The organism is Enterobacter sp. DN (genome assembly GCF_046054285.1).
Classification (GTDB): Bacteria; Pseudomonadota; Gammaproteobacteria; order Enterobacterales; family Enterobacteriaceae; genus Enterobacter; species Enterobacter hormaechei_C.
The window spans coordinates 1-57,671 of record NZ_JBJJTG010000012.1; the positions used below are offsets into that span (position 1 = coordinate 1).

Here is a 57,671-nt window from a genome sequence, read left to right on the forward strand (position 1 = left end):
CTCAGAAGTGAAACGCCGTAGCGCCGATGGTAGTGTGGGGTCTCCCCATGTGAGAGTAGGGAACTGCCAGGCATCAAACAAGTGAAGAGGCCATCCGGAAGGATGGCCTTTTTGCGTTTGTACGTCGAAAAACGGCAGGCCGGGCAAGGCGAAGCCGCCACCCGGCAGATCTCAGACTGCACACCACGCCAAAATAAACGCTGCAATCCCCTCCACATTATTCAAATCCAGAACCGGTACTTCCAGCGACAATGCAACGTCACTGGCCACGGCAATCACATGCTCATCCAGCATTAGTTCGCTAACATCATGCCCGGCGCCGTTTCTGAACAGCAAGATCTTAGGCACGGCCTCATGCTTAAATCCCTCAACCAGCACCAGATCCAGCGTGGAGTGATCCATCCGGCTGACAAGATAAGCGAGATCCAGCGGTGCTTCATCCGGTGTTTCTGTCATTAACGCCCAGCGCTGGTTACTCGCCACCATCGTTTGTGCAGCGCCAGCCTTACGCAGCTCGTAGCTATCTTTCCCCGGCTTATCGACATCCATGTTATGGTGCGTATGCTTAATCAATCCGGGACGAATGCCTTTGGCGCAAAGTGCAGGTATTAGTTTTTTTAGCAGCGTAGTCTTCCCGGTGCCACTCCAGGCAGAGATCGCTAATACGGGTATCATTTCTTCTCCTGCATTATCTGCAAATCTTCCGTCGTGTTTACATTCACAAACGCCGATTTCATGTCGCTGAAATCAACGGAATGCCCTCCGGACTGACGCATAAATACCATAACGCGTCGCTCTCCTGCGGCCAGGTAATCTTCCAGCGCGGATATTAACGAGCGATTAATCAATGCGATCGTTGGATGGTCGCGTTCACCGTCGTGTACCCAGACGACGGGAGCACCACCGCGCCGCTGCACCAGACGTTCAACCAGGCAGGACGGGATGAAGGGCGTATCACATGAACAAAAGAGAAACCACTCTCCATGCGACTGCTGCATAACGGAAAGCATTCCCGCCAGCGGACCGGGGTAGTCCACCAGGTTATCCTGATAAACCGGATACCCGCTGCGCTGATAAATATCAACATGTCGGTTAGCGCTGATCGCTATCGACGACACCTGATCTGCAAGCGTATCAGCAACATGCTGCCATAATGGTGCGTTGTTCAGGAGCTGAAGCCCCTTATCCTTTCCGCCCATTCGCGTTGCTCTGCCCCCGGCCAGAACAACCCCGATGATTTCCTGGCATTGATTCACGAATATCGCCTCTTTTATTGTGGGATTGACCCTGCTAACGTGTCTTTCTAAATGAAAGGAGCACTACCATGAAATGTAAACGTCTTAATGAAGTCATTGAGCTTCTCCAGCCGGCCTGGCAAAAAGAGCCAGAGCTGAATCTGATGCAATTTTTACAGAAACTGGCGAAAGAGTCAGGTTTTGATGGTGAACTGGCAGACCTTTCTGACGACATCCTGATCTACCACCTGAAAATGCGTGACTCGGCTAAAGATGCTGTTATTCCTGGCATTCAGAAAGATTATGAAGAGGATTTTAAAACCGCATTACTGCGTGCCCGAGGCGTAATTAAAGAGTAAAAGCTTGTAAGCGGAGCCACCGAAATCGCCACAAGATGATATCCTGAATCATTCGTATAATTTCCGGATGATCGGATGAACGACCAGGCTTTTACTTTCCAGACACTACACCCGGATACCATTATGGATGCGCTGTTCGAACAGGGTATTCGGGTGGATTCCGGGTTAACCCCTTTAAACAGCTACGAAAACCGTGTCTACCAATTTCAGGACGAAGAGCGCCAGCGCTTTGTCGTAAAGTTTTACCGTCCACAGCGCTGGTCCGCAGAACAAATTCAGGAAGAGCATCAGTTTGCCCACGATCTGCTGGATGACGATGTTCCCGTTGCGGCACCCATTAAATTCAATAACCAAACGCTGCTGACCCATCAGGGCTTTTACTACGCGATATTTCCGAGCCTGGGCGGAAGACAGTTTGAGGCGGATAATATTGATCAGATGGAATGGGTTGCCCGCTATCTGGGGCGCATTCATCAGACGGGACGTAAAAAACCGTTTGTTGCCCGTCCGACGATTGGTGTTCAGGAATATCTTATTGAGCCGCGACAGGTATTCGAAACATCGGCGCTGATCCCGAATGCGCTAAAGGATAATTTCCTCACGGCGACCGATAAGCTTATTGATGCTGTAAAAGCCTGCTGGCGGGATGATATTACTACTCTGCGCCTGCACGGTGACTGCCACGCCGGGAATATTCTCTGGCGCGATGGCCCACTATTTGTCGATCTTGATGACGCACGTATGGGACCCGCGGTGCAGGATCTGTGGATGCTGCTCAACGGTGATAAAGCCGAGCAGCGCATGCAGCTTGAGACCATAATTGAAGCTTATGAAGAATTTAGCCCCTTTAATTCAGACGAAATTGCCTTGATAGAACCTTTACGTGCGATGCGATTTGTTTATTATCTCGCGTGGTTAATCAGGCGTTGGGAAGACCCGGCTTTTCCCCGAAATTTCCCCTGGCTTACCGGGGAGGATTACTGGCGCAACCAGATATCCACATTTACCGCGCAGGTTAAGGTTCTACAGGAACCCCCTTTGCAATTAACGCCGATGTATTAATTGGACACACCCAGGAGAGAGTTGATCATGAAAAAAATTTGGCTGGCGCTGGCTGGTATGATTCTGGCATTTAGCGCAACTGCTGCGCAGTTTACCGACGGCAAGCAGTACATTACGCTGGACAAGCCTGTTGCTGGCGAGCCTCAGGTGTTGGAGTTCTTCTCCTTCTACTGCCCGCACTGCTACGAGTTTGAGCAGGTACTTCATGTTTCTGACAACGTGAAGAAAAAGCTGCCGGAAGGCACCAAAATGACGAAATACCACGTTGAGTTCCTTGGCCCACTGGGTAAAGATCTGACTCAGGCATGGGCGGTCGCGATTGCGCTGGGTGTGGAAGATAAGATCACCGCGCCTCTGTTTGAAGCCGTACAGAAAACCCAGACAGTACAAACTACGGCAGATATCCGTAAAGTGTTCGTGGATGCCGGTGTTAAAGGTGAAGACTACGACGCTGCCTGGAACAGTTTCGTGGTGAAATCTCTCGTGGCACAGCAGGAAAAAGCTGCCGCTGACTTCCAGTTGCAGGGCGTGCCGGCGATGTATGTTAACGGCAAATACCAGGTGAATATGCGTGGTATGGACACGACCAGCATGGATATCTTCGTACAACAGTACGCTGATACCGTGAAATACCTGGTTGAGAAAAAATAACAAACATAAAGAAAAACGCCGGTCACTGGCCGGCGTTTTTGTATGAAGATTTAATCTTAGCTATCTGCTCGTCTTTCTCTTTCCAGAGTGTATTAAGCCAAAGCTGGAAACGACGTTTGAAGTTTTTATCGTTGACATAATCCCCGTGCAGTTCAGTGCTGACGGGCATCAGATCAACGCGGACAACGATACGCGTCAGCCTGCCGCTGAGCATATCGTAGAACGGTGTCCTGTCATTTTCCGGATAGCAGAGCGTTACGTTCAACAATTTATCGAACTGCTCACCCAGCACGTTGAGCGCCATTGCGATGCCCGCAGCCTTTGGCGGCAACAGGTTTTGATAAGGAGAGCGAGTCTGCTGGCGCTTCTCTTCGGTAAAGCGTGATCCTTCGACGAAGTTAACAATGGTGGTGGGATGCGCGCGAAACTTCTCGCAAGAACGGCGCGTGGTTTCCACGTCCTTACCGCGGCGTTCCGGATGACGAATCAAATAGCTGCGTGAATAGCGTTTCATAAACGGCATATCCAGCGCCCAGCAGGCCAGACCAATGAAAGGCACCCAGGCCAACTGCTGTTTCAGAAAGTATTTGTTCATCGGAATGTGTTTGCGAAACAGTACGCACAATACAACGATGTCGGCCCAGCTGTGGTGATTGCAGATCAGCAGATACCAGTTCTTTTTGTTCAGCTTCTCCAGCCCCTGAACATCCCACTTCAGCCAGGGGTTCAGATGCAGCAGGATCGCCAGCCCTTCACACCAGCAGTACATCATAAAATTACAAAAAGCAGACACCGCGCGCCATACCGGAGGGACAGGCAGCAGGAGCTTAATTATTCCGGCAACGATGATTGGCACAGAACAGGCGATGGTAACCAGAATAGTTAAAATGACGCTTAACCATAATGTTATCGCTGCGAGTATTCTCGACATAATGAATTTATTCAGATAGTTAGCTGTAATTGAGCAGCCGGCTATCCGGTGCTGGGCGCCGATCTTATCAGAAATTCGCTCAGACCAGGGCGGTTTCACACCAGGAGGCTGCGGCTTTTCCTGCCAGGCAGCGAATTTTTGCATATAGACAGAGTGCTTAAGTCTTATATCCACATAGACTAAATAAACATCAGTGAAGCGCGATCTTAAGTGATCTTATAGCAATGCTTTGATTTTATTATATAAATAAGTTTTCAGTATCACTTTTATAAAGCTGTTATTCACCTGTATTAAAAATATGCACAAACTTATCCACAGTTTTGTTTTGCGAGCGATCTTCCCGATCGCAAAATCTTTTTCTGTATAAAGCGCTAAAACCTGATGTTTTCATCCTTCTGTGGCATCCTTTACCCATAAATTCATAAAAGGCACGGACATTATGGTTCAGATCCCAGAAAACCCACTTATACTCGTCGATGGCTCTTCTTACCTGTATCGGGCGTATCATGCGTTTCCTCCTCTGACCAACAGCGCAGGGGAACCTACCGGCGCAATGTACGGCGTGCTGAATATGCTTCGCAGCCTGATTCTGCAATACCACCCAACCCATGCGGCCGTGGTGTTTGATGCGAAGGGTAAAACCTTCCGCGATGAATTATTTGAGCATTACAAATCTCACCGTCCCCCTATGCCTGACGATCTGCGTGCGCAAATTGAACCGTTGCACGCTATGGTGAAAGCGATGGGGCTGCCACTGCTGGCGGTGTCAGGCGTTGAAGCTGATGACGTAATTGGTACCCTGGCGCGCGAAGCGGAAAAAGCAGGCCGCCCGGTTCTGATCAGTACCGGTGATAAAGACATGGCGCAGCTGGTAACGCCCGGGATCACGCTGATCAACACCATGACAAACACCATTCTTGGCCCGGAAGAAGTGGTCGCCAAATATGGCGTGCCGCCAGAGCTCATTATTGATTTCCTCGCCCTGATGGGCGATTCCTCGGATAACATTCCTGGCGTACCGGGCGTAGGCGAAAAAACAGCTCAGGCGCTGCTGCAAGGGCTGGGCGGGCTGGATACGCTGTATGCAGAACCCGACAAAATTGCCGGTCTTACCTTCCGTGGCGCAAAAACCATGGCCGGAAAGCTCGCCGATAACAAAGAGGTGGCTTATCTCTCCTATCAGTTGGCCACCATCAAAACTGACGTAGAGCTGGAGCTTACCTGCGAGCAGCTGGAAGTGCAGGAACCCGCCGCCGACGAACTGCTTGGCCTGTTCAGAAAATACGAATTTAAACGCTGGACCGCGGATGTTGAAGCCGGGAAATGGCTTCAGGCGAAAGGGGCTAAACCTGCGGCGAAGCCGAAAGAGACCATCGTTGTCAATGCCGAAGAGCAGGCAGAAGAAGAGGCGGTAGCGCTCTCCTTCGACAACTATGAAACCATCCTTGAAGAGTCACGGCTCATCGCCTGGATTGAAAAGCTGAAAAAAGCGCCAGTATTTGCTTTCGATACCGAAACGGACAGCCTCGATAACATTACGGCCAATATGGTGGGGCTGTCATTCGCAACGGAGCCGGGTATTGCAGCCTATGTTCCGGTGGCTCACGACTATCTGGATGCGCCGGAGCAAATCTCCCGCGAGCGCGCCTTAGAACTGCTGAAGCCGATTCTGGAAGACGAGAAAGCGCTGAAGGTCGGGCAAAACCTGAAGTACGACCGCGGTATTCTGCAAAACTACGGCATTGAGCTGCGTGGTATCGCTTTTGACACCATGCTGGAATCTTACATTCTGGACAGCGTGGCGGGCCGCCATGATATGGATTCCTTATCCGATCGTTGGCTGAAACACAAAACCATCACCTTTGAAGAAATTGCCGGTAAGGGCAAAAATCAGCTGACCTTTAACCAGATCGCGCTGGAAGAAGCAGGCCGCTACGCCGCGGAAGACGCTGACGTCACGCTACAGCTGCATCTCAAAATGTGGCCGAAATTGCAGAAGCACGAAGGGCCGCTGAATGTGTTCCAGAACATTGAGATGCCGCTGGTGCCTGTGCTGTCCCGCATTGAGCGCAATGGCGTTAAAATCGACCCAACGGTGCTGCATAACCACTCTGGAGAGCTGGCGCAGCGCCTGACCGAGCTTGAACAGAAGGCGCATGAGCTTGCTGGCGAGGCATTTAACCTGTCGTCACCGAAACAGCTGCAAACCATCCTGTTTGAAAAACAGGGTATCAAGCCGCTAAAGAAAACCCCGGGCGGCGCCCCTTCAACCTCTGAAGAGGTGCTGGAAGAGCTGGCGCTGGACTATCCGCTGCCAAAAGTTATTCTGCAATACCGTGGTCTGGCTAAGCTGAAATCGACCTATACCGACAAACTGCCGTTGATGATCAACCCGAAAACGGGCCGCGTGCACACCTCCTATCACCAGGCTGTGGCGGCGACCGGGCGACTTTCGTCAACCGATCCTAACCTTCAGAACATTCCGGTGCGTAATGAAGAGGGCCGCCGTATTCGCCAGGCTTTCATTGCGCCAGAGGATTATCTGATTGTCTCCGCGGACTACTCGCAAATCGAACTGCGTATTATGGCGCACCTGTCACGCGACAAAGGCCTGCTGACGGCCTTTGCCGAAGGGAAGGACATCCACCGGGCAACCGCTGCCGAAGTGTTTGGGCTGCCGCTGGAGAGCGTGACAAACGAGCAGCGTCGTAGTGCAAAAGCGATCAACTTCGGTCTGATTTACGGCATGAGTGCCTTTGGTCTTTCACGCCAGCTCAATATCCCGCGTAAAGAGTCGCAGAAGTATATGGATCTCTACTTCGAGCGGTATCCGGGCGTGCTGGAATATATGGAACGTACCCGCGCACAGGCGAAAGAGAAAGGCTACGTTGAAACGCTGGATGGCCGTCGTCTCTACCTTCCGGACATCAAATCCAGCAACGCCGCGCGCCGGGCTGGTGCTGAACGTGCTGCGATCAACGCCCCTATGCAGGGCACTGCGGCGGACATCATTAAACGCGCAATGATTGCCGTCGATGCCTGGCTCGAAAAAGAGAAACCGCGCGTGAAAATGATCATGCAGGTACACGATGAACTGGTCTTTGAAGTTCATAAAGACGATCTGGAGACGGTCTCTCAGAAGATCCATGAACTGATGGAAAACAGCATGAAGCTGGACGTTCCGTTGCTGGTGGAAGTGGGTAGCGGCGAAAACTGGGATCAGGCTCACTAAGGGTTATCGGAATAACGCGCGTTTTATGTAAGTAAGCAACATAAGTACGCGCGTTTTGTGACGATCATTAGAATTCCCTATGTAAAGAATGAAAAAAAACTACAAAAAGTGCTTTGTCCAGCGATAAAAAAAGAGTAGAGTTAACGACGTAGGGTACAGAGGTAAGATGTTCTATCTTTCAGACCTTTTACTTCACGTAATCGGATTTGGCTGAATATTTTAGCCGCCCCAGTCAGTAATGACTGGGGCGTTTTTTATTGCGGCAAAGAAAGTTTCAGGCGAAAAAAAGCGCGGTCATCGCCGCGCCTGTTGTTACTCTGCTTCCGCTTCAGTCGCCGGTTCCAGATCGTTAAACCAGCTGTCGAGCTTCTGTCGCAGTTTATCCACGCCCTGCTTTTTCAGCGAGGAGAACGGTTCAACCTGTACATCGCCGTTGAATGCCAGCACCGCTTCACGAACCTTGTTCACCTGCGCCTTGCGCGCGCCGCTCGCCAGCTTATCTGCTTTTGTCAGCAGCACCAGCACCGCAATATCGCTTGCCACCGCCCAGTCAATCATCTGCTGGTCGAGATCTTTTAGCGGATGACGAATATCCATCAGCACCACCAGACCTTTCAGACACATGCGTTTTTCCAGGTATTCACCCAGCGCACGCTGCCATTTGATCTTCATCTCTTCCGGTACCTGCGCGTAACCGTAGCCCGGTAAATCGACCAGGCGTTTGCCTTCAGCCACTTCAAACAGGTTAATCAGCTGAGTACGGCCAGGTGTTTTTGAGGTACGCGCCAGGTTTTTCTGATTGGTGAGCGTATTCAGGGCACTGGATTTTCCCGCATTGGAGCGGCCAGCAAATGCCACTTCAATCCCTGTGTCTGAGGGCAGGTGGCGAATATCGGGCGCACTGGTGACAAAATGCGTCTGTTGGTAGTTCCAGGTAGTCACGTGGTCGTCTCCAAAAATCGTAATCTGCGGGGATTATACCTGAATGCGGGCAAAAGGCTTTTCCCTTCGTCATTGACATGTAAGTGAAAGCCCTACGGAATGTAAGAGATCTGCCCTTAAGCGTATGAGAAATTTAAGAGAAATCGCAGGCGCTAAAAAACTCAAAATATTAAAATTCAAAGAGTTATTAATGAGTAATTATCTGAAAATCCGGTTTTGTACCTTTTCATAGCTTGTTAGTTTAAGGGAACAAGGTAAAGTGTGTGCCAGGGCGAGGATGCCAACAGGATAACGACTTAAGGATAAGGGTCAGGAGCGCCAGGAGGCGAAGACTCAGGATTGTCAGGATGACCGGCGCCTGGAGGCGTTTTTAACAGGAAACGGAACCGTATCACGGACGGTAGTAGCCAAGGGATAAACAGGGTTTGTTGCAGGCAAACAGGGAATGTCTGACCCGTTAAGGGTTGTGAGTCAGGAAAAAAGGCGACAGATTGCTCTGTCGCCTTTTTTCTTTGCTTGCTTTCTGCTAGATTTCGCCGCAATTCTATACTGAAGAAAACGACTTAAAGATAAAACATCATGAAAAAACCGACCTCCGCTGCGGGCGTGAAACGCCCTGCAAAAGCACGCCGCAAAACGCGCGAAGAACTGAATCAGGAAGCGCGCGATCGCAAACGCGATAAAAAACATCGTGGCCATGCTGCGGGTAGCCGTGCTAACGGTGGCGGTGCCGCAGGCGCTTCTGCAAAAGGCAAACAGCAGAAAGATCCTCGTATCGGCAGTAAAACTCCCATTCCACTGGGCGTGACAGACACGCCGGTCACTAAGCAGCACAAACCAAAGAGCGAGAAACCTATGCTTTCACCGCAGGCTGAGCTGGATATGCTGGAGAACGATGAGCGCCTGGATGCGCTGCTGGAACGTCTTGAAGAGGGTGAAACCCTGACCGCTGAAGAGCAGTCCTGGGTGGACGCCAAACTGGACCGCATTGATGAACTGATGCAGAAGCTGGGTCTGTCCTACGATGATGAAGAAGACGAAGAGGAAGACGAAAAGCAGGAAGATATGATGCGTCTGCTGAAAGGTGGAAACTAACATTTGCACCCGGCAGGTACACTCGTCCTGCTTATAACCCTTCCGGTTATATGTTATCTGGTGTGGTTATTCGTTAAACTACGGCGGTTGTCGCGGCGACAGAAGTGGCTGCGCACCCGAATGATGTCCCGCAACGGGACCAGAACGGGCCGCCGTATACGAACGCGACACCAACGGAAGGAGTGAGCATGTCTGTACCATCTATCGACTGGGATTTGGCCCTGATCCAGAAATATAACTATTCCGGGCCGCGTTATACCTCATACCCCACCGCGCTGGAGTTTTCTGACGCTTTCGGCGAGGCGGATTTTCAGCAAGCTGTGGCGCGCTATCCCGAGCGCCCGCTGTCGCTCTACGTCCATATTCCGTTCTGCCATAAGCTCTGCTACTTCTGCGGCTGCAATAAAATCGTTACCCGCCAGCAGCACAAAGCCGATCAATACCTCGATGCGCTCGAACAGGAAATTCTGCACCGCGCACCGCTGTTTAAAGGGCGTCACGTCAGCCAGCTTCACTGGGGCGGTGGTACGCCAACTTATCTGAATAAAGCGCAGATCAGCCGCCTGATGGCGCTGCTGCGCGGCAATTTTAGTTTTAACGACGACGCCGAAATTTCGATCGAGGTCGATCCGCGTGAAATCGAGCTGGATGTGCTGGATCATTTACGCGCCGAAGGTTTCAACCGCCTGAGTATGGGCGTACAGGACTTCAACAAAGAAGTACAGCGCCTGGTAAACCGCGAGCAGGACGAAGCGTTTATCTTTGCCTTACTCAACCATGCGCGTGAAATCGGCTTTACCTCAACGAATATAGACCTGATTTACGGCCTGCCGAAGCAGACGCCGGAGAGCTTCGCCTACACGCTTAAACGCGTGGCTGAGCTTAACCCGGACCGTCTGAGCGTCTTTAACTATGCGCACCTGCCGACGCTGTTCGCCGCTCAGCGCAAAATCAAAGATGCGGATCTGCCTTCCGCCCAGCAGAAGCTGGACATTTTGCAGGAGACCATCGCCTCGCTGACCGAAACCGGCTATCAGTTTATCGGAATGGATCACTTTGCCCGCCCTGACGATGAACTGGCGATTGCCCAGCGCGAAGGTGTTCTCCACCGTAACTTCCAGGGCTACACCACCCAGGGCGATACCGATCTGCTCGGAATGGGCGTCTCCGCCATCAGCATGATTGGCGACTGCTACGCCCAGAACCAGAAAGAGCTGAAGCTGTACTATCAGCAGATAGACGAAACCGGCAACGCGCTGTGGCGCGGCATCGCGCTAACCCGCGACGACTGCATCCGTCGTGATGTGATTAAGGCGCTTATCTGCAACTTCCGTCTCGAATTTCGCGAGGTGGAGTCGCAATGGGATCTGCAATTCAGCGATTACTTTGCCGAAGACCTGAAGCTTCTGGCGCCGCTGGCGAAAGACGGGCTGGTGGATGTGTCGGAGAGTGCGGTTGTCGTCACGCCGAAAGGACGTCTGTTGATTCGTAATATCTGCATGTGCTTCGATGCCTATCTGCGTCAGAAGGCGCGTTTACAGCAGTTCTCGCGGGTGATTTGAGCTGTAATGCCGGGTGGCGGCTTTGCCTTACCCGGCCTACTTAAGTGCGAGATGTAGGCCGGGTAAGCGAAGCGCCACCCGGCTTTTCATCGACAGCTCGTTAGCTAAACAGCCCAACCAGTGCCGCACACAATACCGCCGCAACGGCAGTTTGTGGCGTGTGGCTTTCTGCTGCTCCGCTCGAAAGCAAAGTCACTAATGATTCCAGCATGATGCTCCCCCCTGTTTCCGGGCACGATCATACAAAACTCATCGGAACAGTAAAGCGCAAAATAACGGCACTTTGCGCTCAATTAGTAACCTTTACACAGCGGGGTAAGATCACTCCATTCCCAGCTCTTTCAGCTTGCGCGTCAGGGTGTTTCGACCCCATCCCAACAGGCGAGCCGCTTCCTGTTTGTGGCCCTGGGTATGACGAAGCGCGGTAGTCAACAGCGTGCGCTCCATCTCAGGCTGCGCTTCGGAGAGCAGATTTTGATGACCGGAACGCAGCGCGCGATCTGCCCACTGCGCCAGCAGCGTCGCCCAGCTGTCCGGCAGCGCATGTCCGGCGGTGCTTTCGGGCACGGTGGCTTCAAACAGCTCGGCGGGGAGATCCTGAATCAACACTTCCTGTCCGGCGGCCATCACGGTCAGCCAGCGACAGGTGTTTTCCAGCTGACGCACGTTGCCCGGCCACGCCAGACGGGTGAGGGCGGCATCCGTTTCCGGATGAAGCTGCTTGGCTTCCACGCCCAGCTCGCGGGCCGCCACTTGCAGGAAATGGCGCGCCAGACGCGGGATATCTTCCCGACGCTCGCGCAGCGGCGGGAGGTGGACGCGGATCACGTTCAGACGATGGAATAAATCTTCACGGAATTTCCCCTCCTGCACGCGCAGCTCCAGGTTCTGGTGCGTCGCGGCAATAATACGCACGTCCACCTTCACCGGCGCATACCCGCCCACGCGGTAAAACTGACCATCTGCCAGCACGCGCAGCAGTCGGGTCTGCACATCCAGCGGCATATCGCCGATTTCATCCAGGAATAGCGTTCCGCCGTCAGCCTGTTCAAAGCGTCCCTGACGAATGGTATTTGCCCCGGTAAACGCCCCTTTTTCGTGGCCGAACAGCTCAGATTCAATCAAATCCTTGGGGATCGCCGCCATGTTCAGGGCGATAAAGGGGGCTTTCGCCCGCGGGCTGTGGCGATGCAGGGCGTGCGCAACCAGCTCTTTACCGGTCCCTGATTCACCGTTAATCAAGACGCTGATAGACGAGCGCGACAGACGCCCGATGATGCGAAACACGTCCTGCATGGCCGGCGCTTCACCGATGATGTCCGTCGTAGGCCCAAAATCCGGCGCGTGACGGGGCTGCTGTTGCTCCTGATAGTGGCTGATGGCGCGTTCGACCAGGGCAACGGCTTCGTCGATATCAAACGGTTTTGGCAGGTAATCAAACGCCCCCTGCTGGTAGGCGCTAACGGCGGCATCCAGGTCGGAGTGGGCGGTCATTATGATGACCGGAAGCATGGGGTGGCGCTGTTTGATCTGCTTTAAGAGCGCCAGTCCGTCCATGCCCGGCATGCGAATATCCGAGAGCAGAACGTCCGGCGTTTTGGTGGTGAGTGCGTCGAGCACTTCGCTGCCGCTCTCAAACGTCGTGCAGCTTAATCCCGCTCCTGTGAGCGCGCGTTCAAGCACCCAACGGATGGAGCTATCGTCATCGACTACCCAGACTATCCCTCGTTGCATAAACGTCACCTTTATTTTTTAATCGGCAGGAAAACCGAAAACTCGGTATGTCCCGGCCAACTGGTAAATTCAATTTTGCCGGAGTGTTGGTCAATCAAATTACGGGCTATGGATAACCCCAGCCCGGTGCCGCCTTCGCGACCGCTGACCATCGGGTAGAACAGGGTGTCCTGGAGATGCGGCGGGATCCCCGGCCCGTTATCTTCCACATCAATACGTGCCGCCAGACGATAACGCACGCCGTGCAGCGTCAGCTGGAACGCGGTGCGGGTACGCAGAATAATTTCGCCACCCTCCGGGCCCAGCGCCTGCAACGCGTTACGCACAATGTTCAACAGCACCTGTTCAATCTGGTCCGGATCGTGCGCCAGCTCCGGCAGGCTTGGGTCGTAATCACGCACCAGCGTGGCGTTATCCGGCAGCTCCATAGAGACGAGTTTCACCACCCGCTCCGCGACCTTGTGAATGCTTTCTGAAACATGCATCCCCGGCTGCTGCGGCCCGAGCAGGCGATCGACCAGATTACGCAGACGGTCCGCCTGCTCGATAATGACGTTGGTATACTCCGCCAGGGCAGGGTCAGGCAGCGCTTTGGTCAAAAGCTGTGCCGCACCGCGTAAGCCGCCCAGCGGGTTTTTAATTTCATGAGCCAGCCCGCGTACCAGGTCGCGCGCCGCAATCTGCTGAGCATGCTGTAGCTGCTCCTGGCTGAGACGACGCTGGTTATCCATCGGCGCCATTTCCAGCAGAATCATGCCATCTGGCAGGCGCTGTGCGGTGAGGGACAAAATATGCGAGCGTCCGTCAATCACCAGCGTCACTTCGTTATCGGTGAAGCCCTGACCCGCCTGCAAACTCTCCTGCATCAGGCCAATATTCAGCGAGAAATAGCTCAGCAGTTCCGGCAGCGGCGTGCCAAACAGTTTACGGGCGCTTTGAGCGAGCAGCTGCTGCGCCGCCGGGTTGGCGTAATGCACCGCCAGCTCGTCGTCGACCAGCAAAATACTGTTAATCAAAGAATTGAGGATCTGCCCAGCATCGGGCAGCGTGCCAGTTGCCATTCAGCAGTCTCCTGGAGTCGTTGCACTATTTTAGTGCAGTATAGCGTTTTAGAGGTAAAAAGCGCGTGAGATCAGGTTGTTGGTGGAGAAAAAAGCCCATCCGAAGATGGGCTAAAGTTTCCACGGCAACTACTCCCGACGCGTATGCGCCGGGTAAAACAAATCAATTAAACGCTGTAGTACAGTTCGAACTCAACCGGGTGCGGCGTCATGCGAACGCGGTCGTTTTCTTCGGTACGCAGCGCGATGTAAGCGTCGATTGCTTCATCGGTGAACACGCCGCCAGCGGTCAGGAACTCACGGTCTGCGTCCAGCGCTTGCAGGGCTTCTTCCAGCGAGCCGGCAACCTGTGGGATCTCTTTCGCTTCTTCTGGCGGCAGGTCGTACAGGTTTTTGTCCATGGCTTCGCCCGGGTGGATCTTGTTCTTGATACCGTCCAGACCGGCCATCAGCAGTGCTGCGAAGCACAGGTATGGGTTAGCCGCCGGGTCCGGGAAGCGCACTTCGATACGACGCGCTTTCGGAGACGCCACCACCGGGATACGGATAGAAGCAGAACGGTTACGGGCAGAGTACGCCAGCATCACCGGTGCTTCGTAGCCTGGGACCAGACGCTTGTAGGAGTTGGTGGTCGGGTTCGCCAGGGCGTTGATCGCTTTAGCGTGTTTGATAACACCGCCGATGTAGTGCAGCGCCTGCTCAGACAGACCCGCGTATTTGTCGCCAGAGAACAGGTTGGTGCCGTTCTTGGACAGGGACATGTGGCAGTGCATACCGGAACCGTTGTCGCCGAACATGGGTTTTGGCATGAAGGTCGCGGTTTTACCGAAACGGTGCGCAACGTTGTGCACAACGTATTTGTAGATCTGAATCTCATCCGCTTTTTTGGTCATGGTGTTGAAGCGGGTTGCGATTTCATTCTGGCCAGCCGTTGCCACTTCGTGGTGGTGCGCTTCAACAACCAGGCCCATCTCTTCCATGATCAGACACATGGTAGAACGGATGTCCTGTGAAGAATCGACCGGAGGAACCGGGAAGTAACCGCCTTTCACGCCCGGACGGTGACCTTTGTTACCACCTTCGTATTTGGTGGAAGAGTTCCATGCGCCTTCGATGTCATCGATAGCGACGTGGGAACCAGAAATGGAAGCACCAAAACGGATGTCATCGAACAGGAAGAACTCTGGCTCTGGCCCGAACAGAACGGTGTCTGCGATACCGGTAGAACGCAGGTACTCTTCAGCGCGTTTTGCGATGGAGCGTGGGTCACGGTCATAGCCTTGCAGCGTGCCAGGTTCCAGGATATCGCAGCGGATGATCAGCGTAGGTTCTTCGTAGAACGGGTCAATGAGCGCAGTGGTTGCATCTGGCATCAGAACCATGTCGGATTCGTTAATGCCTTTCCAGCCGCCAATGGAGGAGCCGTCAAACATTTTGCCTTCTTCAAAGAATTCGGCGTTCACCTGATGAGCAGGGATCGTGACGTGCTGTTCTTTACCTTTGGTATCGGTGAAGCGCAGATCAACAAACTTCACTTCATGTTCGTTCAGCATCGTCAAAACGTGTTCAGCGGACATACTTAACTCTCCAGATTGGTCATTGTCGTCGTGGTAACGAGGTCTTCAAATCGGCTGGGCTGCCATATTTTTACTGTATTTCTGTAAAGCGAAATCTGTGCCAACTTTTAAAACACCCCAAAAAGGCGTTATCATGCGCACCATAGTGCAGAAGGGCTGCACCACATTGGATTTGTTGCACCATTATAGTGCTTCTGTGTGAACATCGAGCACCATATTGGTGCAATTTACGTTAAAGTGCCCTTTTACCGCTCCGTGAAAGCGATCACAAAGCATCTCTGCAATACTTGTTTGCGGGGGATGTTTGTGATCCTGTTTTGTAGTGCGATTAATCCGTGTACAATAACGCGCTATTTCTAAATGCCTGAGGCAAAGTTGTGATCGAAAAATTGCGTAATATCGCCATCATCGCGCACGTCGACCATGGTAAAACTACCCTGGTTGATAAGCTGCTACAGCAGTCCGGTACGTTTGATGCTCGTGCCGAAACTCAAGAGCGTGTGATGGACTCCAACGATTTGGAGAAAGAGCGTGGGATTACCATCCTCGCCAAAAACACCGCTATCAAATGGAATGACTACCGTATCAACATCGTTGATACCCCAGGGCACGCCGACTTCGGTGGTGAAGTTGAGCGCGTGATGTCCATGGTGGATTCCGTGCTGCTGGTGGTTGACGCATTTGATGGCCCTATGCCGCAAACGCGCTTCGTGACCAAAAAAGCATTTGCCCACGGCCTGAAACCTATCGTTGTGATCAACAAGGTTGACCGTCCTGGCGCGCGTCCTGACTGGGTTGTTGACCAGGTCTTCGACCTGTTCGTTAACCTCGACGCGACCGACGAACAGCTGGACTTCCCTATCGTTTATGCGTCTGCGCTGAACGGTATCGCCGGTCTGGATCACGAAGACATGGCGGAAGACATGACTCCGCTGTACCAGACGATTGTTGACCGCGTTCCTGCGCCAAACGTTGACCTGGAAGGCACCCTGCAAATGCAGATCTCCCAGCTCGACTACAACAACTATGTTGGCGTAATCGGCATTGGTCGTATCAAGCGCGGTAAAGTGAAGCCTAACCAGCAGGTCACTATCATCGATAGCGAAGGCAAAACCCGTAACGGTAAAGTCGGTAAAGTTCTGACTCACCTGGGTCTTGAGCGTATCGAGAGCGACATCGCTGAAGCGGGCGACATCATCGCCATCACCGGTCTGGGTGAACTGAACATCTCCGACACCATCTGCGATCCGCAGAACGTCGAAGCGCTGCCAGCCCTGTCCGTTGATGAACCAACCGTATCCATGTTCTTCAACGTCAACACCTCTCCGTTCTGTGGTAAAGAAGGTAAGTTCGTTACCTCTCGTCAGATCCTTGACCGCCTGAACAAAGAGCTGGTGCACAACGTTGCGCTGCGCGTTGAAGAAACCGAAGACGCTGATGCATTCCGCGTTTCTGGTCGTGGTGAGCTGCACCTGTCTGTTCTGATCGAAAACATGCGTCGTGAAGGTTTCGAGATGGCGGTTTCCCGTCCGAAAGTTATCTTCCGCGAAATCGACGGCCGTAAACAAGAGCCATTCGAAAACGTAACGCTGGACGTTGAAGAGCAGCACCAGGGTTCTGTGATGCAGGCACTGGGTGAGCGTAAAGGCGACCTGAAAAACATGAATCCAGATGGCAAAGGCCGCGTACGTCTCGACTACGTGATCCCAAGCCGTGGCCTGATCGGCTTCCGTTCTGAGTTCATGACCATGACTTCCGGTACCGGTCTGCTGTACTCCACCTTCAGCCACTACGACGACGTTCGTCCGGGCGAAGTGGGCCAGCGTAACAACGGTGTACTGATCTCCAACGGTCAGGGTAAAGCGGTTGCGTTTGCGCTGTTCGGTTTGCAGGATCGCGGTAAGCTGTTCCTGGGCCACGGTGCTGAAGTTTACGAAGGCCAGATCATCGGTATTCACAGCCGTTCTAACGACCTGACGGTAAACTGCCTGACCGGTAAGAAACTGACCAACATGCGTGCGTCCGGTACTGACGAAGCAACGGTTCTGGTTCCACCGATCAAGATGACGCTGGAGCAGGCTCTGGAATTCATCGATGATGACGAACTGGTCGAAGTGACGCCTCAGTCAATTCGTATCCGTAAACGTCACCTGACCGAGAACGATCGTAAACGTGCTATGCGCGGTGCGAAAGAAGACTAATTCGGTTATGCCGTAGTCCGGGTAAGCGCAAGCGCCACCCGGCAACGAAAAAGCCGCTGAGCGATCAGCGGCTTTTTTATTAGAACGAATACCGCAACCCTAACCGGATCCGGTACTGCTCGCGGTTGTAATCATTCCATCGGTCAAGCCACTGTAGCTCAAGATACGGCAGCCAGTTTCTGTCGATTTTATAGCTGAACTTGTTGGTAATTTCCCAGTGATGATCTTTACCATTTTTGCTGTGGTAATCATTCACCCGCTGGAAAAAGTGCGGCTCAAAGGTGTAGAAAAACGCATCCGTCACTTTGAAATTCCAGTAGTTGGCGAATTCATGCGTGTCGTTCTTATCCATCTGCCCGTTATAGTCCGGCGTATCGTAATTGTTATGGTTATAGCGATAGCGGAACGTCAGATTAAACCAGTCCGTAAATTTGTAATTGGTATCTAAATAAACCGCGCCACCTGATCCTGCGCTGCTGTCATTAATTAAGCCGCCGGGCTGGAAGGTCAGTTTGTCGGTCGGTTTGAAGAGCGGATACCACCCCTCGATTTCGTTATAGCTGTGCTTCAGTTCGTCCCATTTCCCCACGTTATAAGCGTTGGTGAACATCAGTCCCGCGCCCATATCGAAGTTATAGCCCGCACGCAGGATCACTTCGTGCAGCTCAGAGGCGGTGTTGTAGGCTTCGCGCGTTTCGACATAGGCCCCGGCAAAAACCGGGCAGGACACAGACGACACGATCAGTACAGTAATGATTCTTTTCATAATTTGTCCATGTATCAGGTACAGAAAGGCCTCCCTCCTGATAAACAGGAAGGACATAGTGGCCGGATTTATTGTTATAAAGTGACTGCTGACGCTTTATTGTTGGTGGTTATTTCAGGGGTATTTGCTGTCTGTTTTTTCCGTTTTCCAATCTCCTCGATAATAAAGGCGAAGCGCGCTTCGTTGAGTTTATAAAACAGCCCCATGGTCACGGCGGCAACGATCGCCAGGCCGCACGGCCAGAGGAAAATAAGCTGACGCAACCCAAGCAGCGTGCCCGCGCTCTGCACGGCATGGGGAACGTAGCCAATCTGGGTCAGCATAATACCGGGCAGAAAACCAGCCAGCGCCGCGGAGATTTTGCGCGAGAAGGTATAGCCGGTATACACTGACCCTTCGGCGCGGATCCCGGTTTTCCACTCGCCGTAATCAACCGTATCCGGCACCAGCGCCCAGTTCAGGCTGTTCACAAACGCGGTGCCGAAAAAGGCCATGCAGGAAAAGAGCACGAACAACAGGGAACTGGTCCCCCAGACGAAGTTCAGCACGTCGCCCACCGCCCACAGCGTCAGCCCGCCCAGATAGACCGGCTTCTTGCCAAAGCGCTTCACCGCGCCAGGCACCAGAAACACGCCAATCAGAATGCAACCCATGCTGAAAAAGCCCATCCACGACAGGAGATGCAGATCGTTCAGCACGTACTGGGTGTAATAGACCTGAATCGCCAGCTTGATGTTAAACGCGGCGAGGGTACACAGGTTGGCGATGCACAGCACCAGCAGCGGCGGATTGCGGAAAATCGCGCAGAACGATTTCAGAATGCCGGGCTTATGGTGATCGGGCGTAAGCTCGACGTAGCGCTCTTTCACCCCGCTGTAGCACCACCACATGCAGAACAGTCCCCCGGTGACGAACACCAGCGCGGCCACCAGATAGCCGAGTGAGGGCTGGCTGACGAACAGCGCCTGAATCGGCATAAAGCCGACAGTACAGAGCAACAGTCCTACCGTTGCGCCGCCCTGACGCCACGCCGCAAGCTGCGCGCGCTCGTTCGGGTTTTTGGTGATGGCCGGAACCATTGCACCGTAGGCGCAGTTCATCAGGCTGTAGCAGAGGCCAAACATCATGAAGAGCACGGTGGCGAGGGCCGTTTTCACCGTCAGGCTAAAGTCGTTGGCCATAAACTGCGCCGTGGCCACCAGCGCCACCGGAACGGAGGCGTAGAGAATGAATGGCCGGAATTTGCCCCGCGCGCCGATATTACGCCGGGAGTCCAGCAGCACCCCGGTCAGCATGTCGGTAAACGCGGTAAAGAACTTGGCGACCAGAAAAATGATGCCGCCGTAGAACGCGGGCATGCCCAGCTCGTCCGTGTAAAACTTTAGCAGATACAGCGTGCCAATACACAGCATCAGGTTCGAGCCAAAATCACCCATCCCGTAGGCGCACTTCTCTCGCAGGCTCAATTTCAGGGTTAACGGATCAGTATTATGTGTCATGGTCGATCCTCAAAGCGCCCCGCAGGGCGCTCAATCACGTCATTTATGCCGTACGTTTGCGCAGCTCAATTTCTTCCACGATGCGCACATACATCTTCTCGTTAAGGTTGTAGAAGCAGCCCATCGCCACGATGGTGATGACTGCCAGCAGACTCGGATAGATAAATATCAGCTGCCGTAGCCCTTCAACCGTGCCGGCGGATTGCACCACGTTGGGCACATAGCCGATCTGCGTGAGCATGATCCCCGGGAAGAAGCCCGCCAGCGCCTGCGATACCTTACGGAAGAAGGTAAAGCCGGTGTAGACCGTCCCCTCGGAGCGTACGCCGGTGCGCCACTCGCCGTATTCCACGGTATCGGACACCAGCGCCCAGTTCAGGCTGTTCACGAACGCGGAGCCGAAGAACGCCAGGCAGGAGAACGCCACGAAGCTCACCGAGCCGCCGCCGAAGAAGTAGTTAAGCAGATCGCCCGCCACCCAAATCATCAGCCCGCTGATGTAGACCTTTTTCTTACCGAAGCGCCGCACCGCGCCGGGCATCATAAAGACGCCGATAAAAATACAGCCCATGCTGAAGAAGCCCATGTACGACAGCAGGATCGGGTCGTTCAGTACGTACTGCGTGTAGTAGACCTGAATGGCGAGCTTAACGTTAAAGGCGCCCAGCGTGCACAGGTTAGCGATGCACAGGATAAACAGCGGACGGTTCCCGGCGATGGCGCGAAACGACTGCAACAGCCCCGGTTTCTGCGCCGGGTTAGCAGGCTGCGTCTCGACGTAACGCTCGGTTACGCCTTTATAGCACCACCACATAAAGAACAACCCGAACAGCGAGAAGAGGGTGGCGGCAAAGATGTAGCCAAGCTGGTCGTTGCCCTCAATCAGGTTCATCACCGGGACAAAGCCCACCGTACAGAGCAGCAGACCCAGCGTGGCGCCGCCCTGGCGCCAGGCGGCCAGCGAAGCACGCTCGTCCGGGTTTTTGGTAATGGCGGGCACCATCGCGCCGTAGGAGCAGTTCATCATGCTGAAGAACAGGCCGTACAGCATGAACAGCACCGTCGCCATCACCGTTTTACCGGTAATTTCAAACGGTGTGCCGACGAAGTTAGCTATCGCCAGCAACGTTACCGGGAAGGCTGCATACAGCACGAACGGGCGGAATTTCCCTTTCGGGCCGATCTTGCGCCGGGAATCGAGCATGATCCCGGTGCCCATGTCGGTGAAGGCGGTAAAAAACTTCGCAATCAGGAAGATAATCCCGCCGTAGGTGCCAGGCAGCCCCAGGACGTCGGTGTAGAACTTCAGCAGATACAGCGTGCCGATATCAAGCAGGATGTTAGAGCCGAGATCGCCCATCCCGTAGGCGAGTTTTTCTTTAAACGGCAGGCGCAGGGTTGCCGGATCAGAAGTATGTTGACTCATTATTGTTCTCCGTCTGCCCGCAGGTTTCCCCGCGGGCGAGCCTTATCAGATATGACGTAAGGTGCTAAACAGATCTGCCCATTCGCTGTGCTGGCGATAGAAGACCGGCGGTTTGCCGAGCGGGGCATCAACGGTGATGTCACCGCCCTGGCAGGTTTCCCCGGTCCACGCATTGACCCAGGTGTCCTGCGGCAGATAGAGCGACCAGTCGCGGCGTCCCTCTTCATGAACCGGCGCCACCAGCAGATCGCGGCCAAACAGGTACTGGTATTTCAGCGTGTAGGCGCGCGCGTCGTCCTCGTAGTGCAGGAACAGCGGGCGCATCACCGGTAGGCCGCTCTTCGCGTTCTGCGCTACCGCAGCTTTGATGTACGGCTTCAGAGTGGTGAAGACGGTGGTCATGCGCGCGAAGTGGGCGATGGTGTCCGCGTCGCCGTCGAACTGCCAGTTATCGCCAGGGCGGTTGCCCTCGTGGGTACGCATCATCGGCGTAAAGGCGCTGAAGTCGCACCAGCGCAGCAGCAGCTCTTTGCTGCGCTTCATCTCGAAGAGCGTCGTATAGCCGCCAATGTCGCTGTGGTGCAGCCCGTGCCCGGTCATTGCCAGCGACAGCGCCGCCGGTACGACGGACGCCAGACCATCGTCCAGGCTCCAGTCGACGTTCTGATCCCCCGCCCACATCATCACCGAGTGCTTCTGGCTGCCGGTGTAGCCCGCGCGCATGAAGAACAGGATCTCCCCGAGCTTGCCGGTCTCCTCCAGCGCTTCGTAGTTACATTTCGCCCACAGGGCAGGCCAGGCGTTATGCATGATCTCCGCGCTCACGCCGTTGTGCAGGAAGGTATCGGTCGGCAGATATTCCCCGAAATCGGCCATCCAGCCGCCGCAGCCCAGTTCGATCAGGTTCTTTTTGATCACCTCTTTGTACCAGCTGTAGGCTTCCGGGTTAGTCAGGTCGATAACGCCCGCGTAGAACTCGCCGAACTCAACGTGGTAATCCTTGCCGTCGGCATCTTTGGTCAGATAGCCGCGCTTCGACGCCTCTTCGCAGAGATCTTTATCGCTGGCGACGTAAGGGTTGATATAGGAGAGGAACTGCACGCCTTCCTCTTTCCACTGCGCAATCCGCTCATCAAGCTGCGGATAGAGCGCGCTGTTCCACTTCCAGTTCCACATTACGCGTTTGCCAAAGGAGGTCATCCGGATGCCGGACCAGTCCTGCGCCCAGATGCCGTTTACCTTCACGCCGCCCTCGCGCATGGCGTCGAGCTTCTGCTGACACACCTCGGTGCCGCCCTGAATACCCAGCGTCACGCCGTCGTAAACCCAGTCCGGCAGTTCAGGCTGACGCCCCAGCAGGCCGGTCAGTTTTTCCAGCAGATCGACGTAGGTTTCTGCGCATTCGAAGCGCAGCGTGGCGTTATCTTCCCAGAATGCCAGCTCGTGGAAGTCCGGCGCGCTGAAGTCGAAGTTCATATAACAGCTGTTATCCACGTGGCAGTAGTACTTCTGGGTGCTCACGAAGGTAGGCTGTGGGAAGAAGGTCCAGTAGTAGTCGCCGCCCGCGTTCTCTTTGCAGTCGGCCTGCCAGGTGACGTAGGTCTGCTTATTGCGGCCCACGCCCTGCTCGCTGGTCCACAGCGGGAACGGCTTGCCGCGCAGATCGAAATACGAGAACTGCTCGCCGCAGCCGTAGATATGATCGTCAGGCTGAGCCGCCAGCCGCAGCCAGATGCGGTTATGGCTGGCGGCGTCATTTTTCAGCTTCAGCTCAAGACGGCCTTCCGCATCGACGCCCACCAGCAGCGTGGCGCTCACCGCATCGCCGCGGGTAAAGCGGATCGCCCAGCCCGCGCTTTGCTGCGTGACGGTCGCGTTCGTCAGGGCAATCTTTTCGTTAAGCTTGTCTTTGATGCTGAAATTGCCGCGAAACATCTCGATATCCGCTTCGCCTGCACCGATCCACAGGCAGGGGGCATCCGCAGAGTGGGATAAAATCAGACGGTCCTGCCAGCGCAGGGTGAAACCACTTTCGTTATTTTTCAGGTCAATATTGTGTAGGGTACGCATAAAAACTCCGTCTTTATTATTTGGCCAGGCTATCCAGTAATCCGGCGGCTACGGCAGGGGCTAAGCCCGGCGCCAGCGGCAGGCGGGGGATCACCAGGCAGTGCAGCAGGTGGTAAATATCCTGCTTGCCGTCCCAGACTTTGGTGGTCACTTCGTTATTGGTGTCCAGCTCCTGCCACCATGAACCGTTTTCGTAATCCATCAGGTACTTGATGCAGTAATCCCACCATTTCTGATACCAGGCTTCGTACTGCGCCTCGCCGGTGACGGTGTAGAGCGCGTAAGCCGTGCCCATCGCCTCGACGATTGGCCAGCGCACGCGTTCGCGCACGATAGGCTTGCCGTCCCAGCCCACGGAGTAGACAAAGCCGTCCGCCCCGTCGGGTGCCCAGGCGTCGCGAATAGTGGCGTGAAACAGGCCTTTCGCATCTTCCAGCAGCCACTCCGGCGGGGTTTCAAAGCGGGCTTCCAGCGCGGCACGCAGGTGCAGCATCAGGCGGCCCCACTCGATCCAGTGCCCCGGCGTGCCGCCGTAGGCGCGGAAGCGGTGGGCAGGGTTATCGATGTTGTAATCGCGGATCGGGTTCCAGCTGGTGTCGAAATGCTCGTTAACGCGGTACTCCCCTTTGCGCGCCACGTCGTGAATAATCACCGAGGCGATACGCAAGGCGCGGTCGAGCCATTTCCGGTCGTGGGTCACGTCATAGACGATGAGGAAGGCTTCCACGGCGTGCATATTGGCGTTACCGCCGCGATAGTCTTCCGTTTTGCTGAAGGCTTCGTCCCAGGACTCCAGGCACATCTGCTCCTGTTCGCTCCAGAAGTAGCGCTCAATCACCTCGATGGCATTGTCCAGCAGCTTGCGTGCCTGCGGGTGGCCGGTGGTGACGGCGCTCGCCGCGCCCAGCAGGACGAAGAAATGCTGATAGCCCTGCTTGGACGCATCAATCACGCCTTCATCGTTTACGCAGGCGTACCAGCCGCCGTGCTGTTTATCGCGCAGCGGACCGTTCAGGGCATTAATGCCGTGCTCAACCAGCGCGTACGCGCCGGGGCGCCCCATGTTCGCCGCCACCGCGTAAACGTGCAGCATGCGGGCGGTGATCCACAGATGGGTGCCCATATCGCTGCGCACCTGCCCGTTATTGCCCAGCCAGCCAAAGCCGGTCGGTACGGCGGCGTTTTTACCGAAATCGAGAATGCGGTCGGTCTCTTGTTCGAGCCAGCGGTTATGGCTCAGGGTGTTAAACCATTTCATGTTCGGGTCCTTTCTTAACGGCGAGCCATCATTTCGTCGACGATCTCACCCAGACGCTGAAGTTTTGGCACGGAAATATCACGCAGCATCAGCTCGGTGTCCGGCAGGCCAATCACCGATGACCAGACGGCGCGCCCGGCTAAAAAGCCCGATGCCCCCGCCTGCATGGCGACGCTTACGGCACGCGGGAATAACTTATCGTCCACGCCGGAGGAGAGGATCACCCACGGCATGGCGATGTTCTCGTTCAGCTTCTGCGAGGCCGTCAGTAGCTCGTGCTGTGTGCCCTTACCAAACAGCGGCATTTCCACTTTGTAGAGGTCGGCGCCGCTGTCGCCCAGCTCTTTGGCCGCATCGATGATCGCCTGCTCGCGGTCAAACGCGGCGCCGCGGCGCGGGGGACGCACCACCGGCTCGATAATGCTCAGCAGCCCGTTGTCGTGGCACAGCGTATTGAACGCTTTCACCATTTCCAGGCGCTGCTGCGGATCTTCATCGCTGCGCCACAGCACCAGCAGCTTCAGCGCCTTACCGCCATCGCGTTTGACCGCCTGCGCGTCAACGTTCTTGTCGATCACCACGCTGTCGACCGGAATGCCGTTCCCCGGGATAAACTCGTCGGCGGCGACAATCATTGCGCAGCTTTTGGCCACGGCCTGCTGCTCGACAATCTGGCGGTAGCAGAACTGCTGGTCGACGAGGATCGCAGAGGCGTACGGCGACAGAATTTTCGCCGCATTGACCTTGAAATCCGTCAGGTGCTGGTCGGTTACCGGCACCGGCGCGCCTGCGGCAGCAAACATCAGGCGCATCGCTTCGCGCTGATCCACGGCCAGCATCGCAAAACCGCCGGAAGGTCGGGTGATATCTTTCAGGGTGTACATCGTCATTCCTCAGTCCTTTCGTATCAGTGTGTTTTTTTCAGCCCGGCAGATGCGCGAACCTGTTCAAGAATGGCTGTCCAGTCTTCGCGCCCGCGCCCGGCGGCGCGTGCCTGGTTGTAAACTTCGCGGGAAGCCGCGCCCAGCGGCATCGGAACGTGGAGCTGGTTGGCCACGTCGAGGGCGATCCCCAGATCCTTATGCGCAAGGTCGATCATAAAGGCGGGTGAAAGATCCCCTTTCAGTACCTTGTTCGGCCATGACGTGGTGAAGTGGCCTTTACCCGCCGGCGTGCCGCTCATCACCTTGAGCGCCACGTCAAAGGAGAGGCCAAGCGCTTCGCACAGTACGGCGGCTTCGGCGGAAAGGGCGTTCAGGGCGATGCTCATGTAGTTATTGATGAGCTTCACGCGGATGCCCATTCCCGGCCCGCCGGCGTTAATCAGTTCATTGCCCATCGCCATTAAAACGGGGGTGGCGCGCTCAACCTGCTGCGCCGTACCGCCCGCCAGCAGGAGCAGCGTACCGGCGATGGCATGATCAGAGGTGCGTCCGACGGGCACGTCCATCAGGCTGAAGCCTTGCTCAGCCATGTCGCGGATCAGTGCGTCGGTTTGCAGCGGGTGAATGGTGGACATATCAATGACCAGCGCGTCGCGGGATAACCCTTCGCATACGCCGTGCTCGCCGAACAGCACGCTGCGCACCAGGTCGCCGTTTGGCAGCATGGTAATGACGAATTCGGCCTCCGTTACGGCCTGCGCTGGCGTTCCCGCCGCCCGGGCGCCGCTCTCTACCAGCGCCTGAACCGCCTGCGGGTTCACATCAAAAACGTTAAGCTGGTGGCCCTGTTTCAACAGATTCTTCGCCATGGGCGCGCCCATCTGTCCTAAGCCGATAAATGCGATTGCTGACATGCCTCTCTCCTGTCACATCGTGTCAATTTTTGCGCGTTTGTGGTGTCTGTTTTTGATCGTATTTGTAATTTATAGTCAAAAAATTGACACGGGTCACTTTTTAAACATTTGGTGAAATTAAAATGAAGGCATCAGAAATCGCAGAAGGAATCACCATGACTCGCATCGTTTGTGTCGGCATTACCGTGCTGGATCGCATCTGGTATCTCGATGATTTACCGAAAGAAGGTGGGAAATATGTCGCAAAAGACTATACGGAAGTGGGCGGCGGCCCGGCGGCAACGGCGGCAGTGGCAGCCGCGAAACTGGGCGCGGAAGTGGATTTTATTGGCCGGGTGGGGGACGACGATACCGGCAGACGACTGCTTGCGGAGCTGGAATCCCTGGGGGTGAACACCCGCTATACGCGCATAGTTAAGGGAGCCCGATCGTCGCAATCGGCGGTGCTGGTGGACGCAAGCGGAGAGCGCGTTATTGCCAACTACCCCAGCCCCGATCTCCCTGCGGCGGCAGACTGGCTGCATGAAATCGACTTCTCTCAGTGGGACATTGTCTTAGCCGACGTGCGCTGGCATGACGGGGCAAAACAGGCATTTACCCTGGCCCGCCAGCAGGGCGTACCGACGCTGCTGGATGCGGATGTCACCCCGCAGGACATCGCGGATCTGATTGCCTTAAGCGACCACGCGGCCTTCTCCGCGCCAGGACTGCGGCGGTTAACGCAGCTGGATGAAACCGAAAACGCGCTGAAGAAAGCACAAACGCTCACAAATGGACATGTGTATGTCACACAGGGGCGAGACGGCTGTTTCTGGCTGGAAAACGACACGCTATGTCATCAGCCTGGTTTTGAAGTGAACGTCATTGATACCACCGGGGCGGGCGACGTGTTCCACGGTGCGCTGGCGGTCAGCCTGGGGCAGAAATTACCCGCCGCAGACGCCGTGCGTTTTGCCAGCGCCGTCGCAGCACTGAAATGTACAAAGCCCGGCGGGCGCGCGGGTATACCCGACTGTGATCAAACCCGCTCTTTTTTGTCACTTTTTGTATAAAATGCGGGGCGTGATGGTTTTCAGAGGACAGCCCATGAGCCTTACCGAACTGACCGGCAACCCGCGTCACGATCAGCTGCTGACGCTGATTGCCGATCGCGGCTATATGAACATTGATGAACTGGCGCAGCTGCTGGATGTCTCCACGCAAACCGTGCGCCGGGATATCCGCAAGCTCAGCGAGCAAGGGCTGATCACCCGTCATCACGGCGGCGCGGGCAGGGCATCCAGCGTGGTCAACACGGCGTTCGAACAGCGTGAAGTCTCGCTTACCGAAGAGAAACGGGCGATTGCCGAAGCGATTGCGGACTATATTCCCGACGGTTCGACCATTTTTATCACCATCGGGACGACCGTGGAGCACGTTGCCCGGGCACTGCTTAACCATAATCATCTGCGCATCATCACTAACAGCCTGCGGGTGGCGCACATTCTTTATAAGAATCCGCGCTTTGAGGTGATGGTGCCCGGCGGTACGCTGCGCCCGCATAACGGCGGCATTATCGGTCCTGCGGCAACGGCGTTCGTGTCAGGATTTCGCGCAGATTACCTGGTCACCAGCGTCGGGGCGATAGAGCACGACGGCGCGATGATGGAATTTGACGTTAACGAAGCCAGCGTGGTGAAAACCATGATCGCTCACTCCCGTCACATTTTACTGGCGGCCGATCATACGAAATACCACGCCTCCGCGGCGGTTGAAATCGGCAACGTGGCGCAGGCGACGGCGCTGTTCACCGATGAGCTGCCCGGCCCGGCGCTGCAAAATCACCTCAAATCCAGCAAGGTTGAGGTTGTCGAAGTCAATTCCGGAGAAGAGCAGCAGGCTGGCTGAAAATCCTATGGCCCGATATTGCGATTCGGGCCTTTCCTTTCTCTAAGCTGAATCTGGCGCATAGCTAAAGTTTCTCTTTCCCGCTACAGTTACTTTTCCACGGCGAAAGGAGATAAACATGCTTTATATCTTTGACTTAGGAAATGTAATCGTCGATATCGATTTTAACCGGGTGCTGGGCGCATGGAGCGATTTTAGCCGTGTTCCGCTGGCGACGTTAAAGCAGAATTTCGCGATGGGTGAGACTTTCCATCTGCACGAGCGCGGTGAGATCAGCGATGAAGCGTTCGCAGAGCGTTTCTGTCAGGAAATGGGTCTCTCGTTAAGCTACGAGCAGTTTTCCCACGGCTGGCAGGCCATATTTGTCGCGATCCGCCCCGAAGTGATCGACATCATGCACAAGCTGCGCGAGCAGGGGCATCGTGTCGTCGTCCTGTCGAATACCAACCGCCTGCATACCACCTTCTGGCCGGATGAATACCCGGAAATCCACGCGGCGGCAGATAAGGTGTATCTCTCCCAGGAGATGGGGATGCGTAAACCTGAGGCGCGTATCTATCAGGCGGTATTGCAGGAAGAAGGATCCACGGCGGCGGATGCGGTCTTTTTTGACGACAACGCCGATAATATAGAAGGGGCTAATCAGTTAGGTATCACCTCCATTCTGGTGACCGGAAAAGAGACGATACCGAACTACTTTGCGAAGCAGTTATGCTAAAAACCGTTCATCAAAAAGCCAATCACCACACGCGCCCGCTGAGGGCGTGGCTGAAACTCCTCTGGCATCGCATTGACGAGGACAACATGACCACGCTGGCGGGCAATCTCGCTTACGTGTCCTTGCTCTCGCTGGTGCCGCTGGTGGCGGTGATTTTTGCGCTTTTTTCGGCGTTTCCGATGTTTGCCGATGTGAGCATGCAGCTTCGCCATTTTGTTTTCGCGAACTTTATTCCTGCCACCGGCGATGTGATCCAGAACTACATTGAACAGTTTGTCGCAAACTCCAGCAAGATGACGGCGGTGGGGGCATGTGGGCTTATTGTTACCGCGCTGCTGCTGATGTACTCCATCGACAGTGCGCTCAACACCATCTGGCGGAGCAAAAAAGTCCGCCCGAAGGTTTACTCCTTTGCCGTCTACTGGATGATTTTAACCCTTGGCCCATTGCTGGCGGGGGCAAGCCTGGCGATCAGTTCCTACCTTCTTTCGCTGCGCTGGGCGACCGACTTAAACAGCGTGATCGATAACGTGCTGCGTATATTCCCGCTGATTTTATCGTGGCTTTCGTTCTGGCTGCTCTACAGCGTGGTACCAACCACGCGCGTACCCAACCGGGATGCCGTGGTGGGTGCGCTGGTCGCGGCGTTGCTCTTTGAGCTGGGCAAGAAAGGATTCGCGCTTTATATCACCATGTTCCCCTCTTATCAGCTGATTTACGGCGTGCTGGCGGTGATCCCCATTTTGTTTGTCTGGGTCTACTGGACGTGGTGTATCGTCTTGCTTGGCGCCGAAATAACTGTCACTCTCGGGGTCTACCGCGAACTCAAAAAAGCAGCAGAAGCTGAAAAACAACAAGAAGCAGACCAACCATGATTGCATTGATTCAGCGTGTAACCCGTGCCAGCGTCACCGTGGCGGATGAGGTGACGGGTGAAATTGGCCCAGGACTTTTGGTGCTCCTGGGTGTCGAAAAGGATGACGACGAACAAAAAGCCAACCGCTTGTGTGAGCGCGTACTGGGCTACCGCATTTTCAGCGATGCGGAAGGCAAGATGAACCTGAACGTTCAGCAGGCGGGCGGCAGCGTGCTGGTGGTCTCCCAGTTTACGCTGGCCGCGGATACCGAACGCGGCATGCGCCCGAGTTTTTCGAAGGGCGCGGCACCGGATCGCGCAGAAGCCCTTTACGAGTACTTTGTTGAGCGCTGTCGCCAACAGGACATGAATACACAAACCGGACGATTCGCTGCGGATATGCAGGTTTCGCTGGTGAACGATGGCCCCGTCACATTCTGGCTCCAGGTATGAGCCAACTGGCGGCATGGCCGCGGGTAACAAGAGAGAGTACAGCTATGTATCACCTTCGAGTACCGCAAACGGAAGAAGAATTAGACGCTTATTACCATTTCCGCTGGGAAATGCTGCGCAAGCCCCTGCATCAACCTAAAGGCTCTGAACGCGACGCCTGGGACGCGATGGCGCACCACCAGATGGTGGTTGATGAAGAGGGCAACCTCGTTGCCGTGGGACGTCTGTATATCAATGCCGACAACGAAGCTTCAATCCGCTTTATGGCCGTTCATCCCTCCGTGCAGGACAAAGGCCTTGGAACGCTGATGGCTATGACGCTGGAATCCGTTGCCCGTCAGGAAGGGGTCAAGCGTGTCACCTGTAGCGCCCGCGAAGATGCCGTTGAGTTCTTTGCCAAGCTTGGTTTCGTGAATCAGGGGGAAATCACCGCCCCGCAAACTACGCCGATTCGTCACTTTTTGATGATCAAACCCATCGCCACGCTGGACGATATTCTCCATCGCGCCGACTGGTGCGGGCAGCTCCAGCAGGCGTGGTATCAGCACATTCCGCTCAGTGAAAAAATGGGTGTGCGTATTCAGCAATATACCGGGCAAAAATTTATTACCACCATGCCGGAAACCGGCAACCAGAACCCGCACCATACCCTGTTTGCCGGCAGCCTGTTTTCACTCGCCACGCTCACTGGCTGGGGACTGATCTGGCTGATGCTGCGCGAACGTCATCTCGGCGGCACCATTATTCTGGCCGATGCCCATATCCGCTACAGCGCCCCGATCAGCGGCAAGCCGAGCGCGGTTGCTGACCTGGGCGCACTGGGCGGCGATCTCGACCGTCTGGCGCGTGGACGTAAAGCACGCGTACAGATGCAGGTGGAGCTGTTCGGCGATGAAACGCCAGGCGCGGTGTTTGAAGGCACCTATATCGTTCTGCCAGCGAAGCCGTATGGCGCGTATGAAGAGGGCGGGAACGAGGAGGAGTAGTCTCCTTTTCACTCTCGCCCGGCATGGTTAATGCGCCAGGCAATATCTCGCATAACGTCTCGCGCTGACTGGCTAATTCCACCCAACTGGAAGAAGCCGTGTATTACACCCCGCCATCGTTGAGCGGTACACTTCACGCCTTGCTCCGTGAGGCGCTGATAAAGCGCCTCGCCTTCGTCGCGTAACGGATCATACTCAGCGGTAACAATATGGACCTTCGGCAGACCGCTAAAGTCGTTGCGCCACAGTGGGCTGACTTCAGGATGTTGACGGTCGGCTCCAGCCAGATACATTTCATAGCCGCTCAAAAGGGTATCGCGAGTAATCACGTAATCCATGCCATTGAGGGTATAGCTTTCAAAACTGGCCGTAGCGTCGAGCATGGGGTAGATAAGAATGAGCTGCGCGGGATCCCAGAGACCTTTGGCCTTAAGCCGCAATGACGTTACCAGCGCAAGATGACCTCCTGCGCTGTCTCCACAAAGTGTAATCCGGTTTTTATCCACACCTAATTGTTCTGCATTTTGCCAGACAAGATCTGCCGCTCTCTCTGCATCGTCATGCGCAGCGGGGAAAGTATGCTCGGGTGCGAGTCTGTACTGAACCGCAATGACCCGGCAGTTACCGTAAAACGCCAGTTGGCGAAGCTGATTATCATGGGTTTCAAACCCACCGCTGACAAAACAACCGCCATGATAGTAGAGGGCACAAGATAACGTTTCAGGGGCATTGAAAGGCGAAAATACCCGAAAGGTCATATCCTCAAGAACAAGCGTTTCAACCTGGACACGCGTTTCTGTTTCCCCGGCTAGCGCTGTGCTGGCGACATATCCGCTTCTCCGGTCATCAATACTCTGCTTTCGCGAGGAAGGTCGTCCTGCGGCAATAAACTCCTGTACCAGCTTATCAATACCCTTTTCCAGTGCCATGATTACGTCCTTTTACTGTGTTTTTATACAGTTTATAACCTGGTTTACAGCAGATGAAAACAGAGAAATGTTGAGAGGTGCATATTGTGGAAAGCGGCTCGCAAAATCGATCATTCCCTAAAAAACGTCCTTTCACCCTAAATTGATAAAGAGTATTTTGCCTGAAAATTAACCAAAGGTGATATACTAAGGTGATATATGAGCGTTTTGGCGGAACTTGATATGGGCAGAATACTTATCGATTTGTCTGATGACGTGATTCAACGTTTGGATAATCTCAAGCAATTGCGAAATCAACCACGTGCTGAACTGCTTCGGGAAGCGATAGAGCTGTATCTCGACCAGCAGAGTTCTTCTGTTATCCGAAATGCGCTTGGTCTGTGGGGAGACAGAAAAGAGGACGGGCTTGAGTATGAACGCAAGCTGCGTGAGGAGTGGTAATCATGGAGCACATGGCAGTGTTTGATACCAATATTCTCATTGATCTCTTCAACAACCGTGTTGAAGCTGCGGATGCGATTGAGCATACCGCGTCGCATCGTGCCATCAGCTTAATTACCTGGATGGAAGTAATGGTGGGCGCTCGCAGGCATGGTCATGAAGCGAAAACGGCAGCCGTTATGGGCGCTTTTGAAATTATTGATGTGTCTCGGGATATTGCGGAAAGAAGCGTTTTACTACGTGAGAAGCATGGAATGAAACTGCCTGATGCTATCATTCTGGCCACAGCGCAGAGCAGAAAATGTCCGTTGATTTCTCGCAACACGAAAGATTTTGCGGGTATTGACGAGGTCCTTACGCCTTACCAGGTGTAGGCCGGGCAAGCTCGCGCCGCCCGGCACTCTCACAGGAGATTACTCCCCTTCACCCGGGAACAGGAACGGGTTGATCGAGCTGCGGGCAAAGCCCTCCTGCTCCATCTTCGCGTCCAGAATCAGCGAGGCGAGATCGTCGGCCACGGCTTCGACTTTCGGGTCTTTTTCCTGATACAGAATCTTCAGGTAGGTCCCGCAGTCGCCGCAGCTCTCCGCTTTCACCGCCGCGTCTTCATTTTCCAGCGACCAGTAGTTCAGATCGCGGGTCTGTTCGCAGTTGCTGCACTTGATGCGCACCACGTGCCACTCGGTTTCACACAGGTTGCAGTGCAGGTAGCGCAGCCCCTGAGTGGTGCCGATTTGCACCATGCTGGAGACCGGCATTGAACCACACACCGGGCAGAACTGGCGCGCTTCGCCGTATTCGGCGCGGGCTTTACCTGGAATCAGGCTCGCCATTTGCGCCCAGTAGAGCGACAGCGCAGCCCAGATGAACGGCGCTTTATCGCTGCTCACCAGTGAGAAGTCGGAAGCAAACAGCGCGCTCGCCATCTCTTCCAGCTCCTGATCGGAGGCTTTTTCCAGGTTCTCAATGACTGCCAGCGCCGTGCCGCTCATCTCGGGCTTCAGCTCGGCGATCAGGGAATGCAGCAGCTTATGCCAGTGCTTGTCGCGCGGCAGGACGTGAATATCCAGCGGCGGTTTGCCCTGCTCGTTGGCTTCTTTGATGCGTGCGGTCAGGTCCATTTGCAGCGGATGGTCGTACAGCACCACTTCCTGCGCATGGGCGACCAGCGCGGCAAAACGCAGAAAATCGCCCAGCGGGTTGTTCTCTGCCAGCTCGCGCAGACGCTCTGCGCGGCGGTTGTAGAGGTTCTTGAGTCTGGGGAATAACAACGGCGGAATATACTCCGCCGTACGTTTCTCGCTCGACCCCAGCTCATCTTGCGGGATTATGCGAATACTCATTCAGATGACTTTTCCTGTTTCTGGCGGACTTCTCGGTACCAGCGCGGGTGATGTTTCTTCGCCCACGTTTTGGTGACCCAGCCTTCCACCATCGCGGTAATGGTGCCTTTCACCCAGAGGGCGGCGTAAATATGCACCATGATAACCACAATTAACGCCACTGCGGCAAATGAATGCAGCATCAGCGCGAATCGGATCACCGGGATTGAGAAAGCAGGCGCAAAGTACGGACGCCAGATGATCACGCCGCTCACCAGCAACAGGACCAGGAAGATAATCGCCGCCCAGAATACGCATTTCTGGCCGAAGTTATAACGCCCGGTATCACCCACTTCCTCGTTGACGACGATCTTACGAATATTCTTCGCCCAAAAGATATCATCCCGATTGATTAGGTTATGGTGCCAGTAGCGGAAAAACATGATGATGAACGAGGCAAACATCACCACACCCACGAACGGGTGAAGGATGCGCGCCAGCTGCGGCGTGCCCAGTATCTGCATCAGCCAGTTGAAGGACGGGAAGAAGAACCCCAGCCCGCTTATCGCCGCCAGCATGAAGCAGAAGGCGGTGACCCAGTGGTTGATGCGTTCCGGCGCGGTGTAGCGCACGATGGTGTCACGTTTTCTCATTTGCGCACCTCGTCTTTCTCTTCATGCAGGTTGTCGTCTTCCTCTTCCGCACGGTTCGGACCAACGCCGACGTAGTGGAAGATGCTCGCTGCGAAGGTGGCCGCAAAACCGACCGCGGCCAGCGGTTTCCAGATGCCTTTCCAGAACTTCACGGTCGCGCTGATTTCCGGGTTCTCCGGCAGGCCGTGATACAGGTTCGGCTTGTCGGCGTGGTGCAGCACGTACATCACGTGCGTACCGCCAACCCCGGCCGGATCGTACAGGCCCGCGTTATCGTAACCACGAGTTTTCAGCTCGCCCACGCGCTCTGCCGCCAGCGTTTTCATATCCTCTTTGGAGCCAAAGTGGATAGCGCCAGTTGGACAGGTCTTCACGCACGCTGGCTCCTGGCCGACATTTACGCGGTCAACGCACAGCGTACATTTGTAGACGCGGTTGTCTTCCGGGTTCAGGCGCGGCACGTCAAACGGACAACCCGCGATGCAATAGCCGCAGCCAATACACTGCTCGGACTGGAAGTCGACGATGCCGTTGGCATACTGAATGATAGCCCCTTCTGACGGACACGCCTTCAGGCAGCCCGGATCCGCACAGTGCATACAGCCATCTTTGCGGATAAGCCATTCCAGTTTGTCGTTCTGCTCCACTTCCGAGAAACGCATTACCGTCCAGGACTTGGCGGTCAGGTCCGCCGGGTTGTCGTACACCCCGACGTTGTGACCCACTTCGTCACGGATGTCGTTCCACTCTGAACAGGCCACCTGACAGGCTTTACAGCCGATACAGGTGGTCACGTCGATAAGCTTCGCCACTTCCTGCTGGTGGTCCCGCGCCTGAGGCGCGGGCGTGAAACCGTTAGTCGCGGAACGACGGATAATGTCTTGAGATTGATAAGCCATAAGTCGTCTCCGTTACACCTTTTCCACGTTCACGAGGAAGGCCTTAAACTCCGGCGTCTGCGTGTTCGCATCACCGACGAACGGCGTCAGGGTGTTCGCAATGAACCCTTTCTTCGCCACGCCCTCATAACCCCAGTGAATTGGGATGCCGATGGTATCCACCTGCTGACCGTGAACGTTCAGCGTGCGAATACGCTTGGTCACCACCGCCTTGGCTTTGATGTAGCCGCGGTTAGAGGAGACCTTCACGGTATCGCCATGGGCAATGCCGAGTTTGTTCGCCAGCTTCTCGCCGATCTCCACAAACTGCTCCGGCTGCGCGATGGCATTCAGCAGCGCGTGCTTGGTCCAGTAGTGGAAGTGCTCGGTCAGACGGTAAGTGGTGCCGACATAAGGGAACTTGTCCTTTTTACCCAGCGCTTCAAAATCGCCTTTGAAGATGCGGGCTGCCGGGTTAGAGACCACGTTCGGGTGCAGCGGGTTAGTACCCAGCGGCGTCTCAAACGGCTCGTAGTGTTCCGGGAACGGACCTTCCGCCATCTTATCGATAGCAAACAGGCGCCCCATCCCTTCAGGCTGCATGATAAACGGCCCGACATCGCTGCCCGGTGCGGCAGTGCTGTAGTCCGGAATATCCACGCCGCCCCATTTCGCGCCGTCCCACTTCAGTAGCTGACGCTTCGGATCCCACGGGTTGCCTTGCGGGTCAGCTGAGGCGCGGTTATAGAGGATGCGGCGGTTAAGCGGCCATGCCCATGCCCAGCCCAGCGTATTGCCGAGGCCCGACGGGTCGGCGTTATCGCGGTTGGCCATCTGGTTGCCTTTTGGCGTCCAGCTACCGGCAAAGATCCAGCAGCCGCTGGAGGTCGTACCGTCATCGCGCAGGTGCGCAAAGGTGCTGAGCTGATCGCCTTTCTTCGCCAGCACCGCACCGGTCGCCGGGTCGATAACGTCCGCCAGCGCCTTACCGTTGCTCTCCATCGCCACTTCTTCCGGAGACGGATTCTCTGGCGTCGAGTAGTTCCAGGTCATGTTCAGCACCGGCTCAGGCGTTGCGCCGCCTTCAGCCGCGTACATTTTACGCAGACGTAAGAAGATACCGGCCAGGATCTCGCCGTCGTTCAAGGCGATGCCCGGGGCATCCGCGCCTTTCCAGTGCCACTGCAACCAGCGGCCGGAGTTGACGATAGACCCGTTCTCTTCCGCGAAGCAGGTAGACGGCAGACGGAACACTTCGGTCTGAATCTTCGACGGATCGACATCGTTCGACTCACCGTGGTTCTGCCAGAACGTCGACGTTTCGGTATTGAGCGGGTCAATCGTCACCAGGAACTTCAGCTTCGACAGAGACTCGACAACCTTGTTCTTGTTCGGGAACGACGCCACCGGGTTAAAGCCCTGGCAGATATAGCCGTTGACCTGGCCCTGGTGCATCATTTCGAAGTACTGAAGTACGTCGTAACCTTTGTCCCACTTCGGCAGCCAGTCAAAGCCCCAGCTGTTTTCCGCCGTCGCCTTGTCACCGTAGAAGGCTTTCATCAGCGAGACGAAGAACTTCGGATAGTTGCCCCAGTAGTTCACCTGGCCTTCGAGCAGCGGTTTTGGCGTGCTGGCCGTCAGGTAGGTTTGCAGGTCGGTCTGTTTCTCGCTCGGCAGGTTCATGTAACCCGTCAGGCTCTGAGACAGCAGGCCGAGGTCGGTCAGACCCTGAATGTTGGAGTGACCGCGCAGGGCGTTCACGCCGCCGCCTGCCATCCCCATGTTGCCGAGGAGCAGCTGAACCATCGCCATGGTGCGGATGTTCTGCGCGCCGATGGAGTGCTGCGTCCAGCCGAGCGCATACAGGAACGACGCGGTTTTATCTTTCGCGCTGGTTTCCGCAATCAGCTCGCACACCTTCAGGAAGTCCGCCTTCGGCGTCCCACAGATGTTTTCGACAACCTCCGGCGTATAGCGGGAAACGTGCTCTTTCAGCAGGTTCCACACGCAGCGGGGGTGTTGCAGGGTGGTGTCGCGCTTCGCAAAGCCGTTTTCGTCCAGCTCATAGTTCCAGCTGGTTTTGTCGTATTTGCGTTTTTCGGCGTCATAACCGCTGAACAGGCCATCTTCGAAGTGGTAATCCTCACGCACGATCAGGCTGGCGTTGGTATAAGCTTCGGTGTACTCGCGGTTATATTTTTCGTTGGTCATCAGGTACAGCAATACGCCTGACAGGAAAGTGATGTCAGTACCTGAACGAATAGGGGTGTAGAAATCCGCCACTGACGCTGTACGCGTAAAGCGGGGATCGATCACAATCAGCTTCGCGCCGTTGTGGATTTTGGCTTCCATCGCCCAGCGGAACCCGACAGGGTGCGCTTCAGCGGCGTTACCGCCCATCACCACAATGAGGTTGGCGTTTTTGATGTCGACCCAGTGGTTGGTCATCGCACCGCGACCAAATGTTGGAGCAAGACTTGCTACCGTTGGTCCGTGTCAGACACGCGCCTGGTTGTCGACCGCGAGCATACCGAGTGCGCGCGTAAATTTCTGGGTTAAATAGCCGGTTTCGTTACTGGACGCAGAAGCACACAGCATGCCGGTGGAGAGCCAGCGGTTAACGGTGGTGCCTTCGGCATTCTTCGCGATAAAGTTGGCATCGCGGTCTTCTTTCATCAGCTTAGCGATGCGATCGAACGCTTCCTCCCAGCTGATTTGCTGCCATTTGTCAGAGCCGGGAGCGCGATACTCAGGAAACTTCAGGCGGCTTTCGGAGTGGATAAAATCTACCAGACCGGCCCCTTTCGGACACAGCGCACCACGGTTGACCGGGTGATCCGGATCGCCTTCGATGTGGAAAATGGATGCTTTGGCGTTTTTCGCACCGTCGCCGAGGCTATACATTAACAGCCCACAGCCGACGGAGCAGTACGTACAGGTGTTACGGGTTTCGCGGGTGCGCAGCAGTTTATACTGCCGTGTTTCCGCCAGCGCTACACCGGGCGCAAAGCCCAGTGCCGCCGCCGTGGTGCCTGCCATACCGCCAGCGCAGATCTTAAAGAACTGCCTTCTGCTGACCTGCATGGGTCACTCCTTGGTTCATTACGACATTGCTATGTAGTTTTACTTTGCGGTTGAGAATTAACCGCAAAGGAGAAAAATTTGCATTAATCCCTCATTTCTCCGAGGGATAAGCCCAGAATACCACAATGTCGGTACGCCTGTTCTAACGGGGTTAAAACAAAGTGAACGTATTATCACGGCATTGATTATAAAATGTGATATCAATCACATTTTATCCTGTGCATGTTAAAGAGGTGTAGCAGCTGATCGGTTGCACCCCTCCGTATTGAGTAGGAGAATGGTTGCTGAAAAGTTGATCCATACTATGCGTAAGGCCTGCCGTTTGTGTTGCAATAGCAGGCTCACTTCCGTGGTTGTTCAGGAATACCGTTGTGTCTAAACAAAACCGTGCTGCCCACGTGTCGCCACTGCCTGCGGGCATTGTGGAACTGTCGGTACACAGACCGCCTCACATTTCACATGCCACGCCGGATTTTCTGGCGGAAGAGGTCCCCGTTGCCCTGGTTTACAACGGGATTTCGCATGTGGTGATGATGGCTTCGCCGAAAGATCTGGAACTGTTCGCCATAGGTTTTTCCCTCTCGGAAGGCATCATTGCGCATCCGCAGGAGATCTACGGTATGGATGTGGTTCAGGCCTGTAATGGTCTTGAAGTACAAATCGAACTCTCCAGTCGTCGCTTTATGGGGCTGAAAGAGCGCCGCCGGGCGCTGGCCGGACGTACCGGCTGCGGCGTGTGCGGCGTTGAACAGCTTAACGATATCGGTAAGCCCGTCGCGCCGCTGCCGTTTACCCAGACCTTCAACCTCGGTAACCTCGACAAAGCCCTGGAGCACCTCAATGATGTCCAGCCCATAGGTCAGCTGAGCGGCTGTACACATGCTGCGGCGTGGGTGCTCCCGTCGGGCGAGATCGTCGGAGGTCATGAAGATGTGGGCCGCCATGTGGCGCTGGATAAGCTGCTGGGCCGTCGCGCGCGTGAAGATGCCGTCTGGCAGCAAGGGGCCGCGCTCGTTTCCAGCCGCGCCAGCTATGAAATGGTGCAGAAAGCGGCCATGTGCGGCGTGGAGATCCTGTTTGCGGTGTCGGCTGCGACAACGCTGGCGGTCGAAGTGGCAGAGCGCTGCAACCTGACGCTGGTGGGGTTCTGCAAGCCGGGCAGGGCGACAATTTACACCCATCCGCAGCGATTAATTGTTAATCAGTAATTTTGAATGAGTATAGCAAAACCTTCCGCTTTTAGTTGTTCATGATGAGGGCTAGTATTTATCTCATCAAGGCACGGTGCCTTATCTAAACAACTTAACGAAAAGGTTTATCTCATGAAAAGCATCAAAACTTTTGTCGCTGTAATCGCTCTGGCTGCTTCTTTCGGTTCTTTCGCTGCGCAGACTGTGACTGCATCCGCCTCTACCCTCGATGGCGCAGAAGCCAAAATCGCCGCACAGGCTCAGGAAGCGGGCGCGTCATCCTACAAAATTACCCAGGCATTCACCGGTAACCGCGTACACATGACCGCTGAACTGAACAAATAAGTCATATAGCCGCTGTCCCTTGCTCTTCGGAGCAGGGACAGGTTTCATTCTGCTCCCCTGTTTTAACCCGCCTTCCTGTACAAACCGCCTGTATTTTCAACCTGACAGAAGATAGCCATATCCTCCGGGATATTTCTTATTGGTTGAATAATAACTATAATGTGCCGTCCGGTTGAGTTACCCTTACTTAAAAATCAGCAATATCATACATGATCTAAATACAAGGTCTGACCAGTTCTTTTAATTCATTTCAATAATGTATGATTTCATGTCTTTCAGACTGTATTTCGGGGTTTATTATATAAATAATCAATAATTGATCCCAAATAATAAGGAAATCCTCAGGCTTTAATCCTAAAGAGATTCGGAGTCATTGACCCCGGTTATTCATGATGATAGTTTCAAAAACAATATTAAATCTCTACCCCTAAAACCAAATATTTCTCTTTTGGTTTATTTTGTATTTAACTCATATAAGGAAATTAAATGAACGCGATGTTTAAAAAAGGAGTGCTGGCATCTGTACTGGCAGTAGCGGCGTCTTCAGCAATGGCGGCTTCCAGTGTTGATATTCAGGTTACGGGGAAAATTGTTCCGTCTTCCTGTACACCGGCATTTATTAGCGGTGGCGGTATTGCTGATTTCGGTACCATGAAGGTGGCTAGTCTGAATTCCACCACCCCAACCCCTCTGGCGGATGTTAAAATTATCCCTATTTCTATTACCTGTGAAGAAGCGACCCGCGTTGGCGTGACCTTTAACGATTCGCATGTGGATTCTGCGCCTACGGAGACTATTCCGGTGAACTTTATTGATTCGGATTTCATTACCAGCGTGGGTTTTACGGCTGGCCTGGGGATGTATGGCGATAAGAAGATTGGCGCTTATTCAATGGGTATCCAAAAGACCAACGGGGCGACGACCAACGGAGACGGTGTAAACCTTTATCCAATCTTCACCAGCGATAACGGTGCATCATGGGGAGTTAAAAGCGGGGTTCGCTATTTACAGGTGAAAGCAGATAAGAGTGAGATTTATTCCTTCACAGATCAAGCGACCGGTACAATTGCACCTGTTGCACAAACTAAAATTAACTTCAACGTGGGCATTGCCGCGATGATTAACCCAACCAACGATTTAAATATCACGGATGAAGCCACCCTGGACGGCTTAACCAACGTTGAGCTGGTTTATCTGTAATCTCCCCCACGTATCATGAAATACCTGACACCTCACTTCGGTGGGGTGTCCTATACCAATATTAATGGACTAATATTATGCTGCTTTTAAAGAGAACGCTGATCTGTGCCTGCCTGCTGGCCTCATTCAACGGTATGGCTGCCGGGATGGTGCCGGATACCTCGCTGCTTATTGTCAATGAAGACAAGCAGGGGGCCAGCATGGATGTCAAAAACACCGATGCTGAAGCACAGCTGCTGTACACCAAAATTATTGATCTCCCGGACGACCCCAAACCGGGTCTGATTGCCACGCAGCCGGTTGTGCGCGTAGATGCGGGTAAAACCCAGCGCGTGCGTTTTGTGCTGAAAAATAGTAATGAGCCGCTGAAGGTGGAACATTTTAAGCGTGTCATTTTTACCGCTATCCCACAGCGTGAAAAAAATAAAGTTAAAGTGGTGTTTAGCCAGAACCTTCCCGTCATTATTCACCCGGCTGGCCTGGCGGTAAATATTGAACCCTGGAAGGCACTCACCTGGCAGATAAAAAATGGCAATGTCACGGTTGAGAATAATACGCCTTATGTCGTCCGACTGGAGCAAAAGGTGAAATTAATGGCCTCGGGTACGATCGCGACATTAGCTAAGACCTACATTCTTCCTGGCGAAAAAATGACGGCCAGCGCGTCAGCCAAAATATCAGCATCCGAAAAACAAATCGAAATCTATCCGGCAACGCGTTATGGCTATAAGGCAGGGAATTATATCGCCGACCTTCAGCAATAAAATCACTTAACAAACATGGAGTAGTTATGTTAAACGGTTCCTGTAAAAAGGGAATGCTCGTGTTTTGCCTTAGCGTGCTGGCATTTAATATTCGGGCTGAGATTTCCTCTAATGCGAATGAATCTCTGGAACTGGCGCGAGCCATATTTGACAGCGATGCTTTAAAAAATAACGGGCTTGATCCGGCCATTGCGGATTACTATTCCCTCACTCCCCGTTTTACCCCTGGCTACCATAATGTGACGGTTAATATTAATGGTAAGCAGCGCAATATTATGCCCGTGAAATTTGATGAGGAAGGAACGCCCTGTATTGATAAAGCGTTTCTGGAAAACGCGGGCCTGATTAAACAGACGAAAAGAGGCACCTGCCCGAAGATTTATCACTACTGGTCCGGATCAACGATACAGACTTCGCCGGATATTGATGAAATATCGGTTGTTGTACCGCCTGAAGCGATCGACCCTGATTATGGCCGACAGTTCGCCGAGGTGCGTGGCGGACGTGCAGCCATGCTGAATTACTCCATGTTTGGCACCCATAATCACTATGATGATGAGAACGCTGACCGTTTCCAGTCGACCTTTGAAATGGGCTTTAATGCCGGAGACTGGATTGTGCGCAGCACGCAGTTCATTAGCGACGGCAGCGATCAGGATTTTGAGGTTGACTCCCTCTACACCTATGCCCAGCGTACCTTTACCGATTATGGCGTGATGGTGCAGGGTGGCCAGATTAACATCGCCAACAGCCGCTTCAGTATTCCGGGAATTTACGGGGTCCAGATGATGCCGGATACCGCACTCACTCCCCAGGTGGGAACGGGTGTCGAAGTCAGCGGTATTGCCCGTAATCCGCAGGCGCGCGTCGATATCCGCCAGGGCGGACAGCTCATTTACTCAACGCTGGTTCCTGCCGGTCCGTTCAACCTGGATGACGTGCCGCTGGCGAACCTCAACACCGACCTGAACGTAACGGTCACCGAGACTGACGGCAGCGAAAACCGGTTTACCGTTTCGGCGAGCACATTCCGCAGCAACCACGTGGGCCGCGCCCCGGGCTTTACGCTGGCTATGGGCCGCGTTGAAGACATGGACTCACGCTTTGAAAATCCGTGGGTGGTGTCCGCCAACAACGGCTGGTCTGTCAATAAGCGTGTCAATTTTCTGGCCGGTATGGTGATGGCGGATAACCACTATTATGGCTTCTCCGGCAACCTCGATACCATACCGATGCAGAACCTGTATGCCTCGTTGGGTTTTCTGGCGTCAATAGACAACCAGACGCAAACCGACGGCAACAAAACAACGCTGGATCTGGGTTACTCCCTGCCGTGGGGCATTGGGCTTTCGCTGGGCGGTAGCTATGGTACACCGGACTATCGCGAGATGGCGGAACTTTACGGCGACGATGACGATATGTCGCAAACCAAATACGACACCAGCGTCGGTATCAACTGGTCGAGTACCACGCTGGGCCGCTTTTCCCTCAGCTATTATCGCAACGAGAGCTGGAACAGCGACTATGACAGCCGCCGGTTTATCTCGTCGTGGTCACAGACTTTTAAATACCTCAACGTGAGCGTGAACTGGGAGTCGGATGTCAGCCGGCACGACAGCAGCGACAACGATCAGTTTTACGTAAACGTGTCGATCCCGCTGGGACGCTCAGGCGTTACAACCAGCTCCTGGTATCGCGAGAGCGAAGGTAAGCGTTCTTACGGCACGCGGGCGATGGGCTCGCTCAACGCTGAGAACCAGTACACGGTGGGGGTCACTCAGGACCAGGAAGAGAACACCACCAGCTGGGACAGCTCGCTGAACAGTAATCTGCATTACACCAACCTGGCGCTGGCGGCAGGAGGAGATAACGACAGCAATACCAACTACTCAGCAGCATTAAGCGGCGGGATTGTCGCCCACAGCGACGGGGTGACCTTCTCGCCTTACCGCGTGACCGATACGTACGCCATTGCCAGACTGGATAAACCGGTGGCTGGTATCGAGATAGGTACCCCGCGCGGCGCGGTATGGACCGATAAATGGGGCCAGGCGATTATTCCTGCGCTGTCGCCGTTCCGTGAAAGCACGATTGAGATCAACACGGAAAGCCTGCCAGGCAATCTGGACGTAAGAAATGGCAGAACAGCGATCAAAGCGTCTCACGGCGCTGTGGCGAAGTGGGAGTTTGCGACGTTAAGCCAGCGCCGCGTGCTGCTCAGTATACGCCGTGCGGACGGTACGCCGCTGCCGGAAGGTGTCTCGATTGTGGACGCGGCAGGGGAGTATGTGACGAGTGCGCCAGAAGACGGCGTGATCTTCCTGAACGATATCTCTGCCAGCCAGCAGCTGTATGCGAAGCTGGATGAAGGGCGTTGCAGGCTGACGTACACCCTGCCGGAGGCAGAACCGAATAAATTCTATGAAGAGGTGACAGGGAAATGTCTCTGAATAACGTTCGTCAATACGCGCTGATGCTTATGCTGCTCTGCGGCGCAGCGGGACTTTCGGGAATGGCGCAGGCCGATGACGGCGCCTGTGAAATGATGTCGGCGGTGAAGAAAGTCGATTACGGGCGCTACCGTAAAGAGGATATGCGGCAAACGTCCGCTGAACATATTGGCAAAGTGTACAACGGTTATGCTTCTGTGATGCGTGAAGTTCAGGTTTCGGTGCTGTGTCCGGATGTGCGCAAAATGCGCATCTCCGTAGACGGGATTGCCCGACAGAACCTGGCGTATCGTTTTACGGACAGCGGCGCGATGAAAATCGAATTCAAAGATGGGCGGGTGGACGGGAACCCCGTGCAGCTGGCCGCGGTCGATATTGGCGCGGTAGCCGTTCAGGGAGGCGCTTCTCAGGTGACGCTAAAGCCGGAAAAAGCGCTGGCTGCGGTTAACGGCACGGAAGTGGCGGGCGAGCAGTTTGTCGCCACCATGATGATCACGACCTACCTTTCAGACAAGGCATTTAGCGTTACTAACACAACGGATTTTGAAGAAACGCTGACGCTCAATGTTGATACGCTTCCTGCGCGATAATCTCTGTTATGCCCGGCCGACCTGTTATGTCGGGCATATTTTCTAGTGGATCCCCGCCAGACGCAGCAGCGCCGTCACCACCGCCGCCGCGACGATCACCACAATTAACGGCATTTTGCGCCAGGCCAGAAACACCGCGAACCCCACCCCCAGTACGCGCGCCATCCCGGCAAAATGGTCCCCTTCATAAAACGTTGTTGCCAGCGCGACGGAGAACAACAAAACGGTTGCCGCGTCTGAAAGCAGCGCCTGCGACCGTTCAGAAAGCGCCAGCCGGCTACCGAGTTTCGCCCCGCCGAGACGCATCAGATAGGTTCCGGCAGAAAGAATGGCGATGCCGAGAATAAAGACCGTCATGTTTTCCATTATTTTTTCCTCGCGGCAAGGCCGAGCAAAGAGAGCAGCACCGGCAGGCCAACCGGCGCAAACGGTACGGCGGCCAGCGACAACACTGCGCCGCTACAGGCGCGGATCAGCGTGGTACGGTTTTTAAATGCCGGCACCACTAACGCCAGCAGGATCGCCGGGAACACCGCGTCCAGCCCGATGGTTTCCGGGTCCGGCAGCAGCTTGCCGACCATCGCGCCCAGCACCGCCCCCAGCGGCCAGATGATTGCCACGCCCAGGCCGCACAGCCAGTAGGCCGCTTTACGCTGCTCGGCGGTTTTTTGCGACAGGCCGAACACCACACTTTCATCATTCATGATATGACAGCCCAGAAAGCTCAGGCCGCGCTTGCCCACCAGTTCACGCACCGTAACGCCGAACGGCACATGGCGCGCGTTAACCAGTAAACCGGCCGCTGCCGCTGCCAGCGGATTGCCGCCGCTCGCCACGATGCCGATAAACATAAACTCGGATGCGCCTGCCAGCACCGTGAGGGAGAGGACAAACGGCACCCACAGCGGGAAACCGTAGGCCATCGCCAGTGAGCCATAAGACATGCCGACCACGCCCACCGCGAGGCAGACCAGGACGATCGCTTTTATCGTGTCGCCTTTCAGGCAAGAGAGGTGATTCTTCATACCATTTTAGCCATATCGAACGTATTTCCATTATAATGAACGCATCAGAAACGTTTTACAAGACGAACGATTCGTTCGTTATAGAGAGAAAGAGGCCGTTATTATGACGCAGCCAATCAGCGTGATCGCCAAAAGCCTGGTGCGAGAACGCTTGCGAACCGGGCTCTCACTGGCGGAAATTGCCCGCCGTGCCGGGATCGCCAAATCCACGCTTTCTCAACTGGAGTCTGGCAACGGCAATCCTAGCCTGGAAACGCTGTGGTCGCTTTGCGTGGCGCTGGATATTCCTTTTGCCCGGTTACTGGAGCCGCAGCAACCCGTCACGCAGGTGATCCGCCGCGGCGAGGGCACAAAAGTCGTCGCCGGGCAGGCGAACTACGAGGCGATTTTGCTCGCGGCGTGTCCGCCTGGCGCGCGTCGTGATATCTATCTGCTGCTGACTCAGCCGGGGGCAGACCGTATTTCCCAGCCCCATCCGCCTGGTTCGGTTGAGCATATTATCGTGACCCAGGGGCGGGCGATGGTCGGTCTGATCGACGCGGCGGAAGAGCTCGGCCCGGGAGATTACATTTGCTACCCCGCTGACCAGCCGCATATCTTTAAGGCGCTGGAGCCAGATACGCACGCGCTGCTGGTGGCGGAACAAAACTAACAAAGATACGGAAAATCATGTCGCTTAAAGCCATTGCCAAAGAACTGGGGCTGTCTGTTACCACCGTCAGCCGCGCCCTCAACGGGTATGACGACGTTTCTGCTGAGACGCGCGCCCGCGTGGAAGCGGAGGCCCAGCGCCGTGGCTACCGACCAAATACCTTTGCCCGTCGCCTGAAGATGGGCAAAATCGACGCCGTCGGGCTGGTGTTTCCGGTGCATCCTGTTCCGCTCAATAACAGCGTTTTTATGGACATGGTCGGCGAAATTAGCCACGAACTTGCGCGACATGAGATTGACCTGCTGCTCATCGCTGACGACGATCTGGCGGACAAACACAGCTATATGCGCATGGTGCAGAGCCGACGCGTGGATGCGCTGATTGTGGCGCATACGCTGGATCACGATCCACGTCTTGAGCAGCTACAGGCCGCCGGGTTCCCGTTCCTGGCGCTCGGCCGCAGCCAGCTCCCGCAGCCGTACGCGTGGTTCGATTTCGACAACTATGCCGGCACATATCAGGCCACCCGCTGGCTGATCGAGAAAGGCCATCAGCGCATTGCGCTGCTGGGCGAAAGCAACAACCAGGCATTCATCACCCAGCGCCGCCAGGGCTACCTGGACGCGCTGCGGGAAGCCGGACTTTCCAGCGAATGGCTGCGCGCCATGCCCCCTTCGCGTCGCGTGGGGTATGCCACCACGCAAGAACTTCTCTCCCTGCCGCAGCCGCCCACGGCCATCATTACCGACTGCAACACCCACGGCGACGGCGCAGCGATGGCCCTGGCGCAGATGGGGCGCTTAACCGGTGAAAATGCCGTTTCGCTGGTGGTCTATGACGGCTTACCGCAGGACAGCATTGTCGATATCGACGTCGCGGCGGTGATCCAGTCTACCCGTCAGGGTGTCGGGAAACAGATTGCCGATATGGTGCGCCAGCTGATTAATGGCGACGACATTGACACCCTTCAGGTGCTCTGGCAGCCAGAATTCTCCCCAGGCCAGACGGCCTGATTACACCAAAAATTCCAAACCCGATCACAGATCCGAAACGTTTTGGTTTGTATCCGAAACGTTTCGGATCAACACTCAGGACATCCCGATGACAGGAGATGTCTGATGCAAGATTCCATTTTTCGACTTGAAAGCAATACGGTTGACGTGGTGGTAAAAACCCACCCGTTCGCCGAAATTCTCTACTGGGGGCCACACCTTCAGCACTTTTCGCCGCAGGATGTGCTGAGTATTGCGCGCCCGGTTGCTAATGGCAGGCTGGACGTCGACTCCCCCGTCACGCTGATGGCAGAGCTGGGGCATGGGCTGTTTGGCTCGCCGGGCATCGAGGGGCACCGCCAGGGGCTGGACGGATCGCCGGTATTTAAAACCACGCAGGTGCAGCAGGCGTTAAACGCCCTGACAATCACTGCTGAAGACGAGCATGCAGGCCTGCGTCTGACCAGTGAAATAACGCTGGATGCCAGCGGCGTACTGGTGGTGCGTCATGGGTTAACCAACCTGAAAATGCAGGCGTGGCAGGTGGATCGCTTTGCTGTGACGCTGCCGGTGGCTGAACGCGCGCAGGAGGTGATGGCCTTCCACGGACGCTGGATCAGAGAGTTTCAGCCGCACCGCGTGATGCTTGAACATGACAGCTTTGTGATTGAAAACCGTCGGGGTAAAACCTCCCATGAACATTTCCCGGCGCTGATTTCAGGTACGCCGTCATTCAGTGAAATGCACGGCAACGTCTGGGGTATACATCTGGGCTGGAGTGGTAACCACCGCCTGCGCGCAGAGGCGAAAACCGATGGCCGCCGCTATATGCAGGCCGAAGCGCTCTACCTGCCGGGTGAAATGGCGATTGAAGAGGGGGAAACGCTCTGGACGCCGCGCCTGTATGCCAGTCACTCCCCGCACGGGCTGAACGGCATGAGCCAGCAGTTCCACCGCTACCTGCGCGACAATGTTATCCGCTTCCCGGAAGATAAACCGCGCCCGGTGCACCTCAACACCTGGGAGGGGATCTACTTCAACCACGATCCGGACTACATCATGCGCATGGCCGACGAGGCCGCTGCGCTGGGCGTGGAGCGCTTTATTATCGACGACGGCTGGTTTAAAGGCCGCAACGACGACCACGCCGCGCTGGGCGACTGGTATCTGGACAAGAAAAAATACCCGAACGGCCTAAAGCCGGTAATCGATCACGTTAAACAGCTCAGCATGGAGTTTGGTATATGGGTTGAGCCGGAGATGATTAACCCCGATTCCGATCTGTATCGCGCGCACCCTGACTGGGTGCTGGCGCTGCCGGGCTACGCCCAGGCGACCGGGCGACACCAGCTGGTCCTCAATCTCAATATTCCGCAGGCCTTTGAATATCTGGTCGAACGCATGAGCTGGCTGCTGGGCGAACACGCGGTCGACTACGTGAAATGGGATATGAACCGCGAGCTGGTGCAGCCAGGGCACAAGGGCAAAGCCGCCGCCGACGCCCAGACGCGCCAGTTTTACCGCCTGCTGGACGTGCTGGGCGAGCGCTTCCCGCACATTGAGTTTGAATCCTGCTCGTCCGGCGGCGGGCGAATCGATTATGAAGTGCTGACCCGCTGCCACCGCTTCTGGGCGTCCGACAACAACGACGCGCTGGAGCGCAACACTATCCAGCGCGGCATGAGCTACTTCTTCCCGCCGGAGGTGATGGGCGCGCATATCGGTCACCATAAATGTCACGCCACCTTCCGCCAGCACAGCATTCAGTTCCGCGGGCTGACGGCGCTGTTTGGTCACATGGGGCTGGAGCTGGATCCGCTCACCGTCGACGCGCAGGAGCGTGAAGGCTATCGCCATTACGCTGCGCTGTATAAGCGGTGGCGCGAGATCATTCATCGCGGCACCCAGTGGCGCGTGGATATGCCGGACGCCACCACCCTGGCGCAGGGTATAGTGAGCGAAGACAAGGCGCAGGGGCTGTTTTTGGTCAGCCAGCTCGCGATGCCGGACTACACCCTGATGATGCCGCTGCGCATGCCGGGGTTAGACGCCAGCGCGCAGTACCGCATCACGCTGCTCGATCACCCGAACATTCAGATTACGGGCGAGGGCGGGCACACCATGCGTAAGCTGCCGGCGTGGATGAACGCGCCGCAAACGGTAAGCGGTGAGTGGCTGATGCAGGCGGGTATTGCACTGCCGATTCTGGATCCGGAAACCGCCATTCTGATTGGTGTGGAACGCGTGTAAGGGTGACGGGCCGGGCAACCGGCCCTCCGTTGAGGATAAAAATAATGAACACAACAACCTGTACCCACAAAGACAACCCTAATTTCTGGATCTTCGGGCTGTTCTTCTTTCTCTACTTCTTCATCATGGCCACCTGCTTTCCGTTCCTGCCGATCTGGCTGTCGGACATCATCGGCCTGAACAAAACCCATACCGGGATTGTTTTCTCCTGCATCTCGCTGTCGGCCATTGCCTTCCAGCCGGTGTTGGGGGTCATTTCCGACAAGCTGGGGCTGAAAAAACATCTGCTTTGGATCATCTCGGTGCTGCTGTTCCTGTTCGCGCCGTTCTTCCTGTACGTCTTCGCCCCGCTGCTGAAAACCAATATCTGGCTGGGGGCGCTGAGCGGTGGGTTGTATATCGGCTTTGTCTTCTCAGCGGGGTCGGGGGCGATTGAGGCCTATATTGAGCGCGTAAGCCGCAACAGCTTTTTTGAGTACGGCAAGGCGCGTATGTTCGGCTGTCTCGGCTGGGGGCTGTGCGCCTCAACGGGCGGCATCCTGTTCGGCATCGATCCGTCGTACGTCTTCTGGATGGGGTCGGCCGCGGCGCTGTTGCTGATGCTGCTGCTGGTGGTCGCGAAACCGAAGCCTAACCAGACGGCGCAGGTGATGAACGCCCTGGGCGCGAATCAGCCGCAGATCACCGCCAAAACCGTCTTTACCCTGTTCCGCCAGCGCAGAATGTGGATGTTCATCCTGTACGTGATTGGCGTGGCCTGCGTGTATGACGTCTTCGACCAGCAGTTTGCCACCTTCTTCAAAACCTTCTTCGCCACGCCGCAGGAGGGGACCCGTGCCTTTGGTTTCGCCACCACGGCGGGGGAAATCTGTAACGCGATCATTATGTTCTGCTCGCCGTGGATCATTAACCGCATCGGCGCGAAAAACACGCTGCTGATTGCCGGGGTGATCATGGCGACGCGCATTATCGGCTCGTCGTTTGCCACCACTGCCGTGGAGGTGATTGCCCTGAAGATGCTGCACGCGCTGGAAGTCCCGTTCCTGCTGGTGGGGGCATTCAAGTACATCACCGGGGTGTTTGATACGCGCCTGTCGGCCACCATCTACCTGATTGGCTTCCAGTTTGCCAAACAGTCGGCGGCGATCTTCCTCTCCGCCTTTGCCGGAAATATGTATGACCGGGTCGGCTTCCAGGAGACGTATCTGATACTGGGCTGTTTCGTGCTGGCGATCACGGTGGTGTCGGCGTTTACGCTGTCAAACTGCAAACCCGCTGACGCGCTGCGCGCCGAGCCGGTGACCCGCTAAATCCTGAGTGCCACGGGAAGCCGTGGCGCGTTATTTCCCCACCCAGCTATTTTTGATTTTGAATTTATCGGCCCGGTTGTAGCCAATCGAATAGTTAAAAGCGGTGCCGTCTTCAAGCTTGGTGACGCCGGAAACTTTCAACATCGGCATCCCCGGAGCTATACCCAGCAGACCTGCCATCTCTTCGGAAAACAGATCACCCTCGATAACCGAGTTGTAAAACTTAATCTTTTTGCCGGTGTAAGTTTCTATGTATTCATACAGCGAGCCGCCGTCCAGCACCTCGTCGGGAATGGTGGCAATGACCGATGCGCAGACCCACGAATCCTCGATCAGCACTGGCGCATCGTCAATGAGGCGTACGCGGCGAATAAAGTGAACGCGCTGTTCAGCCTGTATCTCCAGTTCTCGGGCAATAGCCGGGCTGGCGGTGAGTAGCTGATGGCGGATGAGGCGGCTGGAGACCTCGACCTGATGAAACTCGCGGGAAAAGCCCAGCACTGAATCACCGGTGCCGTTATTGAGTAAGTACAGATCATTCTCGATGGTGCGGGTAACAAACATTCCCTTTCCGTGAATGCGCTCAATAAAGCCCTCCTGCTCCAGCAGGTGCATGGACTTTTGCAGCGTCACGCGGCTGACGCCGTAAATCAGAGACAGCTCCCGTTCAGACGGGATTTTTTCTCCCACCTGATAGCGATTATTCAGAATGTCGTCTCTGATACTGTTTTTGATTTCAATATAGCGAGCGGCCATGAGGAAGGTATCAGTCAGTCATGAAGGCGGGCAGTGTACCACTGAAGGATAAGGCGGGCGCTGACCAGCGCCCTAAAGTTTAACCTTGCTCACCGAGTGGATACATTTCGGCTTCTTTTTCGCGCTTTTCCTGCGCGAGTTGCTTTTTCTCAAGCATTTTGAAGAACGGAAAATACATCACCGCAGAGATAAGCACCATGCAGCCGGACCAGATGGCGGCAGGGATATTCCCTCCGGTGGCAAAGTAGGCGTTCAGTATCGGCGGCATTGTCCACGGGATCTGGAACACGGGCTTACCGATAATGCCAAACGTCATGAGTAGCCACGAGCAGGTGCAAATCACCATGGGCGTCAGTACCAGCGGGATCATCATCAGCGGGTTCAGCACCATCGGCACGCCGAAGATAACCGGTTCATTGATGCAAAACAGCGACGGCCCCACGGAAACCCGTCCTACGGATCGGTAATAGCGACTCTTTGACATCAGCATCGCCAGCACCAGCCCCATGGTCGCGCCGGACCCGCCAGAGCAAATAAAAATGGTGTAGAAACCCTCGGCGCTGACGTGGGGAATGGGCTGGTGGGAAAGATACGCCTCGGTGTTCTCAGCAATAAACTTCAGGAAAATTGGGCTGGTAATACCGGACAGGACGTTGGTGCCGTGAATGCCGCAGCACCACAGCAGGGAGATTAGCCCAACCAGCAACAACATGCCCGGGAGCGTGTCCAGCCCCGTGACCAGCGGGCTGAGGATGAGCGTGAAAAAGGCATTGATATCAAAGTTCAGCACCACCCGCACCACCCAGATCAGTGCGAGGCAGACGAAGGCCGGAGCCAGGCTGACAAACGACTGAAGCACGGCGGGCGGCACGCCGTCCGGCAGGGTGATGTAGAGCTTGCGCTGGATAAAAAAGCGCACGATATAGACCGTTATCACCGACAAAATAATGGCCGAGAAAAGCCCCGAGGCACCAAAGTTATCGACGTTAATCTTGTGATACTCGTCGATTTGCGACAGCAGGAACACGGCCACCGTGATGCAGGCGCAGCTCAGGCCATCCAGCGCGTAGTGCCTGGCCAGGTTATAGCTAATGCCGATGGCGGCGATAAGACCGATGGCGCCAAACGTCGCCTGCACCGGGATGCTGAGCAGCTCCGCGTATTGTCCAATCCACCCGCTCCAGCCGGGAATGGGCAGATTAGCCACGATCAAAAACACGCTGCCGGCAATGATAAACGGCAAGGTAAAGGCGATGCCGTTACGCACGGCAACGAGAATGACGTTATTGCCGATTTTCATCATGATCGGCACTAACTGATTCTCCAGAAAACGCTTCATATGAACTCCCTGTAGATCGCCGAGCGCATCAGTGCGCGTACTGAGGTAAAAACTCGCGGTTGGCGAGCAGGTAGTCACTTAATATCGCCTCCGCCACGGCAACGGATGGCACCAGCGGATGCGACGCCAGTGCCAGCAGTGCCACGCGGCGGTCTCCGGTAAGGGCAGCTTCAACCGTTAGCTCCTCAAAGGTTTTGACGCTCTGAATGAGCCCTTTGACGGCCACCGGCAGATGTCCGTAGCTCAGCGGATGCGCGCCGCAGGCGTCGATCATGGCGTTGGTTTCAATGACCGCGGTATCGGGCAGATCGGGCGTGGTGCCCCGGTTCGGCACGTTAACAACGTGGATTTCGCGTTTATTGTTGTAAATCGAACTGATGATGGAACAGGCGGTGTCGGAATAGAGCGCACCGCCTCGGGCGGCGAGGGCTGCGGGTTTCTCACACAGCGTCGGATCCCGGTATAGCTCAAATAGCGATTTTTCGATAACGAGGGACTGCTCTCCTCGCGTGCCGCCGTGCGTGAGCTCGTCAATCTCATGCTCGACCATTTCGCGGCTGAGGTAAAAATACTTCAGATAAGAGAGCGGATAGAGCCGCAGGGCGCGGATGAAATCGGCAGGTAGCCCAATGTCAGGGATGTTTTTCAGCTGATTGCCGCCCACGCCTTGTGCCAGCTTCTCGATAAAATCGTCTGTGCAATCCTGCCCCTGCACGCGGATCCTGTCGGCAAAAATCAGGTGGTTCAGGCCAATAATTCTGGCATCCACTGCGTCTCGTTCTACACCGTAGGCTTTTGCGACGTCGCGCATCATGCTGTTTGCCCCGCTGCAAATCCCTATCGATTTAATGGGACTGTGCTGCGAGAGCGCTTCGGTCACGATCCCAGCAGGGTTGGTGAAGTTAATCAGCCATGCGTCCGGGCACAGTACCTCCATCTTCCTGCATAAATCCAGCAGCACGGGAATGGTGCGTTGGGCTTTCATAAAGCCGCCGGGCCCGGTGGTTTCCTGACCCAGCACGCCGTAGCGCAGCGGGATTTTCTCATCCTGAATGCGCGCCGCCAGTTGCCCCACGCGGATTTGCGTGGTTACAAAGTCAGCGCCCTTCAGGGCGGCGTCCAGATCCGTGGTCAGGTGCACGGTCATGCTGATGCCCGCTTTCTTCACCATGCGCTGGGCCAGCGCGCCGACGATGTCCAGCTTCTCTTTACCCGCTTCGATATCCACCAGCCAGTATTCGCTAACCGGCAGCTCGTGGTGACGGCGAATAAATCCGTCGATGAGCTCTGGGGTATATCCTGAACCACCGCCAAGGGTAACAACCTTTAAATCAGCCATAGTAAATCACTCCATGATTAACTGGCGTATGCCAGTTTTGGGTGAAATTAACACAGGGCGTTTAGCATTCAATAGCAAAACCCCTGGTAAGCCAGGGGTTTTTGAGAAATGCGAGCATGCGCATATTTTGATGAAAGTGACGGAAATCAGTCCAGGTAAAACACCTCTTTCAGCGCCGAACTCACCGGGCTGTTATCCGGGTTCGACGGCATAACGTCACCCATATACTTCCACCAGCGCTGGCAGACATCGGTGTTTGCCACCGCGTTCCAGCGCTCCTCCGATTCAATCTCCACCGTCGCAAACAGCAGGTTGCGGGTTTTGTCGAGGTAAATGGCGTAGTGGTGCGCGCCATGGGCTTTCAGTACCGCCTCCAGCTCAGGCCAGATCGGGTTGTGGCGACGTGCGTACTCCTCGTGCGCGTCCGGGTTTACCTGCATCACAAACGCTTTGCGGATCATAAAGCCTCCAGGTACAACTCGCGGACCTCATCGCGGCTGGCGGTGCGCGGGTTACACGGCGCGCACGGGTCGGCGAGGGCTTTATCCAGCCAGTCTTCGATATCGGCTTTGGTCACGCCAAGCTGGCTGAAGCCGGACGGAATACCGACGCGAGCGCTCAGGTCGCGAATCGCCTGAATGGCTGACATGCTGGCCGCTTCATCGCTCATGCCGCGCGTGTCAACGCCCATCGCCTGCGCCACGCGGGCAAATCGGGCAACCGCGTTCGGGCGGTTAAAGTTTTCGATGATCGGCAGCAGAATGGCGTTGCACACGCCGTGTGGCAGGTTATGCGTCGCGCCCGGCTGGTGCGCCAGGGCGTGCACCAGCCCCAGACCGGCGCTGTTAAACGCCATGCCCGCCAGATACTGACCAAAGGCCATCTGCTCGCGCGCTTCCAGGTTGTGACCGTCGTCGACCGCTTTCGGCAGCCAGAGGTTGATCAGGCGAATCGCCTCCAGCGCGTTGGCATCGGTCAGCGGGTGCGCGCCGACGGACACGTAGGCTTCAATGGCGTGGGTCAAGGCATCCATGCCGGTTGCGGCGGTCACGGAGGCGGGAATATCGAGCATCACGCTGGCATCGTCCACGGCGATATCCGGGATGATGTTCGGGTCGATAATCACCTCTTTCACCTGTCGCGCGGCGTCAATGATCACCGCGTTGCTGGTCATCTCCGCCGCCGTGCCTGCTGTGGTGTTGATCGCCACCAGCGGCACGCCCGCGTTTTTCACCTTGCCGACGCCGGAGTAATCGGTTGACGGACCGGGGTTGGCGGTGAGGATTTTGATCGCCTTGGCGGTATCAATCGGGCTGCCGCCGCCAAAGGCAATCAGGTAATCACACTCCGCATCCTGATATGCCGCATAGCCTTTTTGCACCAGCGCTTCCGTCGGATTCGGGAATACCTCATCGAACAGGTGATACGACATCTGATGGGCGTCGAGCGCGGAAAACAAACTGTCGAGCAGGCCAAGTTTCACCAGCTGGCCGTCGGTGACAATCAGCGCTTTTCCCCACTGTTTGTTTGCCACCAGATTGACCATATCGCCGATCGCGCCCGCGCCGTGCAGGCTGATTTTGGGGAGTGCCAACATAAAGCTCATGATAATTCTCCTTAATTACTGTGATTTTTATGCCCGGCGGCGCTGCGCTTGCGCGGGCCTACGGTTAAGTAGGCCGGGTAAACGCAGTGCCACCCGGCTATGAGATCCGTCTTCGCTGCATCACCCGGCGGGTAATAATCGGCAGCGAAATCACCACGATCAGCATCGCGCCGATAATCACCGACATCACAATGCCGGGCACGTTGAGCAGGCTCAGGCCGAAGGTCACCAGCCCCATCAGGAAGGCGGCGATAATCACGCCCACCATGCTGCCGGACCCACCGAGAATATTGACGCCGCCGAGCACCGCCATCGTCACCACCGCCAGCTCCCAGCCCATCGCGATGGTCGGGCGGGTACTGCCCAGACGCGAGGTGAGCAGCACCGACGCCAGGCCGGACATCAGTCCTACCAGCGCAAACAGGATCAGGTTGTGGCGCTTCACGTTGATGCCGGAGTACCACGCGCCGGTCGGGTTGTTGCCGATGGCGTATGTGCGGCGGCCAAAATTGGTGCGGTGCAGCACAAAGGCAAACAGAGCGGCCAGCACGATAAACAGCGCGAACTCAAACGACAGCGCACCCCAGACGTAGCCCTGGCCGAACCAGGCGAAGCTCTCCGGGTAGCTGTTCAGCGCCTGGTCCCCGAGCAGGATGTAGGTGATCCCGCGGTACAGGCTCATGGTGCCGATGGTGATGACGATGGACGACAGGTTAAAGCGCGTCACCAGAATGCCGTTGAACAGCCCGCACAGTAGCCCGACGCCTAATCCCACGCAGACCAGCAGCGGCGTATCGACGCCCGCTGCCGCGCAAAAGCCCATCACCGTGGAGCTGAGCGCGATGGTGGAGGCCACCGACAGGTCAATTTCCCGGGCGATAATCAGCATCGCCATCGGCAACACAATGATCGCTTTTTCCGTGAAGTTGAACGTCGCGTCGGAGAGGTTCCAGATATTGAGGAAGTAGGGCGAGGCGAGCGCGTTCACCACAAACACCGCCAGCGTCACCGCCAGCAGGAAGCCCTCCCAGCACAGCAGACGCTGGAAGATGCCCGGCGCAGAAGTGGGGTTGAACTCTTCAGATGTCATCATTTTACTCATGGTTTCACCGCCAGTTTCTGACGTGCCAGCGCCGCGTCGCGCAGGATCAACCTGCCTTTGCGCTTGTTGCCGCGCTCGTTCAGCAGCACAGCGAT

The 57,671-nt window shown here is 55.4% G+C and carries 54 protein-coding genes (1 of these 54 running past the window's edge); 25 read left to right on the forward strand and 29 right to left on the reverse strand.

The genetic code is table 11. From position 1 onward, the window contains the following. Positions 1-171 precede the first annotated feature (171 nt). Positions 172-675, reverse strand: coding sequence for a molybdopterin-guanine dinucleotide biosynthesis protein MobB (gene mobB / locus ACJTMZ_RS20435; RefSeq protein ID WP_017694039.1), 504 nt, complete (start codon positions 673-675; stop codon positions 172-174). Continuing rightward, complete coding sequence (gene mobA / locus ACJTMZ_RS20440) at positions 672-1,256, reverse strand: molybdenum cofactor guanylyltransferase MobA (RefSeq protein WP_047055788.1); 585 nt, start codon at positions 1,254-1,256, stop codon at positions 672-674. The genes mobB and mobA overlap by 4 nt, the downstream gene beginning before the upstream one ends. Positions 1,257-1,324: 68 nt before the next feature. Here mobA and ACJTMZ_RS20445 point away from each other — a divergent pair, with 68 nt between their 5' ends. The 3 genes from ACJTMZ_RS20445 to dsbA all read left to right on the forward strand — a co-directional run bounded on the left by ACJTMZ_RS20445 (position 1,325) and on the right by dsbA (position 3,307). Then, positions 1,325-1,594, forward strand: coding sequence for a YihD family protein (locus tag ACJTMZ_RS20445; protein ID WP_003861904.1), 270 nt, complete (start codon positions 1,325-1,327; stop codon positions 1,592-1,594). A gap of 75 nt (positions 1,595-1,669) precedes the next feature. Beyond that, positions 1,670-2,656 carry a serine/threonine protein kinase gene (locus ACJTMZ_RS20450; RefSeq protein ID WP_015569895.1) on the forward strand — a complete coding sequence of 329 codons (987 nt, stop codon included), beginning with the start codon at positions 1,670-1,672 and terminating at the stop codon, positions 2,654-2,656. A gap of 27 nt (positions 2,657-2,683) precedes the next feature. After that, positions 2,684-3,307 carry a thiol:disulfide interchange protein DsbA gene (gene dsbA, locus ACJTMZ_RS20455; RefSeq protein WP_015569896.1) on the forward strand — a complete coding sequence of 208 codons (624 nt, stop codon included), beginning with the start codon at positions 2,684-2,686 and terminating at the stop codon, positions 3,305-3,307. Between the two features lie 22 nt (positions 3,308-3,329). On the opposite strand, the gene ACJTMZ_RS20460 is transcribed toward dsbA, so the two are convergent. Next, positions 3,330-4,238 (reverse strand): acyltransferase, encoded by a 909-nt coding sequence (locus ACJTMZ_RS20460; protein ID WP_026094355.1) that lies wholly within the window; start codon positions 4,236-4,238, stop codon positions 3,330-3,332. Between the two features lie 439 nt (positions 4,239-4,677). Here ACJTMZ_RS20460 and polA point away from each other — a divergent pair, with 439 nt between their 5' ends. Beyond that, complete coding sequence (gene polA, locus ACJTMZ_RS20465; RefSeq protein WP_047364494.1) at positions 4,678-7,470, forward strand: DNA polymerase I; 2,793 nt, start codon at positions 4,678-4,680, stop codon at positions 7,468-7,470. Between the two features lie 312 nt (positions 7,471-7,782). Here polA and yihA read toward each other — a convergent pair whose 3' ends face one another. Next, positions 7,783-8,412, reverse strand: coding sequence for a ribosome biogenesis GTP-binding protein YihA/YsxC (yihA, locus tag ACJTMZ_RS20470; protein ID WP_003861913.1), 630 nt, complete (start codon positions 8,410-8,412; stop codon positions 7,783-7,785). A 579-nt stretch (positions 8,413-8,991) separates the two neighbouring features. Here yihA and yihI point away from each other — a divergent pair. Further along, entirely contained in the window at positions 8,992-9,507 is a 516-nt protein-coding gene (yihI, locus tag ACJTMZ_RS20475) for a Der GTPase-activating protein YihI (RefSeq protein WP_015569898.1), read from the forward strand. 188 nt (positions 9,508-9,695) lie between these two features. Next, the gene (hemN, locus tag ACJTMZ_RS20480; protein ID WP_015569899.1) at positions 9,696-11,069 is read left to right on the forward strand and encodes an oxygen-independent coproporphyrinogen III oxidase; all 1,374 of its coding nucleotides are present in this window, start codon (positions 9,696-9,698) and stop codon (positions 11,067-11,069) included. Between the two features lie 100 nt (positions 11,070-11,169). Here the strand turns inward: hemN and ACJTMZ_RS20485 are convergent, their stop codons facing one another. The 4 genes from ACJTMZ_RS20485 to glnA all read right to left on the reverse strand — a co-directional run bounded on the left by ACJTMZ_RS20485 (position 11,170) and on the right by glnA (position 15,441). Continuing rightward, positions 11,170-11,280: a YshB family small membrane protein gene (locus tag ACJTMZ_RS20485; RefSeq protein WP_017382667.1), complete on the reverse strand. Its 111-nt coding sequence runs from the start codon at positions 11,278-11,280 to the stop codon at positions 11,170-11,172. 110 nt (positions 11,281-11,390) lie between these two features. After that, on the reverse strand, positions 11,391-12,803 hold the full coding sequence (glnG, locus tag ACJTMZ_RS20490; RefSeq protein WP_003861919.1) for a nitrogen regulation protein NR(I): 1,413 nt from the start codon (positions 12,801-12,803) through the stop codon (positions 11,391-11,393). 11 nt (positions 12,804-12,814) lie between these two features. Continuing rightward, positions 12,815-13,864, reverse strand: a complete 1,050-nt coding sequence (glnL, locus tag ACJTMZ_RS20495) for a nitrogen regulation protein NR(II) (protein WP_252011150.1) — start codon at positions 13,862-13,864, stop codon at positions 12,815-12,817. 167 nt (positions 13,865-14,031) lie between these two features. Further along, positions 14,032-15,441, reverse strand: coding sequence for a glutamate--ammonia ligase (gene glnA, locus ACJTMZ_RS20500; protein WP_003861925.1), 1,410 nt, complete (start codon positions 15,439-15,441; stop codon positions 14,032-14,034). Between the two features lie 377 nt (positions 15,442-15,818). On the opposite strand from glnA, the gene typA reads away from it, so the two are divergent. Beyond that, a complete protein-coding gene (gene typA / locus ACJTMZ_RS20505) occupies positions 15,819-17,642 on the forward strand; it encodes a ribosome-dependent GTPase TypA (protein WP_003861927.1) in 1,824 nt (607 codons plus the stop codon). Positions 17,643-17,721: 79 nt separating this feature from the next. Here the strand turns inward: typA and ompL are convergent, their stop codons facing one another. The 7 genes from ompL to yihU all read right to left on the reverse strand — a co-directional run bounded on the left by ompL (position 17,722) and on the right by yihU (position 26,459). After that, positions 17,722-18,408 carry a porin OmpL gene (gene ompL / locus ACJTMZ_RS20510; protein ID WP_003861929.1) on the reverse strand — a complete coding sequence of 229 codons (687 nt, stop codon included), beginning with the start codon at positions 18,406-18,408 and terminating at the stop codon, positions 17,722-17,724. Positions 18,409-18,482: 74 nt separating this feature from the next. Next, positions 18,483-19,907 carry an MFS transporter gene (locus tag ACJTMZ_RS20515; protein ID WP_017382668.1) on the reverse strand — a complete coding sequence of 475 codons (1,425 nt, stop codon included), beginning with the start codon at positions 19,905-19,907 and terminating at the stop codon, positions 18,483-18,485. Between the two features lie 43 nt (positions 19,908-19,950). After that, entirely contained in the window at positions 19,951-21,333 is a 1,383-nt protein-coding gene (locus ACJTMZ_RS20520) for an MFS transporter (RefSeq protein ID WP_003861932.1), read from the reverse strand. A 45-nt stretch (positions 21,334-21,378) separates the two neighbouring features. Further along, a complete protein-coding gene (locus ACJTMZ_RS20525) occupies positions 21,379-23,403 on the reverse strand; it encodes an alpha-glucosidase (protein ID WP_252011148.1) in 2,025 nt (674 codons plus the stop codon). A gap of 16 nt (positions 23,404-23,419) precedes the next feature. Then, on the reverse strand, positions 23,420-24,661 hold the full coding sequence (gene yihS, locus ACJTMZ_RS20530) for a sulfoquinovose isomerase (protein WP_017382670.1): 1,242 nt from the start codon (positions 24,659-24,661) through the stop codon (positions 23,420-23,422). 14 nt (positions 24,662-24,675) lie between these two features. Next, the gene (yihT, locus tag ACJTMZ_RS20535) at positions 24,676-25,551 is read right to left on the reverse strand and encodes a sulfofructosephosphate aldolase (protein ID WP_015569905.1); all 876 of its coding nucleotides are present in this window, start codon (positions 25,549-25,551) and stop codon (positions 24,676-24,678) included. A 17-nt stretch (positions 25,552-25,568) separates the two neighbouring features. Continuing rightward, positions 25,569-26,459, reverse strand: a complete 891-nt coding sequence (yihU, locus tag ACJTMZ_RS20540) for a sulfolactaldehyde 3-reductase (protein ID WP_032649900.1) — start codon at positions 26,457-26,459, stop codon at positions 25,569-25,571. A 155-nt stretch (positions 26,460-26,614) separates the two neighbouring features. Here yihU and ACJTMZ_RS20545 point away from each other — a divergent pair, with 155 nt between their 5' ends. From ACJTMZ_RS20545 to fabY, 6 genes are all read left to right on the forward strand, one after another. Beyond that, positions 26,615-27,511 carry a sugar kinase gene (locus tag ACJTMZ_RS20545; protein WP_026080563.1) on the forward strand — a complete coding sequence of 299 codons (897 nt, stop codon included), beginning with the start codon at positions 26,615-26,617 and terminating at the stop codon, positions 27,509-27,511. A gap of 34 nt (positions 27,512-27,545) precedes the next feature. Further along, entirely contained in the window at positions 27,546-28,346 is an 801-nt protein-coding gene (locus ACJTMZ_RS20550) for a DeoR/GlpR family DNA-binding transcription regulator (RefSeq protein WP_003861944.1), read from the forward strand. A gap of 118 nt (positions 28,347-28,464) precedes the next feature. After that, complete coding sequence (yihX, locus tag ACJTMZ_RS20555; protein ID WP_017694048.1) at positions 28,465-29,064, forward strand: glucose-1-phosphatase; 600 nt, start codon at positions 28,465-28,467, stop codon at positions 29,062-29,064. Further along, entirely contained in the window at positions 29,058-29,939 is an 882-nt protein-coding gene (locus ACJTMZ_RS20560; protein ID WP_003861949.1) for a virulence factor BrkB family protein, read from the forward strand. The genes yihX and ACJTMZ_RS20560 overlap by 7 nt, the downstream gene beginning before the upstream one ends. Beyond that, entirely contained in the window at positions 29,936-30,373 is a 438-nt protein-coding gene (gene dtd, locus ACJTMZ_RS20565; RefSeq protein WP_015569909.1) for a D-aminoacyl-tRNA deacylase, read from the forward strand. Before ACJTMZ_RS20560 ends, dtd begins: the two co-directional genes overlap by 4 nt. Positions 30,374-30,417: 44 nt before the next feature. Next, on the forward strand, positions 30,418-31,359 hold the full coding sequence (fabY, locus tag ACJTMZ_RS20570) for a fatty acid biosynthesis protein FabY (RefSeq protein ID WP_015569910.1): 942 nt from the start codon (positions 30,418-30,420) through the stop codon (positions 31,357-31,359). Between the two features lie 8 nt (positions 31,360-31,367). On the opposite strand, the gene ACJTMZ_RS20575 is transcribed toward fabY, so the two are convergent. Beyond that, the gene (locus ACJTMZ_RS20575; RefSeq protein ID WP_017382675.1) at positions 31,368-32,288 is read right to left on the reverse strand and encodes an alpha/beta hydrolase; all 921 of its coding nucleotides are present in this window, start codon (positions 32,286-32,288) and stop codon (positions 31,368-31,370) included. Between the two features lie 198 nt (positions 32,289-32,486). Between ACJTMZ_RS20575 and ACJTMZ_RS20580 the strand changes: the two genes are divergently transcribed. Then, positions 32,487-32,729 carry a ribbon-helix-helix domain-containing protein gene (locus tag ACJTMZ_RS20580; protein ID WP_015569912.1) on the forward strand — a complete coding sequence of 81 codons (243 nt, stop codon included), beginning with the start codon at positions 32,487-32,489 and terminating at the stop codon, positions 32,727-32,729. Between the two features lie 2 nt (positions 32,730-32,731). After that, on the forward strand, positions 32,732-33,103 hold the full coding sequence (locus ACJTMZ_RS20585) for a type II toxin-antitoxin system VapC family toxin (protein ID WP_077266491.1): 372 nt from the start codon (positions 32,732-32,734) through the stop codon (positions 33,101-33,103). Positions 33,104-33,142: 39 nt separating this feature from the next. Here ACJTMZ_RS20585 and fdhE read toward each other — a convergent pair whose 3' ends face one another. Genes fdhE through fdnG form a run of 4 tightly spaced genes read right to left on the reverse strand, consistent with a single transcriptional unit; the run spans position 33,143 to position 38,666 of the window. Then, positions 33,143-34,072, reverse strand: a complete 930-nt coding sequence (fdhE, locus tag ACJTMZ_RS20590; RefSeq protein WP_003861956.1) for a formate dehydrogenase accessory protein FdhE — start codon at positions 34,070-34,072, stop codon at positions 33,143-33,145. Then, on the reverse strand, positions 34,069-34,704 hold the full coding sequence (gene fdoI / locus ACJTMZ_RS20595; RefSeq protein WP_015569914.1) for a formate dehydrogenase cytochrome b556 subunit: 636 nt from the start codon (positions 34,702-34,704) through the stop codon (positions 34,069-34,071). Before fdoI ends, fdhE begins: the two co-directional genes overlap by 4 nt. Next, on the reverse strand, positions 34,701-35,603 hold the full coding sequence (gene fdxH, locus ACJTMZ_RS20600) for a formate dehydrogenase subunit beta (RefSeq protein ID WP_014072386.1): 903 nt from the start codon (positions 35,601-35,603) through the stop codon (positions 34,701-34,703). Before fdxH ends, fdoI begins: the two co-directional genes overlap by 4 nt. A 12-nt stretch (positions 35,604-35,615) precedes the next feature. After that, entirely contained in the window at positions 35,616-38,666 is a 3,051-nt protein-coding gene (fdnG, locus tag ACJTMZ_RS20605; protein WP_085929672.1) for a formate dehydrogenase-N subunit alpha, read from the reverse strand. Positions 38,667-39,037: 371 nt separating this feature from the next. On the opposite strand from fdnG, the gene fdhD reads away from it, so the two are divergent. From fdhD to ACJTMZ_RS20635, 6 genes are all read left to right on the forward strand, one after another. Next, positions 39,038-39,874 (forward strand): formate dehydrogenase accessory sulfurtransferase FdhD, encoded by an 837-nt coding sequence (fdhD, locus tag ACJTMZ_RS20610; RefSeq protein WP_017382677.1) that lies wholly within the window; start codon positions 39,038-39,040, stop codon positions 39,872-39,874. 114 nt (positions 39,875-39,988) lie between these two features. Further along, a complete protein-coding gene (locus ACJTMZ_RS20615) occupies positions 39,989-40,201 on the forward strand; it encodes a DUF1471 domain-containing protein (RefSeq protein WP_015569916.1) in 213 nt (70 codons plus the stop codon). Positions 40,202-40,687: 486 nt separating this feature from the next. Beyond that, on the forward strand, positions 40,688-41,401 hold the full coding sequence (locus ACJTMZ_RS20620; RefSeq protein WP_196342751.1) for a DUF1120 domain-containing protein: 714 nt from the start codon (positions 40,688-40,690) through the stop codon (positions 41,399-41,401). Positions 41,402-41,478: 77 nt separating this feature from the next. Beyond that, positions 41,479-42,165, forward strand: coding sequence for a fimbria/pilus chaperone family protein (locus ACJTMZ_RS20625; RefSeq protein ID WP_045142619.1), 687 nt, complete (start codon positions 41,479-41,481; stop codon positions 42,163-42,165). Between the two features lie 26 nt (positions 42,166-42,191). Continuing rightward, positions 42,192-44,615 carry a fimbrial biogenesis usher protein gene (locus ACJTMZ_RS20630; protein WP_252011146.1) on the forward strand — a complete coding sequence of 808 codons (2,424 nt, stop codon included), beginning with the start codon at positions 42,192-42,194 and terminating at the stop codon, positions 44,613-44,615. Continuing rightward, a complete protein-coding gene (locus tag ACJTMZ_RS20635; RefSeq protein ID WP_017382680.1) occupies positions 44,606-45,205 on the forward strand; it encodes a hypothetical protein in 600 nt (199 codons plus the stop codon). Before ACJTMZ_RS20630 ends, ACJTMZ_RS20635 begins: the two co-directional genes overlap by 10 nt. 42 nt (positions 45,206-45,247) lie before the next feature. Here the strand turns inward: ACJTMZ_RS20635 and ACJTMZ_RS20640 are convergent, their stop codons facing one another. Next, on the reverse strand, positions 45,248-45,571 hold the full coding sequence (locus ACJTMZ_RS20640) for an AzlD domain-containing protein (protein WP_015569921.1): 324 nt from the start codon (positions 45,569-45,571) through the stop codon (positions 45,248-45,250). Then, positions 45,571-46,230: an AzlC family ABC transporter permease gene (locus ACJTMZ_RS20645; protein WP_015569922.1), complete on the reverse strand. Its 660-nt coding sequence runs from the start codon at positions 46,228-46,230 to the stop codon at positions 45,571-45,573. The genes ACJTMZ_RS20640 and ACJTMZ_RS20645 overlap by 1 nt, the downstream gene beginning before the upstream one ends. 103 nt (positions 46,231-46,333) lie before the next feature. Here ACJTMZ_RS20645 and ACJTMZ_RS20650 point away from each other — a divergent pair, with 103 nt between their 5' ends. The 4 genes from ACJTMZ_RS20650 (at position 46,334) to ACJTMZ_RS20665 (ending at position 51,434) form a co-directional block, all read left to right on the forward strand. Further along, positions 46,334-46,882, forward strand: coding sequence for a helix-turn-helix domain-containing protein (locus ACJTMZ_RS20650; RefSeq protein ID WP_003861973.1), 549 nt, complete (start codon positions 46,334-46,336; stop codon positions 46,880-46,882). 17 nt (positions 46,883-46,899) lie between these two features. Beyond that, positions 46,900-47,895, forward strand: coding sequence for a LacI family DNA-binding transcriptional regulator (locus ACJTMZ_RS20655; RefSeq protein WP_003861974.1), 996 nt, complete (start codon positions 46,900-46,902; stop codon positions 47,893-47,895). 105 nt (positions 47,896-48,000) lie between these two features. Beyond that, positions 48,001-50,124 carry an alpha-galactosidase gene (locus ACJTMZ_RS20660; RefSeq protein WP_252011144.1) on the forward strand — a complete coding sequence of 708 codons (2,124 nt, stop codon included), beginning with the start codon at positions 48,001-48,003 and terminating at the stop codon, positions 50,122-50,124. Between the two features lie 44 nt (positions 50,125-50,168). Further along, positions 50,169-51,434 (forward strand): MFS transporter, encoded by a 1,266-nt coding sequence (locus ACJTMZ_RS20665; RefSeq protein ID WP_032668948.1) that lies wholly within the window; start codon positions 50,169-50,171, stop codon positions 51,432-51,434. A 30-nt stretch (positions 51,435-51,464) separates the two neighbouring features. Here ACJTMZ_RS20665 and ACJTMZ_RS20670 read toward each other — a convergent pair whose 3' ends face one another. From ACJTMZ_RS20670 to ACJTMZ_RS20700, 7 genes are all read right to left on the reverse strand, one after another. After that, positions 51,465-52,190: a GntR family transcriptional regulator gene (locus tag ACJTMZ_RS20670; RefSeq protein ID WP_032668950.1), complete on the reverse strand. Its 726-nt coding sequence runs from the start codon at positions 52,188-52,190 to the stop codon at positions 51,465-51,467. 79 nt (positions 52,191-52,269) lie between these two features. Further along, the gene (locus ACJTMZ_RS20675; RefSeq protein WP_032668951.1) at positions 52,270-53,529 is read right to left on the reverse strand and encodes a PTS sugar transporter subunit IIC; all 1,260 of its coding nucleotides are present in this window, start codon (positions 53,527-53,529) and stop codon (positions 52,270-52,272) included. 28 nt (positions 53,530-53,557) lie between these two features. After that, entirely contained in the window at positions 53,558-54,868 is a 1,311-nt protein-coding gene (locus ACJTMZ_RS20680) for a 6-phospho-beta-glucosidase (protein WP_032668952.1), read from the reverse strand. A gap of 146 nt (positions 54,869-55,014) precedes the next feature. Next, positions 55,015-55,329, reverse strand: coding sequence for an L-rhamnose mutarotase (gene rhaM, locus ACJTMZ_RS20685; RefSeq protein ID WP_032668953.1), 315 nt, complete (start codon positions 55,327-55,329; stop codon positions 55,015-55,017). Continuing rightward, complete coding sequence (gene fucO / locus ACJTMZ_RS20690) at positions 55,326-56,474, reverse strand: lactaldehyde reductase (RefSeq protein ID WP_032668954.1); 1,149 nt, start codon at positions 56,472-56,474, stop codon at positions 55,326-55,328. Before fucO ends, rhaM begins: the two co-directional genes overlap by 4 nt. A 97-nt stretch (positions 56,475-56,571) precedes the next feature. Then, positions 56,572-57,576, reverse strand: a complete 1,005-nt coding sequence (locus tag ACJTMZ_RS20695; protein WP_063151706.1) for an ABC transporter permease — start codon at positions 57,574-57,576, stop codon at positions 56,572-56,574. Beyond that, a protein-coding gene (locus ACJTMZ_RS20700) for an ABC transporter permease (protein ID WP_252011142.1) crosses the window boundary here: on the reverse strand, positions 57,573-57,671 show its final stretch. It continues 906 nt past the right edge of the window; only the last 99 of its 1,005 coding nucleotides appear in the window; its start codon lies off the right edge, out of view; the stop codon is at positions 57,573-57,575. Before ACJTMZ_RS20700 ends, ACJTMZ_RS20695 begins: the two co-directional genes overlap by 4 nt.

Coding starts and splice junctions, on each gene's coding strand:
- mobB (WP_017694039.1), bottom strand. CDS start 675: ATGATACCCGTATTAGCGATCTCTGCCTGGAGTGGCACCGGGAAGACT.
- ACJTMZ_RS20445 (WP_003861904.1), top strand. CDS start 1,325: ATGAAATGTAAACGTCTTAATGAAGTCATTGAGCTTCTCCAGCCGGCC.
- ACJTMZ_RS20450 (WP_015569895.1), top strand. CDS start 1,670: ATGAACGACCAGGCTTTTACTTTCCAGACACTACACCCGGATACCATT.
- dsbA (WP_015569896.1), top strand. CDS start 2,684: ATGAAAAAAATTTGGCTGGCGCTGGCTGGTATGATTCTGGCATTTAGC.
- ACJTMZ_RS20460 (WP_026094355.1), bottom strand. CDS start 4,238: ATGTCGAGAATACTCGCAGCGATAACATTATGGTTAAGCGTCATTTTA.
- polA (WP_047364494.1), top strand. CDS start 4,678: ATGGTTCAGATCCCAGAAAACCCACTTATACTCGTCGATGGCTCTTCT.
- yihI (WP_015569898.1), top strand. CDS start 8,992: ATGAAAAAACCGACCTCCGCTGCGGGCGTGAAACGCCCTGCAAAAGCA.
- hemN (WP_015569899.1), top strand. CDS start 9,696: ATGTCTGTACCATCTATCGACTGGGATTTGGCCCTGATCCAGAAATAT.
- ACJTMZ_RS20485 (WP_017382667.1), bottom strand. CDS start 11,280: ATGCTGGAATCATTAGTGACTTTGCTTTCGAGCGGAGCAGCAGAAAGC.
- glnG (WP_003861919.1), bottom strand. CDS start 12,803: ATGCAACGAGGGATAGTCTGGGTAGTCGATGACGATAGCTCCATCCGT.
- glnL (WP_252011150.1), bottom strand. CDS start 13,864: ATGGCAACTGGCACGCTGCCCGATGCTGGGCAGATCCTCAATTCTTTG.
- glnA (WP_003861925.1), bottom strand. CDS start 15,441: ATGTCCGCTGAACACGTTTTGACGATGCTGAACGAACATGAAGTGAAG.
- ompL (WP_003861929.1), bottom strand. CDS start 18,408: ATGAAAAGAATCATTACTGTACTGATCGTGTCGTCTGTGTCCTGCCCG.
- ACJTMZ_RS20515 (WP_017382668.1), bottom strand. CDS start 19,907: ATGACACATAATACTGATCCGTTAACCCTGAAATTGAGCCTGCGAGAG.
- ACJTMZ_RS20520 (WP_003861932.1), bottom strand. CDS start 21,333: ATGAGTCAACATACTTCTGATCCGGCAACCCTGCGCCTGCCGTTTAAA.
- ACJTMZ_RS20525 (WP_252011148.1), bottom strand. CDS start 23,403: ATGCGTACCCTACACAATATTGACCTGAAAAATAACGAAAGTGGTTTC.
- yihS (WP_017382670.1), bottom strand. CDS start 24,661: ATGAAATGGTTTAACACCCTGAGCCATAACCGCTGGCTCGAACAAGAG.
- yihT (WP_015569905.1), bottom strand. CDS start 25,551: ATGACGATGTACACCCTGAAAGATATCACCCGACCTTCCGGCGGTTTT.
- yihU (WP_032649900.1), bottom strand. CDS start 26,459: ATGTCAGCAATCGCATTTATCGGCTTAGGACAGATGGGCGCGCCCATG.
- ACJTMZ_RS20545 (WP_026080563.1), top strand. CDS start 26,615: ATGACTCGCATCGTTTGTGTCGGCATTACCGTGCTGGATCGCATCTGG.
- ACJTMZ_RS20550 (WP_003861944.1), top strand. CDS start 27,546: ATGAGCCTTACCGAACTGACCGGCAACCCGCGTCACGATCAGCTGCTG.
- yihX (WP_017694048.1), top strand. CDS start 28,465: ATGCTTTATATCTTTGACTTAGGAAATGTAATCGTCGATATCGATTTT.
- ACJTMZ_RS20560 (WP_003861949.1), top strand. CDS start 29,058: ATGCTAAAAACCGTTCATCAAAAAGCCAATCACCACACGCGCCCGCTG.
- dtd (WP_015569909.1), top strand. CDS start 29,936: ATGATTGCATTGATTCAGCGTGTAACCCGTGCCAGCGTCACCGTGGCG.
- fabY (WP_015569910.1), top strand. CDS start 30,418: ATGTATCACCTTCGAGTACCGCAAACGGAAGAAGAATTAGACGCTTAT.
- ACJTMZ_RS20575 (WP_017382675.1), bottom strand. CDS start 32,288: ATGGCACTGGAAAAGGGTATTGATAAGCTGGTACAGGAGTTTATTGCC.
- ACJTMZ_RS20580 (WP_015569912.1), top strand. CDS start 32,487: ATGAGCGTTTTGGCGGAACTTGATATGGGCAGAATACTTATCGATTTG.
- ACJTMZ_RS20585 (WP_077266491.1), top strand. CDS start 32,732: ATGGAGCACATGGCAGTGTTTGATACCAATATTCTCATTGATCTCTTC.
- fdhE (WP_003861956.1), bottom strand. CDS start 34,072: ATGAGTATTCGCATAATCCCGCAAGATGAGCTGGGGTCGAGCGAGAAA.
- fdoI (WP_015569914.1), bottom strand. CDS start 34,704: ATGAGAAAACGTGACACCATCGTGCGCTACACCGCGCCGGAACGCATC.
- fdxH (WP_014072386.1), bottom strand. CDS start 35,603: ATGGCTTATCAATCTCAAGACATTATCCGTCGTTCCGCGACTAACGGT.
- ACJTMZ_RS20615 (WP_015569916.1), top strand. CDS start 39,989: ATGAAAAGCATCAAAACTTTTGTCGCTGTAATCGCTCTGGCTGCTTCT.
- ACJTMZ_RS20620 (WP_196342751.1), top strand. CDS start 40,688: ATGAACGCGATGTTTAAAAAAGGAGTGCTGGCATCTGTACTGGCAGTA.
- ACJTMZ_RS20625 (WP_045142619.1), top strand. CDS start 41,479: ATGCTGCTTTTAAAGAGAACGCTGATCTGTGCCTGCCTGCTGGCCTCA.
- ACJTMZ_RS20630 (WP_252011146.1), top strand. CDS start 42,192: ATGTTAAACGGTTCCTGTAAAAAGGGAATGCTCGTGTTTTGCCTTAGC.
- ACJTMZ_RS20635 (WP_017382680.1), top strand. CDS start 44,606: ATGTCTCTGAATAACGTTCGTCAATACGCGCTGATGCTTATGCTGCTC.
- ACJTMZ_RS20640 (WP_015569921.1), bottom strand. CDS start 45,571: ATGGAAAACATGACGGTCTTTATTCTCGGCATCGCCATTCTTTCTGCC.
- ACJTMZ_RS20645 (WP_015569922.1), bottom strand. CDS start 46,230: ATGAAGAATCACCTCTCTTGCCTGAAAGGCGACACGATAAAAGCGATC.
- ACJTMZ_RS20650 (WP_003861973.1), top strand. CDS start 46,334: ATGACGCAGCCAATCAGCGTGATCGCCAAAAGCCTGGTGCGAGAACGC.
- ACJTMZ_RS20655 (WP_003861974.1), top strand. CDS start 46,900: ATGTCGCTTAAAGCCATTGCCAAAGAACTGGGGCTGTCTGTTACCACC.
- ACJTMZ_RS20660 (WP_252011144.1), top strand. CDS start 48,001: ATGCAAGATTCCATTTTTCGACTTGAAAGCAATACGGTTGACGTGGTG.
- ACJTMZ_RS20665 (WP_032668948.1), top strand. CDS start 50,169: ATGAACACAACAACCTGTACCCACAAAGACAACCCTAATTTCTGGATC.
- ACJTMZ_RS20670 (WP_032668950.1), bottom strand. CDS start 52,190: ATGGCCGCTCGCTATATTGAAATCAAAAACAGTATCAGAGACGACATT.
- ACJTMZ_RS20675 (WP_032668951.1), bottom strand. CDS start 53,529: ATGAAGCGTTTTCTGGAGAATCAGTTAGTGCCGATCATGATGAAAATC.
- ACJTMZ_RS20680 (WP_032668952.1), bottom strand. CDS start 54,868: ATGGCTGATTTAAAGGTTGTTACCCTTGGCGGTGGTTCAGGATATACC.
- rhaM (WP_032668953.1), bottom strand. CDS start 55,329: ATGATCCGCAAAGCGTTTGTGATGCAGGTAAACCCGGACGCGCACGAG.
- fucO (WP_032668954.1), bottom strand. CDS start 56,474: ATGAGCTTTATGTTGGCACTCCCCAAAATCAGCCTGCACGGCGCGGGC.
- ACJTMZ_RS20695 (WP_063151706.1), bottom strand. CDS start 57,576: ATGAGTAAAATGATGACATCTGAAGAGTTCAACCCCACTTCTGCGCCG.